The sequence below is a fragment of the Variovorax sp. Root318D1 genome, from assembly GCF_001424835.1.
In the GTDB taxonomy this organism is placed as follows: Bacteria; Pseudomonadota; Gammaproteobacteria; order Burkholderiales; family Burkholderiaceae_C; genus Variovorax.
The window spans coordinates 111198-166677 of record NZ_LMCQ01000003.1 but is presented as its reverse complement, the minus strand read 5'-3'; the positions used below and the strand labels follow the sequence as shown (position 1 = coordinate 166677).

Annotated in this window: 58 protein-coding genes and 2 pseudogenes (2 of these 60 only partly in view); 27 read left to right on the top strand and 33 right to left on the bottom strand. The window is 66.0% G+C overall.

Features of this window, described 5'->3' with window-relative positions; all coding sequences use genetic code 11:
• Window positions 1–614, bottom strand: the 5' portion of a protein-coding gene (gene tolB / locus ASC78_RS04445; protein WP_055796960.1) for a Tol-Pal system beta propeller repeat protein TolB. 613 nt of this gene lie to the left of the window's left edge; only the first 614 of its 1227 coding nucleotides appear in the window; it begins with the start codon at window positions 612–614; its stop codon lies off the left edge, out of view.
• Between the two features lie 251 nt (window positions 615–865).
• On the opposite strand from tolB, the gene msbA reads away from it, so the two are divergent.
• Window positions 866–2650: a lipid A export permease/ATP-binding protein MsbA gene (msbA, locus tag ASC78_RS04440; protein WP_055796957.1), complete on the top strand. Its 1785-nt coding sequence runs from the start codon at window positions 866–868 to the stop codon at window positions 2648–2650.
• Window positions 2651–2657: 7 nt separating this feature from the next.
• Here the strand turns inward: msbA and rng are convergent, their stop codons facing one another.
• The 8 genes from rng to ASC78_RS04400 are packed head-to-tail and all read right to left on the bottom strand — an operon-like array spanning window position 2658 to window position 9555.
• Window positions 2658–4184: a ribonuclease G gene (rng, locus tag ASC78_RS04435; RefSeq protein WP_055796956.1), complete on the bottom strand. Its 1527-nt coding sequence runs from the start codon at window positions 4182–4184 to the stop codon at window positions 2658–2660.
• A gap of 13 nt (window positions 4185–4197) precedes the next feature.
• Window positions 4198–4803, bottom strand: coding sequence for a Maf family protein (locus ASC78_RS04430; protein WP_055796953.1), 606 nt, complete (start codon window positions 4801–4803; stop codon window positions 4198–4200).
• Window positions 4800–5267 (bottom strand): 23S rRNA (pseudouridine(1915)-N(3))-methyltransferase RlmH, encoded by a 468-nt coding sequence (rlmH, locus tag ASC78_RS04425; protein ID WP_055796950.1) that lies wholly within the window; start codon window positions 5265–5267, stop codon window positions 4800–4802. Before rlmH ends, ASC78_RS04430 begins: the two co-directional genes overlap by 4 nt.
• Window positions 5264–5944: a ribosome silencing factor gene (rsfS, locus tag ASC78_RS04420; RefSeq protein WP_055796947.1), complete on the bottom strand. Its 681-nt coding sequence runs from the start codon at window positions 5942–5944 to the stop codon at window positions 5264–5266. The genes rlmH and rsfS overlap by 4 nt, the downstream gene beginning before the upstream one ends.
• On the bottom strand, window positions 5944–6579 hold the full coding sequence (nadD, locus tag ASC78_RS04415; protein WP_235504984.1) for a nicotinate (nicotinamide) nucleotide adenylyltransferase: 636 nt from the start codon (window positions 6577–6579) through the stop codon (window positions 5944–5946). Before nadD ends, rsfS begins: the two co-directional genes overlap by 1 nt.
• A complete protein-coding gene (hemF, locus tag ASC78_RS04410; RefSeq protein WP_055796941.1) occupies window positions 6576–7493 on the bottom strand; it encodes an oxygen-dependent coproporphyrinogen oxidase in 918 nt (305 codons plus the stop codon). Before hemF ends, nadD begins: the two co-directional genes overlap by 4 nt.
• The gene (purD, locus tag ASC78_RS04405) at window positions 7493–8791 is read right to left on the bottom strand and encodes a phosphoribosylamine--glycine ligase (protein WP_055796938.1); all 1299 of its coding nucleotides are present in this window, start codon (window positions 8789–8791) and stop codon (window positions 7493–7495) included. The genes hemF and purD overlap by 1 nt, the downstream gene beginning before the upstream one ends.
• 38 nt (window positions 8792–8829) lie before the next feature.
• On the bottom strand, window positions 8830–9555 hold the full coding sequence (locus ASC78_RS04400) for a YebC/PmpR family DNA-binding transcriptional regulator (RefSeq protein WP_055796937.1): 726 nt from the start codon (window positions 9553–9555) through the stop codon (window positions 8830–8832).
• Between the two features lie 117 nt (window positions 9556–9672).
• Between ASC78_RS04400 and ASC78_RS04395 the strand changes: the two genes are divergently transcribed.
• From ASC78_RS04395 to ASC78_RS04380, 4 genes are read left to right on the top strand one after another with little or no spacing between them, the layout of a single operon-like run.
• Window positions 9673–10461 (top strand): class I SAM-dependent methyltransferase, encoded by a 789-nt coding sequence (locus ASC78_RS04395; RefSeq protein WP_055796935.1) that lies wholly within the window; start codon window positions 9673–9675, stop codon window positions 10459–10461.
• Window positions 10462–10463: 2 nt separating this feature from the next.
• Window positions 10464–11501, top strand: coding sequence for a chorismate transformation enzyme, FkbO/Hyg5 family (locus tag ASC78_RS04390; protein ID WP_055796933.1), 1038 nt, complete (start codon window positions 10464–10466; stop codon window positions 11499–11501).
• Window positions 11502–11531: 30 nt separating this feature from the next.
• Complete coding sequence (locus ASC78_RS04385) at window positions 11532–12335, top strand: lysophospholipid acyltransferase family protein (RefSeq protein ID WP_235504983.1); 804 nt, start codon at window positions 11532–11534, stop codon at window positions 12333–12335.
• Window positions 12302–13078, top strand: a complete 777-nt coding sequence (locus tag ASC78_RS04380) for a glycosyltransferase family 2 protein (RefSeq protein WP_055796929.1) — start codon at window positions 12302–12304, stop codon at window positions 13076–13078. The genes ASC78_RS04385 and ASC78_RS04380 overlap by 34 nt, the downstream gene beginning before the upstream one ends.
• 13 nt (window positions 13079–13091) lie before the next feature.
• Here ASC78_RS04380 and fabG read toward each other — a convergent pair whose 3' ends face one another.
• From fabG to ASC78_RS04330, 10 genes are read right to left on the bottom strand one after another with little or no spacing between them, the layout of a single operon-like run.
• On the bottom strand, window positions 13092–13823 hold the full coding sequence (gene fabG, locus ASC78_RS04375) for a 3-oxoacyl-ACP reductase FabG (protein WP_055796926.1): 732 nt from the start codon (window positions 13821–13823) through the stop codon (window positions 13092–13094).
• Window positions 13824–13881: 58 nt separating this feature from the next.
• Window positions 13882–14349: a hydroxymyristoyl-ACP dehydratase gene (locus ASC78_RS04370; RefSeq protein ID WP_200934264.1), complete on the bottom strand. Its 468-nt coding sequence runs from the start codon at window positions 14347–14349 to the stop codon at window positions 13882–13884.
• 2 nt (window positions 14350–14351) lie between these two features.
• Complete coding sequence (locus tag ASC78_RS04365) at window positions 14352–15116, bottom strand: class I SAM-dependent methyltransferase (protein WP_055796921.1); 765 nt, start codon at window positions 15114–15116, stop codon at window positions 14352–14354.
• Window positions 15113–15955: a polysaccharide deacetylase family protein gene (locus ASC78_RS04360; protein ID WP_055796917.1), complete on the bottom strand. Its 843-nt coding sequence runs from the start codon at window positions 15953–15955 to the stop codon at window positions 15113–15115. Before ASC78_RS04360 ends, ASC78_RS04365 begins: the two co-directional genes overlap by 4 nt.
• Window positions 15955–18354, bottom strand: a complete 2400-nt coding sequence (locus ASC78_RS04355) for an MMPL family transporter (RefSeq protein ID WP_055796915.1) — start codon at window positions 18352–18354, stop codon at window positions 15955–15957. The genes ASC78_RS04360 and ASC78_RS04355 overlap by 1 nt, the downstream gene beginning before the upstream one ends.
• A complete protein-coding gene (locus tag ASC78_RS04350; protein ID WP_055796906.1) occupies window positions 18351–18965 on the bottom strand; it encodes a LolA-related protein in 615 nt (204 codons plus the stop codon). Before ASC78_RS04350 ends, ASC78_RS04355 begins: the two co-directional genes overlap by 4 nt.
• Window positions 18937–19935 carry a hypothetical protein gene (locus tag ASC78_RS04345; RefSeq protein WP_055796903.1) on the bottom strand — a complete coding sequence of 333 codons (999 nt, stop codon included), beginning with the start codon at window positions 19933–19935 and terminating at the stop codon, window positions 18937–18939. Before ASC78_RS04345 ends, ASC78_RS04350 begins: the two co-directional genes overlap by 29 nt.
• Complete coding sequence (locus ASC78_RS04340; protein WP_055796900.1) at window positions 19935–21644, bottom strand: AMP-binding protein; 1710 nt, start codon at window positions 21642–21644, stop codon at window positions 19935–19937. Before ASC78_RS04340 ends, ASC78_RS04345 begins: the two co-directional genes overlap by 1 nt.
• 16 nt (window positions 21645–21660) lie before the next feature.
• Window positions 21661–22305, bottom strand: coding sequence for a hypothetical protein (locus ASC78_RS04335; RefSeq protein ID WP_055796898.1), 645 nt, complete (start codon window positions 22303–22305; stop codon window positions 21661–21663).
• A gap of 3 nt (window positions 22306–22308) precedes the next feature.
• Window positions 22309–22620 (bottom strand): phosphopantetheine-binding protein, encoded by a 312-nt coding sequence (locus ASC78_RS04330; RefSeq protein WP_055796895.1) that lies wholly within the window; start codon window positions 22618–22620, stop codon window positions 22309–22311.
• 101 nt (window positions 22621–22721) lie between these two features.
• Here ASC78_RS04330 and ASC78_RS04325 point away from each other — a divergent pair, with 101 nt between their 5' ends.
• On the top strand, window positions 22722–24230 hold the full coding sequence (locus ASC78_RS04325) for a helicase HerA-like domain-containing protein (protein WP_055796892.1): 1509 nt from the start codon (window positions 22722–22724) through the stop codon (window positions 24228–24230).
• A gap of 38 nt (window positions 24231–24268) precedes the next feature.
• Here the strand turns inward: ASC78_RS04325 and ASC78_RS04320 are convergent, their stop codons facing one another.
• A complete protein-coding gene (locus tag ASC78_RS04320) occupies window positions 24269–24910 on the bottom strand; it encodes a DUF1109 domain-containing protein (protein ID WP_055796889.1) in 642 nt (213 codons plus the stop codon).
• The gene (locus tag ASC78_RS04315) at window positions 24907–25488 is read right to left on the bottom strand and encodes a sigma-70 family RNA polymerase sigma factor (RefSeq protein ID WP_200934260.1); all 582 of its coding nucleotides are present in this window, start codon (window positions 25486–25488) and stop codon (window positions 24907–24909) included. Before ASC78_RS04315 ends, ASC78_RS04320 begins: the two co-directional genes overlap by 4 nt.
• A gap of 179 nt (window positions 25489–25667) precedes the next feature.
• On the opposite strand from ASC78_RS04315, the gene ASC78_RS04310 reads away from it, so the two are divergent.
• From ASC78_RS04310 to ASC78_RS04260, 11 genes are all read left to right on the top strand, one after another.
• Window positions 25668–26087: a hypothetical protein gene (locus tag ASC78_RS04310; protein WP_055796886.1), complete on the top strand. Its 420-nt coding sequence runs from the start codon at window positions 25668–25670 to the stop codon at window positions 26085–26087.
• Window positions 26088–26102: 15 nt separating this feature from the next.
• Window positions 26103–26573, top strand: coding sequence for a DUF6152 family protein (locus tag ASC78_RS04305; RefSeq protein WP_055796883.1), 471 nt, complete (start codon window positions 26103–26105; stop codon window positions 26571–26573).
• A gap of 112 nt (window positions 26574–26685) precedes the next feature.
• On the top strand, window positions 26686–28014 hold the full coding sequence (locus ASC78_RS04300; RefSeq protein WP_055796880.1) for a GTP cyclohydrolase II: 1329 nt from the start codon (window positions 26686–26688) through the stop codon (window positions 28012–28014).
• Window positions 28011–29420 carry a URC4/urg3 family protein gene (locus ASC78_RS04295; RefSeq protein WP_055796876.1) on the top strand — a complete coding sequence of 470 codons (1410 nt, stop codon included), beginning with the start codon at window positions 28011–28013 and terminating at the stop codon, window positions 29418–29420. The genes ASC78_RS04300 and ASC78_RS04295 overlap by 4 nt, the downstream gene beginning before the upstream one ends.
• Window positions 29421–29455: 35 nt before the next feature.
• The gene (gene upp, locus ASC78_RS04290) at window positions 29456–30085 is read left to right on the top strand and encodes a uracil phosphoribosyltransferase (protein WP_055796873.1); all 630 of its coding nucleotides are present in this window, start codon (window positions 29456–29458) and stop codon (window positions 30083–30085) included.
• 148 nt (window positions 30086–30233) lie between these two features.
• On the top strand, window positions 30234–31238 hold the full coding sequence (locus tag ASC78_RS04285; RefSeq protein WP_055796869.1) for a BMP family protein: 1005 nt from the start codon (window positions 30234–30236) through the stop codon (window positions 31236–31238).
• Window positions 31239–31249: 11 nt separating this feature from the next.
• Window positions 31250–32191 (top strand): 5'-methylthioadenosine/S-adenosylhomocysteine nucleosidase, encoded by a 942-nt coding sequence (locus tag ASC78_RS04280; RefSeq protein ID WP_443082705.1) that lies wholly within the window; start codon window positions 31250–31252, stop codon window positions 32189–32191.
• Window positions 32192–32327: 136 nt separating this feature from the next.
• Window positions 32328–33929 carry an ABC transporter ATP-binding protein gene (locus tag ASC78_RS04275; RefSeq protein ID WP_055796866.1) on the top strand — a complete coding sequence of 534 codons (1602 nt, stop codon included), beginning with the start codon at window positions 32328–32330 and terminating at the stop codon, window positions 33927–33929.
• Complete coding sequence (locus ASC78_RS04270) at window positions 33929–34990, top strand: ABC transporter permease (protein WP_200934263.1); 1062 nt, start codon at window positions 33929–33931, stop codon at window positions 34988–34990. Before ASC78_RS04275 ends, ASC78_RS04270 begins: the two co-directional genes overlap by 1 nt.
• 130 nt (window positions 34991–35120) lie before the next feature.
• A complete protein-coding gene (locus ASC78_RS04265) occupies window positions 35121–36044 on the top strand; it encodes an ABC transporter permease (RefSeq protein ID WP_055796860.1) in 924 nt (307 codons plus the stop codon).
• A complete protein-coding gene (locus tag ASC78_RS04260) occupies window positions 36044–36493 on the top strand; it encodes a hypothetical protein (RefSeq protein WP_055796857.1) in 450 nt (149 codons plus the stop codon). Before ASC78_RS04265 ends, ASC78_RS04260 begins: the two co-directional genes overlap by 1 nt.
• A gap of 24 nt (window positions 36494–36517) precedes the next feature.
• On the opposite strand, the gene ASC78_RS04255 is transcribed toward ASC78_RS04260, so the two are convergent.
• Both ASC78_RS04255 and cysC read right to left on the bottom strand, forming a co-directional pair.
• Window positions 36518–37594: a hypothetical protein gene (locus tag ASC78_RS04255; protein WP_055796853.1), complete on the bottom strand. Its 1077-nt coding sequence runs from the start codon at window positions 37592–37594 to the stop codon at window positions 36518–36520.
• Window positions 37591–38172, bottom strand: a complete 582-nt coding sequence (gene cysC, locus ASC78_RS04250; RefSeq protein ID WP_082517425.1) for an adenylyl-sulfate kinase — start codon at window positions 38170–38172, stop codon at window positions 37591–37593. Before cysC ends, ASC78_RS04255 begins: the two co-directional genes overlap by 4 nt.
• A gap of 151 nt (window positions 38173–38323) precedes the next feature.
• On the opposite strand from cysC, the gene ASC78_RS04245 reads away from it, so the two are divergent.
• Entirely contained in the window at window positions 38324–39604 is a 1281-nt protein-coding gene (locus ASC78_RS04245; RefSeq protein ID WP_055796846.1) for an amidohydrolase family protein, read from the top strand.
• A gap of 25 nt (window positions 39605–39629) precedes the next feature.
• On the opposite strand, the gene sbcB is transcribed toward ASC78_RS04245, so the two are convergent.
• From sbcB to icd, 5 genes are all read right to left on the bottom strand, one after another.
• On the bottom strand, window positions 39630–41069 hold the full coding sequence (sbcB, locus tag ASC78_RS04240) for an exodeoxyribonuclease I (RefSeq protein ID WP_055796843.1): 1440 nt from the start codon (window positions 41067–41069) through the stop codon (window positions 39630–39632).
• Complete coding sequence (gene cls / locus ASC78_RS04235; protein ID WP_055796839.1) at window positions 41070–42515, bottom strand: cardiolipin synthase; 1446 nt, start codon at window positions 42513–42515, stop codon at window positions 41070–41072.
• 106 nt (window positions 42516–42621) lie between these two features.
• A complete protein-coding gene (gene clpA, locus ASC78_RS04230; protein ID WP_055796837.1) occupies window positions 42622–44943 on the bottom strand; it encodes an ATP-dependent Clp protease ATP-binding subunit ClpA in 2322 nt (773 codons plus the stop codon).
• 67 nt (window positions 44944–45010) lie between these two features.
• Complete coding sequence (clpS, locus tag ASC78_RS04225; RefSeq protein ID WP_021007487.1) at window positions 45011–45370, bottom strand: ATP-dependent Clp protease adapter ClpS; 360 nt, start codon at window positions 45368–45370, stop codon at window positions 45011–45013.
• A 389-nt stretch (window positions 45371–45759) separates the two neighbouring features.
• Window positions 45760–47019 (bottom strand): NADP-dependent isocitrate dehydrogenase, encoded by a 1260-nt coding sequence (icd, locus tag ASC78_RS04220; RefSeq protein WP_055796833.1) that lies wholly within the window; start codon window positions 47017–47019, stop codon window positions 45760–45762.
• Window positions 47020–47240: 221 nt separating this feature from the next.
• Between icd and ASC78_RS04215 the strand changes: the two genes are divergently transcribed.
• The 3 genes from ASC78_RS04215 to ASC78_RS04205 all read left to right on the top strand — a co-directional run bounded on the left by ASC78_RS04215 (window position 47241) and on the right by ASC78_RS04205 (window position 48454).
• A complete protein-coding gene (locus ASC78_RS04215) occupies window positions 47241–47564 on the top strand; it encodes a hypothetical protein (protein ID WP_055796830.1) in 324 nt (107 codons plus the stop codon).
• A 154-nt stretch (window positions 47565–47718) separates the two neighbouring features.
• The gene (locus tag ASC78_RS04210) at window positions 47719–47907 is read left to right on the top strand and encodes a hypothetical protein (protein ID WP_055796826.1); all 189 of its coding nucleotides are present in this window, start codon (window positions 47719–47721) and stop codon (window positions 47905–47907) included.
• Window positions 47908–47995: 88 nt separating this feature from the next.
• On the top strand, window positions 47996–48454 hold the full coding sequence (locus tag ASC78_RS04205; protein WP_055796823.1) for a DUF192 domain-containing protein: 459 nt from the start codon (window positions 47996–47998) through the stop codon (window positions 48452–48454).
• A gap of 73 nt (window positions 48455–48527) precedes the next feature.
• Here ASC78_RS04205 and ASC78_RS27880 read toward each other — a convergent pair whose 3' ends face one another.
• The 4 genes and pseudogenes from ASC78_RS27880 to xseA all read right to left on the bottom strand — a co-directional run bounded on the left by ASC78_RS27880 (window position 48528) and on the right by xseA (window position 50665).
• Window positions 48528–48695 (bottom strand): Fe-Mn family superoxide dismutase, encoded by a 168-nt coding sequence (locus ASC78_RS27880; RefSeq protein WP_082517424.1) that lies wholly within the window; start codon window positions 48693–48695, stop codon window positions 48528–48530.
• Window positions 48696–48703: 8 nt separating this feature from the next.
• Window positions 48704–49161: pseudogene (locus ASC78_RS27875) on the bottom strand (superoxide dismutase); the annotation flags it as partial.
• A gap of 1 nt (window position 49162) precedes the next feature.
• A pseudogene (locus ASC78_RS27870) lies at window positions 49163–49309 on the bottom strand (superoxide dismutase [Fe]); the annotation flags it as partial.
• 57 nt (window positions 49310–49366) lie between these two features.
• On the bottom strand, window positions 49367–50665 hold the full coding sequence (gene xseA / locus ASC78_RS04195; protein WP_055796822.1) for an exodeoxyribonuclease VII large subunit: 1299 nt from the start codon (window positions 50663–50665) through the stop codon (window positions 49367–49369).
• 319 nt (window positions 50666–50984) lie between these two features.
• Between xseA and ASC78_RS04190 the strand changes: the two genes are divergently transcribed.
• The 6 genes from ASC78_RS04190 (at window position 50985) to adk (ending at window position 54879) form a co-directional block, all read left to right on the top strand.
• Window positions 50985–51617, top strand: a complete 633-nt coding sequence (locus ASC78_RS04190; protein ID WP_055796819.1) for a MotA/TolQ/ExbB proton channel family protein — start codon at window positions 50985–50987, stop codon at window positions 51615–51617.
• Between the two features lie 67 nt (window positions 51618–51684).
• Entirely contained in the window at window positions 51685–52110 is a 426-nt protein-coding gene (locus ASC78_RS04185) for an ExbD/TolR family protein (RefSeq protein WP_055797299.1), read from the top strand.
• The gene (gene lpxK, locus ASC78_RS04180) at window positions 52111–53154 is read left to right on the top strand and encodes a tetraacyldisaccharide 4'-kinase (RefSeq protein WP_055796816.1); all 1044 of its coding nucleotides are present in this window, start codon (window positions 52111–52113) and stop codon (window positions 53152–53154) included. It abuts the gene before it with no gap.
• Entirely contained in the window at window positions 53135–53317 is a 183-nt protein-coding gene (locus ASC78_RS04175) for a Trm112 family protein (protein WP_028260080.1), read from the top strand. The genes lpxK and ASC78_RS04175 overlap by 20 nt, the downstream gene beginning before the upstream one ends.
• A complete protein-coding gene (gene kdsB / locus ASC78_RS04170) occupies window positions 53314–54087 on the top strand; it encodes a 3-deoxy-manno-octulosonate cytidylyltransferase (protein WP_055796813.1) in 774 nt (257 codons plus the stop codon). Before ASC78_RS04175 ends, kdsB begins: the two co-directional genes overlap by 4 nt.
• Window positions 54088–54222: 135 nt before the next feature.
• On the top strand, window positions 54223–54879 hold the full coding sequence (adk, locus tag ASC78_RS04165; RefSeq protein ID WP_055796810.1) for an adenylate kinase: 657 nt from the start codon (window positions 54223–54225) through the stop codon (window positions 54877–54879).
• A gap of 30 nt (window positions 54880–54909) precedes the next feature.
• Here the strand turns inward: adk and ASC78_RS04160 are convergent, their stop codons facing one another.
• Window positions 54910–55480, bottom strand: partial view of an asparaginase gene (locus tag ASC78_RS04160; protein WP_055796806.1) — the 3' portion only. The gene runs 407 nt beyond the window's last position; only the last 571 of its 978 coding nucleotides appear in the window; its start codon lies off the right edge, out of view; it ends in the stop codon at window positions 54910–54912.

Sequence of the window (55480 nt, the reverse complement as noted above, 5' to 3'; positions counted from 1 at the left end):
TGCACGTAAACCACGGGCTTGCGCGATTCGAAGGACACGTAGGCCAACTGCTGCCCGTTGGGCGACCAGCACGGCGAGATGATGGGTTCCGGGCTTGCGAGCGCGGCCTGCGAGTTCTCGCCATCGGCGTCCGCCACCCACAGCGCGTATCGGTTGCCGCCCTTGGTCACATAGGCGATGCGCGTCGAGAAGATGCCCTTGTCACCCGTCAGTTTCTCGTAGACGTAGTCGGCAATGCGGTGCGATGCGAGCCGCAGGTCGCCTTGCGGCACGGTGTAGCTCTGGCCGCCGAGGTCTTGCCCGCGCACCACGTCCCACAGGCGAAAGCGCACATCGAAGCGGCCGTCGGCCAAGCGCGTGACGCTGCCGACCACGAGCGAATCCGCCGTGCGCTGGCGCCAGAGCGAGAGATCGGGGCGCGAGGCTTCGTCGAGCGCCTGGCCCGAGGCATCGACGCCCCGGAACTGGCCGCTGCGTTCCAAGTCGGCCTGAACGATGTCGGAGATTTTCTGCGGCGATGCGTCCTGTCCCTTGAACGGAACCAGCGCGATCGGCCGCTGCGTGAGGCCCACGCCCGACACCTCGACCCGGAACTGGGCGAGCGCGGGCAGCATGGGAGTTCCAGCAAGAGCCGCAATCAACGTGCGGCGTGCAAAAAACGATGAAGAAGGAGTTGAAAAGGAAACTGGCAACGGCTTGTTCATGCGGTTCGGAGATGTTTCGGGGTAAAAAGTTCTCCCCAAGTGCGACGGGCCACATGTTACACACTGGTTTGGCCGCAAAATCACAAAAGGTGTATCGGTCGGTGCAGTCCTACAGCGGCGCCATCAAAGCGTCTGTCGGGCCCCCCGTAGAATCCGCCGCCATGCAAGCATCCCCCGGCAGCGAGACCGCGCGCCCTCCCCTGATGCGCCGGCTGGCGCGACTCATGACCTGGTTCGGCGGCTCGCGCCAATGGTGGGCGGTCGCGCTCATTGGCGCCCTGATGGCGGCCATCACCGAGCCGCTGATGGCCGCACTGCTGAAGCCGCTGCTCGACCGCGGCTTCAACCGTGGGCAGCTGGCGCTGTGGATGGTGCCGGCGGCTGTGCTGCTGCTGTTTGCGGTGCGCGGCATTGCCCAGTTCATTTCGCAGTATGCGCTCTCGCGCATTGCCAACGAAGGCATGCAGCGGCTGCGCCGCGTGCTGTTCCAGCGCTTGCTGGGCGCAGAGCTGGCCCTGTTCTCGCGCCAGTCGGCAAGCACGCTTTCCAACACCGTGGTGTACGAAGTGCAGACCGGCTCCATGCTGCTGGTGCAGGCACTGCTCGGCCTTTCGCGCGACGGCTTCACGCTGGTGGCGCTGCTCGCCTACCTCGTCTATCTGAATTGGAAGCTCACGCTCATCGTCGCCTTCCTGGTGCCGAGCATCTCGTGGATCATGAAGGTGTTTTCCAAGCGCCTGTACCGCCTCACGCAGCAGGGACAGCAGGCCACCGACGAGCTGGCCTATGTGGTGGAAGAAAACGTGCTTGCGCACCGCATGGTGCGGCTGCACGGGGCCGAGGAAGCGCAAGGCGAGCGCTTCGAGCAACTGAGCCAGCGCCTGAACCGGCTGGCCGTGAAATCAACCATCGCGCAAGCGGCCACCACGCCGCTCACGCAGATGATGGCGTCGCTCGCGCTGTCGGTCGTGGTGATGATCGCGCTCTGGCAGAGCGGCGAGCAGGGGCTGACCGTGGGCGGATTTGTCGCCTACATCACGGCCATGCTGATGCTGATCGCACCGATCCGTCGCCTGGCCGACATGGCCGCGCCGATCACACGAGGCCTCGCCGCGCTCGAGCGCGGCCTGGTGCTCATCGACGACGTGGCCCCCGAGCCGCAGGGCACGTTCAGCCTCGCGCATGCGCAAGGCCGCATCGAACTTCGCGACGTGAAGGTCAGCTACCGCGGGGAGGATGAAGCCCGTGCGCTCGACGGCGTCAACCTGGCCATCGAGCCGGGCCAGGTGGTCGCCTTCGTCGGCCCCTCGGGATCGGGCAAGACGACGCTGGTCAATCTGCTGCCGCGCTTCGTGCTGCCCAGCGGCGGACAAGTGCTGCTCGACGGCCACGACACCAGCGAATGGGAACTCAAGAGCCTGCGCGCGCAATTCGCCATGGTGAGCCAGGACGTGGTGATGCTCAACGACACGCTGGCCGCCAATGTGGCGCTGGGCTCCGAAATCGATCGCGCGCGGGTGCAGCAATGCATCGAGGCCGCTAACCTCGCGAGCCATGTCGAGAGCCTGCCGGAGGGCGTGGACACGGTGCTTGGCCACAACGCGACGCAGTTGTCGGGCGGCCAGCGCCAGCGCCTGGCTATTGCGCGCGCTCTCTACAAGAATGCGCCCATCCTGCTGCTCGACGAAGCCACCTCGGCCCTCGACACGGAATCGGAGCGGCTGGTTCAGGACGCCCTGCACCGCTTGATGCAGAACCGCACCACGCTCATCGTCGCGCACCGGTTATCGACCATCCAGCATGCCGACCGCATCATCGTGATGGAACAAGGCCGGGTGGCCGAGCAAGGCAGCCATGCGCAGCTGATGGCGCTTGACGGGCTCTACGCCCGCCTGCAGACGCTGGCCGTGCGCAGCGCGACTCCGGGACAGGACCCGACGCTCTGACAGGCCGTCAGAGCAGCACGATGTCGTACTGGCCCTGCCCGATGGCGGGCTCGGACTGCAACGAAATCGGCTTGCCGATGAAGTCGCTGAGGCCCGCCAGGTGCTGGCTTTCCTCATCGAGAAAAAGCTCGATCACCTGCGGCGATGACACGATGCGGAACTCACGCGGCGTGAACTGCCGCGCCTCGCGCAATATCTCGCGCATGGCGTCGTAGGCCACGCTGCGCGCGGTCTTCACGATGCCCTGCCCGCCGCACGCGACGCAGGGCTCGCACAGCATGTGGGCCAGCGATTCGCGCGTGCGCTTGCGCGTCATCTCGACAAGCCCGAGCTGCGAGAAGCCGCCGGCCGTTGTCTTGACGCGGTCGCGCGCAAGCTGCTTGCGAAACTCCGCCAGCACCTGTTCGCGGTGGTCGTCGCGGCCCATGTCGATGAAGTCGACGATGATGATCCCGCCCAGGTTGCGCAGCCGCAATTGCCGCGCAATGGCTTGCGCCGCTTCCAGGTTGGTCTTGAAGATGGTGTCGTCGAAATTGCGCGCACCGACGAAGCCGCCGGTGTTCACGTCCACCGTGGTGAGGGCCTCGGTCTGGTCCACCACAAGGTAGCCGCCCGACTTGAGTTCGACCCGCCGGCCCAGCGCCTTGGCAATTTCCTCGTCGACCGAATACAGGTCGAAGATCGGCCGTTCACCCTTGTAGTGCTGCAGCTTGCCGGCCGCCTGCGGCATGTATTCGAGCCCGAACTTGAGCAGCACCTCGAACTGTTCGCGCGAATCAATGCGGATGGTCTGCGTGTCTTCGCTGGTCATGTCGCGCAGCACGCGCTGCAGCAGGCTCAGGTCCTGGTGCAACAACGACATTGGCGGCATCTTGCCCGACGCCTCACGGATGCGCGACCAGGTCTTGCGCAGGTAGGCGATGTCTTCGGCCAGTTCGGCATCGGACGAGTCTTCGCCGTTGGTACGCAGGATGAAGCCGCCCGTGTTGGCGGGCACCACGCCGCCGCTGTCGGCCGCCGCGGCCGCCTCGATCAAGGCGAGCATGCGCGTGCGCAACGATTCGCGCTGGTCCGAAGGGATCTTCTGCGAAACGCCGATGTGATTGTCCTGCGGCAGAAACACCAGCAGCCGACCGGCAATGCTGATCTGCGTCGACAGCCGCGCGCCCTTGGTGCCGATCGGATCCTTGATCACCTGCACCAGCAGCGACTGGCCTTCAAACACCTGCTTCTCGATGGGCACGATCGGCCCGCCGTTGCGGTGGTCGCGCTCGGGTGCCGGTGTGCTGGGGCGCGAACCCGGCGTGAACGGCGCCACGATGTCGGCCACGTGCAGAAAGGCCGTGCGTTCCAGGCCCACATCGATGAAGGCCGACTGCATGCCTGGCAGCACGCGCGACACCTTGCCAAGGTAGATGTTTCCGACCAGCCCGCGCTCCAACGTGCGTTCGACGTGCAGCTCTTGTACCGCGCCGTGCTCGACCAGCGCCACACGGGTCTCCTGCGGGGACCAGTTGATCAGGATGTCTTGCATGGGATTGGAATTCTCAGGTATTGAAACCGGCGCTGCGAAGGAGCTGCGCGGTCTCGAACATCGGGAGTCCCATGATGCCCGAATAGGAGCCGCTGATGTGCTCGATGAACGCGGCCGCCGCGCCTTGGATCGCATAGGCGCCAGCCTTGCCGAGCGGCTCGCCGCTCTCGGCATAGCGCGCGATCTGCTTCTTGGTTATGGCCGCGAAGCGCACGCGCGAAACACTGAGTGCCGCATGGCGGCGGCGGCCATGCTGCAGCGCCACGGCCGTTAGCACGCGATGCGTGGTGCCAGACAAGAGCGCGAGCATGCGCTCGGCATCGCGGGCATCGTCGGGCTTGCCGAGGATGCTGCGCCCCAAGGCCACCGTGGTGTCGGCGCAGAGCACCGGTGCATCGGCGAGCCCGAGGCGCTTGCGCCGCGCAACCGCGGCATCCAGCTTGAGCGCAGTGACGCGCTGTACGTAGGCGGTGGGAGATTCGTTGGCCAGCACCGCCTCGAGCGATTCGGCATCTTCTTCAGGACCGGCAAGGAGGAGCTCGTGGCGAACGCCGAATTGGCCGAGCAGTTGGGCGCGGCGCGGGCTCTGCGACGCGAGGTAGATGAAGTCTGGTGTCATTCCCGGTGGTACGGATGGCCCGCGTTGACCGACCAGGCCCGATACAGCTGCTCCACGAGCAGCACGCGCGCCATCGCATGCGGCAGGGTCAGGTCGGAAAGGCGGATGCGCTCATGCGCCGCGGCCTTGAAGGCCGGGTCGAGCCCGTCGGGCCCGCCGATGACGAGGGCCACGTCATCGCCCCCGCCCTGCCAGGCTTGCAGGCGCGAGGCCAGCGCCTTGGTGGTGAGCGCGGTGCCGCGCTCATCGAGCACCACGATGCGCATGCCCCTGGCAATGGCGCCTTCGATGCGCTCGCGCTCGGCAGCGTAGATGGTTTCGAGCGACTTGGAACCGCGGGGTTCGGTCTTGACGGCCCGCAGCTCAAGCTTGAGCTCGGGCGGGAAGCGCTTGGCGTAGTCGTCCCAGGCAGTCTGCGCCCAGTCGGGCATGCGTTGCCCGACGGCGACCACCAGGAGCTTCATGCGCGGCGGGCTGGCGCCTTCTTGGCAGGCGCCTTCTTTGCCGCGGGCTTCTTTGCCGCGGGTTTCTTTGCGTCCGGCTTGCCGACCACCTTGACCGGCACGCGCGCGGTCGTGGTCTTCTTGGCCGGCGCCTTCCTGGCGGCGGTTTTCTTGGCTGGGCTGCGGCTGGCCTTCTCGGCCTTGGCTTCCTGCTCGGCCGCGCGGATGGCGGTCTTGGCCGCACTGGTACGGCGCAGGTTGGGCATTTTGGCCGCCACCGGCTTCTTCTCCTCGATGACCTTGGAGGCCGTGGCAAGCGCCGGCTTGGTGCCGCCGAGCTTGGCGCGCACGGGCTTGTCGCCCCAGATCTCTTCGAGGTGGTAGTACTGGCGGATGGCGGGCTGCATGATGTGCGCAACAGCGGCGCCGCAGTCCACGATGATCCACTCGCCGTTGTCCTCGCCCTCGATGCGCGGCTTGCCGAAGCCGGCCTCTCGCACCGCATCGCGAACGCTGGCGGCCAGCGCCTTGGTCTGGCGGTTGGAGGTGCCCGAGGCAACGATCACGCGTTCGAACAGCGGTGAAAGATGCTCTGTGTCGAAAACCTGGATGTCCTGCGCCTTGACGTCTTCGAGTCCATCGATGATGGCTCGCTGGAGTTTTTGGGTGTCTTTCTTGGCGGCGGCTTCAGTGGTCATCAGGCAGGGCGGTAAAGGTGGTGTTGGTCAATATAGCGTGCAACGGCTGGCGGAACCAGCGAGGAAATGTTCTCGCCAAGCGCCGCGCGCCGCCGTATGTCGGTGGCGCTGGTGTCCATGGCCGGCAGTTCGAGCGCTTCGAAACGCGCGCCAGCCGGAAGGCCGGGCAGCAACTTCGGATCAAAACGAGCAGTGCCGCCCGTCGATAATGCGCGATACGCTACAGAAACAATAGCAATGCCGAGTATAGCCTGCCAGCCGTGCCATGTCGGCAACGCGCTGGCCTGGTCGGCGCCCATGATCAGAACCAGTTGGGCGCCGGGCTGCTCTTGCTGCAATTCGTGCAGGGTGTCGAGCGTGTAGGTGGGTCCGTTGCGCAGCACTTCACGGCTGTCGATCACCACCGTGCCCTTCAATCCCGAGAAGGCCAGCTGGGTCATTGCCAAGCGGTCTTGTGCTGGCGTCAGGGCCCGGCTCTTGTGCCAGGCCTGTCCCGTGGGTATGACGTGCAATTCGGCCAGGCCGAGCTGCGCAAGCGCCGCCTCGGCCAATGCCACGTGGGCGTTATGCGGCGGATCGAAGGCGCCGCCAAAAATGCCGATGCGCGGGGGTGATTTGCTGGCGGAAGTGTTCACAACCATTCGCGCCGCACGATGAAGTCGCTGTAGAGCGCGGCTTCGGGGCTGCCCGGCTCCGGCTGCTGGCGGTAGGCCCAGCTTGCGAGCGGCGGCATCGACAGCAGAATCGATTCGGTGCGCCCGCCCGACTGAAGCCCGAAGTGCGTACCGCGGTCCCACACGAGGTTGAACTCCACGTAGCGTCCGCGCCGGTAGAGCTGAAATGTCCGTTCGCGCTCGCCCCAAGGCATGGCGCGGCGGCGCTCCACGATGGGAAGATAAGCCGGCAAGAAGGCATTGCCCACGGAGCGCAGCATTGCAAACGCGTTCTCGAATCCGCCCTCGGCGAAGTCGTCGAAAAAGATGCCGCCGATGCCGCGCTGTTCGTTGCGGTGCTTGAGAAAGAAATACTCGTCGCACCAGGTCTTGAAGCGGGGGTATTTGTCGTCGCCGAAAGCAGCGAGCGCATCGCGGCACGCGGTGTGAAAGTGCACCGCGTCTTCTTCGAAACCGTAGCAGGGCGTCAGATCCATGCCGCCGCCGAACCAGCACACCGGCTCCTTGCCCTCGGGCAGCGCGGCCAGCATGCGCACGTTCATGTGAACGATGGGCACGTAGGGGTTGCGCGGATGGAACACCAGCGAAACGCCCATGGCCTCGAAAGGCGCCCCCGCGAGTTCAGGCCGGTTCTGCGTGGCCGATGGCGGAAGCTTGGGCCCGCGCACCTGCGAGAAGCCGCAGCCCGCGCGCTCGAACAGCTCGCCGCCCTCGAGGATGCAGGTGAGGCCGCTGCCTTGCAGCGCCTCGCCGGGATCTTTTTGCCAGGTGTCGCGCGTGCAGGTACCACCGTCGGCCGCTTCAACGGCCGCGACGATGTCCTGCTGCAGTTTGCGCAGGTAATCGCCGACCGCGGCCGGATTGGTCTGTTGCATCAGGCGTGCGGGTTGCCGCGCGCGTGGACCGCGCGGTGCCCGATGTCCTTGCGGTATTGCGCTCCGTCGAAATTGATGCGCGCGGCGACCTCGTAGGCCCTTTGCTGCGCAAGCTTGACGCTGTCGGCCAGCGCCGTCACGCACAGCACGCGGCCGCCGCTGGTCTTGAGCTCGCCGTCCTGCTGCGTGGTGCCGGCGTGGAACACCACGGCATCGGGCGCTTCTGCCGGAATGCCGGTGATGCGGTCGCCCTTGCGCGGCGCGAGCGGATAGCCGTGCGCCGCCATCACCACGCCAAGCGCCACGCGCCGGTCCCACTGCAGCTCGACCTGGTCGAGCGTGCCGTCGGTGGCGTGCCAGAACACTTCGAACAGGTCGGACTTGAGCCGCATCATGATCGGCTGCGTTTCGGGGTCGCCCATGCGGCAATTGAATTCGAGCGTCTTCGGGTGCCCTGCCGCGTCGATCATGAGACCGGCGTACAGGAAGCCCGTGAACGGAATGCCGTCCTTTTCCATGCCGCGGATGGTCGGCAGGATGATCTCGCGCATGGCGCGCGCATGCACCTCGGCCGTGACCACCGGCGCGGGCGAATACGCGCCCATGCCGCCCGTGTTGGGCCCTTCGTCGTTGTCGAGCAGGCGCTTGTGATCCTGGCTGGTGGCCAGTGCGGTCACGTTCTTGCCGTCGCACAGCACGATGAAGCTGGCTTCCTCGCCCTGCAGGAATTCTTCGATGACGACGCGCGCGCCGCCGTCGTTGTGCGACACGCCGAACTTGTTGTCGACCAGCATGAAGTCGACCGCCTCGTGCGCCTCTTGCGCGGTCATGGCCACCACCACGCCCTTGCCGGCGGCCAGGCCGTCGGCCTTGACGACGATGGGAGCGCCCTTGGCGTCGATGTAGGCATGGGCCGCGGCCGCATCGGTGAAGGCCTCGTACTCGGCGGTGGGGATCTTGTGGCGCTTCATGAACGCCTTGGAGAACGCCTTGGAGCTCTCCAGTTGCGCAGCGGCCCGCGTGGGCCCGAAGATGCGCAGACCGTGGGCGCGAAATTCGTCCACCACGCCGGCCGCAAGGGGTGCTTCGGGGCCGACGACGGTGAGCGAGATCTTTTCCTTGGCGGCCCACTCGCGCAGCGCGGCGGGCTCGGTGATGTCGATGCAGTCGTAGCGCTCGTCGCTCACGGTGCCGCCGTTGCCCGGCGCCACGTACACGCGGCTGACCCGGCTGGCCTGCGCCAGCCGCCACGCCAATGCGTGTTCCCGGCCCCCTCCTCCAATTACCAGTACCTTCATTCGTGGGCCTTCTTCATTCGCTGTGGATCAATGGTCATTCATTCGGAAAGTGCGGCGTTGTGATAGACCTCTTGGACATCGTCCAGGTCTTCCAGCACATCGAGCAGCTTCTGCATCCTGGCGGCGTCTTCGCCGGTCAGTTCGATCGTGTTTTCGGCCCGCATGGTGACCTCGGCCACCTCGGGCTTGAGGCCGGCGGCTTCGAGCGCGTTCTTGACGGTTTCGAAATCGGCAACGGCCGTGATCACCTCGATGGCGCCGTCATCGTCGGTGACGACGTCTTCGGCGCCGACTTCGAGCGCGGCTTCCATGACTTTGTCTTCATCGGTGCCGGGCGCGAAGATGATCTGCCCGCAGTGCTTGAACTGGAAGGCCACCGAGTTTTCCGTTCCCATGTTGCCGCCGTGCTTGGAGAAGGCGTGGCGTACTTCGGCCACGGTGCGCACCCGGTTGTCGGTCATGGTGTCGACAATGATCGCCGCGCCACCGATGCCGTACCCTTCGTAACGAATTTCTTCGTAATTGACGCCTTCTAGATTGCCGGTGGCCTTGTCGATGTTGCGCTTGACGGTGTCGATCGGCAGGTTGACTGCCTTGGCTTTTTCTACCGCCAGCCGCAGCCGGGGGTTGGCGCTCAGGTCACCCCCGCCGGCGCGCGCTGCCACCGTGATTTCGCGAATGGCGCGCGTCCAGAGCTTGCCGCGCTTCTCGTCCTGGCGGCCCTTCCGGTGCTGAATGTTTGCCCATTTGCTATGTCCGGCCATGGCTTTCTATCTCGCAGTCTTGTGTTTTCAAAGCAGGCTCCGAGTTTACTGTCCGGCGCACACAACGGCTGGCGAGTCGGCGCCGAGGCGGCGCTCCCTTTTGGTGATAATCCCCCGATGACGCCATCGCCTTCCGTCGGGCCCGGGAAACCGACCATCCTGCCGCCTCACACCCCCCTGCCGCTGTACTACAAGAACGAGACGGAGCACCAGGCGTTCCTGCGTCGCATCTTCGACAGCACCGCCGCCGACTACGACCGCATCGAGAGCGTGCTCGCCTTCGGCACGGGCCCGTCCTACCGGCGGGACGCGCTGACGCAGGCCGGGCTGGCCCAGGGCGCGCAGGTGCTCGACGTCGGCATCGGCACCGGCTTGGTCGCCCGCGAGGCGCTCAAGATCATCGGCCCGACCGGCAAATTGACGGGTGTCGATCCCAGCGTCGGCATGATGGAGCAGATCGACCTGCCTGGCGTCGAACTGGTTGCCGGCGTGGCAGAAGCACTGCCCCGGCCCGACGCCAGCTGCGACTTCGTGAGCATGGGCTATGCCATGCGCCACATCAGCGACGTGGCGGCGGCCTTCAGTGAGTTCCATCGCGTGCTGCGCCCCGGCGGACGTCTGGTGGTGCTCGAGATCACCAAGCCGAACGGCCGCATCGCCACCGCGCTGCTCAAGGGCTACATGCGCGCGGTGGTGCCGCTGATCGCCCGCGTGGTCGGACGCCGTTCCAATACCTCGGAGCTGTGGCGCTATTACTGGGACACCATCGAGGCCTGCATTCCGCCCGAACGCGTGCTTGAGGCACTGCGCGCCGCCGGTTTCACCGACGTGCGCCGGCACGCAAGCCTGGGTGTCTTCTCCGAGTACATGGCCCGCAAACCGGAAACCATCGTCGAGGCCGGCTGACCGTGCAAGTCCAGGGCGAAACCTCACCTCTGCGCGTCGAGCGCCTTTCACTGCCCGCCTGCCTCGCGCTGGCCGCGAACGGTGCCGCGCCTTTTGCGGCGCTCGGCTACGGCACGCCGCACGAGCTGGCGTGGATGCCCACGGTCAATGCGCGCGTTCTCTCGGCGCAAGGCGCCATGGCCGATGTCTGGCACGTGACCGCGGCGCACGTCGAATCGGGCACCACCGGCATCGTCCGCTGGCGCAGCGACGGCCATTGGCTGCTGGGCGCCATCGATATCGATGAATCGGTCGAAAAGCAGAACCTCGCCGAAATTGCCCACCGCGCCTATCGCGATCTGTTCAAGACGCTGGACCAGGCCGCCACACCGCACCTGCTGCGCATCTGGAACTACCTGCCGCAGATCAATGCCGACGGCGGCGGGCTGGAGCGCTACCGCCAGTTCAACCTCGGACGCCAGGAGGCCTTCTTCGAAGCCGGCCGCGCCGCCTTCGAAGGCGCGCCCGCGGCTTGCGCGCTGGGCATCCACCAGGGCGCGTTGTCGATCCGCTTCCTGGCCGGCCAGAAGGCGCCGTTGCCGGTCGAAAATCCGCGCCAGGTCTCGGCCTACCGCTACCCGGAAACCTACGGGCCGCGTTCGCCCACCTTCTCGCGTGCCGCGCTGGCCGACATCGGCAATGGCGAGGTGGCGCTATTCATCTCGGGCACCGCGAGCATCGTGGGCCACGAAACCGTTCATCACGGCGACGTACTGGAGCAAACCCGAGAAACGCTGCGCAATCTCGAAGCCGTGATTGCGGCCGCCAACAGCCAGGTCACCCACGTCTCGGGAGCGTTCTCGCTCGCCACGCTCGACTGCGTGGTCTACGTCCGACATCCGGCGGACACCGACAAGGTGCGCGGCGTGATCGAAAGCGCGGTCGGTGCCGGCGCGCCGATGATCCGTCATGCCGTCTACCTGGAGGCGGACATCTGCCGCAGCGACCTCTTGGTCGAGATCGAAGCCCATGCGGTCGCGCCGGGTCGCCTGCGGGCCTGACCCGTTGCGATCGATCGGACCGACGACCCCATGTCGATGACCCGCGTGCTGCGCATTCTCACGGCCATTCCACTCGCGTTGATGCTCTACGCGCAGCTGCTTTTCCTCGGCCTCATTTCGCTGGCCTGGAATTTCGTCGCCATGCTGCTTTATCCGGTGATGCCGGAGGCGCCTGCCCGCACGCTGGGGCGGCTGACCATCGCCCTTGCGTACCGCATGTTCTGGGGCCTGGCCTCCGTGACCGGGATGATGCGCATCGACGCCAGCTGCCTGGACCCGATGCGCAACGAGCCCGGCGTGATCTTCGTCGCCAACCATCCCACGATGCTCGACGCCCTGCTGCTGGTGGCGCGGCTGCCGCGCAGCGCCTGCATCATGAAGGCCGACCTGCTGCACAACATCTTCCTTGGCGCGGGTGCGCGGCTCGCGCGCTACATCAGCAACGAATCCGCGCGCACCATGGTGCGGCTGGCCGTGGCCGACTTGCGCAACGGCGGCCAGCTGGTGATCTTTCCCGAAGGCACGCGCACGGTAACTCCGCCGGTCAACCCCTTCGGCCACGGCGTGACGCTGATCGCCAAGCTCGCGCAGGCGCCGATCCAGACCGTGTTCATCGAGACCGACTCGCCCTACCTCAGCAAGGGCTGGCCGCTGTGGCGCGTGCCGCCGCTACCCATCGTCTTCAAGCTGCGGCTGGGCGAGCGGTTCGCGCCGCTTCCGGACAGCCACCTGCTGCAAGCGGAGCTGGAACAATACTTTCGCAAAAACATGGAACAGCGCGCCACCGACGCGTCCCCCGCATGCCAGACGCCTCGCGCACACACCTTGTCCTGATCCCCAGCTACAACACGGGCGAACGCCTGTTCTCGACGGTCGAAGCGGCGCGCGCTCAGTGGAATCCTGTCTGGGTGGTGGTGGACGGCAGCACCGATGGCACCGGCGAGCGCCTGCAGCAAATGGCCGAAGGCGACCCGGGTCTGCGGGTGTGGCTGCTGCCGCAGAACCAGGGCAAGGGCGCGGCCGTGCTGCACGGCCTGCGCGAGGCTCGGAAAGCTGGCTTCACCCACGCATTGACCATGGATTCCGACGGCCAGCATCCGGCCGATCTGATTCCTGCTTTCATGCATGCATCGCAGGCCCGGCCGGAAACCATGGTGCTAGGCCGACCAGTATTCGATGCTTCCGCCCCGCTGCTGCGGGTGCGCGGGCGGCGCGTGTCCAACGGCTGGACCCAGCTCGAGACCCTGTTTGCCGGCGTGGGCGACTCGCTCTACGGATTTCGCGTGTACCCGGTGGCCGAACTGATCGGCGTGATGACGCGTCAGCCGTGGATGCGCCGATTCGACTTCGACACCGAAGCCGTCGTGCGGCTCGCATGGCGCGGCGTCAAGCCAGTGAACATCGATGCGCCGGTGAAATACCTGACGGCCGCGGAAGGCGGGGTGTCGCACTTTCGCTATGGGCGCGACAACGTGCTGCTGACCTGGATGCACACGCGGCTGATGTTCGAATTCGCCTTGCGCCTGCCCGGGCTTCTGTGGCGCAAGGCGCGGCGCATGCCGCCGTTCCAGTCTTGAGAAACTCGGCGGGCTAGATCATCCCGCCGTTGATCGAGATCACCTGCCCCGTGATGTAGGCCGCCTCGTCGCTCACCAGAAAAGAAGCCAGCGCCGCCACTTCCTGCGGCGTTCCGGCACGCTTCATCGGGACCATCTGGTTGACCATGGCGGGGTCGAACACCGCATCGGCCATGGGCGAGGCGATGATGCCCGGCGCAATGGCGTTGACGGTCACGCCGCGCGACGCCACTTCGAGCGAGAGCGCCTTGGTCGCGCTGTTGAGCGCGCCCTTGGCCGCGGCATAGTTGACCTGCCCGCGATTACCGGTCAGTGCCGACACCGAAGAAAGATTGATGACGCGCCCCCAGCGCGTCCGCATCATCGGCAGCAGCAACGGCTGCGTCACACGGAAAAATCCGTTGAGCGAAATGTCGATGACCTTGTGCCACTGCTCGGCGCGCATGCCGGGCAGCACGGCGTCGTCGTGCACGCCCGCGTTGTTGACGACGATCTGCACCGGCCCGCCTTCGAGCATGCGTTCGCACGCCACCCGGCAGGCGTCGTCGCTGCGCAGGTCGAACACGTGGCACTCGGCCTTGCCGCCCGCGGCCACGATGGCAGCCGCCAGTTGCTCCACCGCCTCGGGGCGCGAGTTGGCATGCAACAGCACCGTGGCGCCGTCGCGCGCCAGGCGCTCGGCCATGGCGGCGCCCAAGGCACCGCTGGCGCCGGTAATCAGCGCGCGTTTTCCTTCAAGAGTCATGGGTAAACCTCCGCCCTGCGGGCTGTGGTGCAAGTCCCCTTCGGGCGGCCGGCGGGACTCATGGCGTCGTGGCTCCGGTTGCAAGCGGCGTGTTCAGCACCACCACGGCGCGGCCCTCGGCCAGCACACGCCCGGCGCTGTCGTTCACCGCGAATTCATAGAGGATCTGGTTCGTGTCGCCCGAAAGGCGTCTCGCCTGCACCTGCAGCGCGCCAGCAATGTCGTCGAGCCGCACGACCGAGAAGCGCACGTTGCGCGCGCTCGCCAGAAAGCCGGCCGATGGTGTGCTTCCCTCGGCGGCCAGCAGGCCGCCATGCAGCGCCATGGCCTGGGCCGCGTACTCGATCGCGTTGGGCGCAAGCAATCCACCCGTCGTCCGCAACGGATTGTCGGGCTGCAGGTGCGTGTGGGTGCTGCAATGGATGGACTCGGCGTCCCAGCGCTCGAGCCGCTCGAGCAGGCACATGCTGCCGCTGTGCGGAATGCGCTCGGCAATCCCCGCGCGGTCGAGTGTCTGCGGAGCCATGGTCACGCGGTGGGCTCCAGGTCGGCCACGAGCAGCACGTTGGCGAAGGGCGTGCCTTCGCTCATCGGAATGCTCTGCACGCGAAACTCCAGCCGCTGCAGCACCGCCACCCAATCGGCCAGCGGGCGGCCCCAGGTGGGCGACACCTTGTGGCCGCGAATGCGTGTCACGGTGCGATCGACCCACTGGCTGATGGCGAACCCACGCTTGCTCGACGCGTCGCCAATGCGCAGCAGCAGCCGGGCATTCGTATTGCTGCCGCGCCGCAACGCGTCGCGCACGCGCTGCAGCACGCTGTCTTGCGCCTCGATGTCGACATAGTGCAGCACGTCGAGAATCACGACCAGGTCGCACTCGGGCAGCGGTGCCGTGCACATGTCGGCACAAAGCAGCCGTGGCGCCGGTTGCAGGTGCCCGATGGACGCCGCGGCACGCGCCACGTCCTTGGGCATCAGTTCGATGCCCGTGTAGTCGGCTGCTACCGGCGTGGCCTTCCACGACGAGGGCCAGCGGCCATGCGCCTGCATGCGGCTCATCGACGCCAGCAAGCTCGCGAAGAGCCCCTGCCCGCAGCCGATATCGACCACACGGCGATGCGCCGAGTCGATCAGGCCGCGTTCGAGCAGCCCGCGAAACACGGGGTCGCGCCCCAGCTTGCCGCGCGCGAAATGCCAGGCGAAGGTGCCTCCCTTCTTGTAGGGAACCGTGGCGGCCTCGTGAAGTTCGCGCCAGGCTGTATCGGTGGAAAGAGGCGGCATGGCGCTCATGGTTCAAGGCCTTCCGGCAGGGTGACGGCACGCAGTCCGCCAGCGCGCAAGCGTTCGAGAAGCAAGGGCAATACCTCCAGCAAAACGGGGGTTCCTTCAGGGGTGCGCGCGGCGTTGCCGTCGTGCAGAAGCAGGATGTCGCGCGCCTGTAGGTTGCGGGCGAGGCGCGCCATGACCTTGGCCGGGTCGCCTTCGCGCGTGTCGAAGCCGCGGCGCGTCCAGCTTACGAGCGACAAGCCGAGCCGGTGCAGCACGGGCTCCAGGAACGGATTGCGCAAGCCGGCTGGCGCGCGGAAACAGGTAGGCCTTTGGCCGGTGGTTTCGGCCAGGATGTCTTGCGCCCGCGCAATCTCGCTGGCAAAGCCGCGGGGGCCTAGAAAAGAAAAATTGTGCCGATGCCGCGCGGTGTGGTTCTGGATGCTGTGGCCCCGCGCCACGATCTCGCGCGCCAATGCCGGGTGGGCAAGCACGCGCTCGGCAATGCAGAAGAAGGTGGCGCGCTGGCCGTGCGCATCCAGCAGGTCCAGCACCCTCGGCGTGACCTCGGGATCTGGCCCGTCGTCGATTGTGATGGCCACCTGGCGCCGGGCGCCGGCCGCCTCGGGCAGGCGCGTGACGTTGGGGCCCAGCAGGTTGCTGCGCGGCGTAAGCCCCGCGCCAGTGATCAGCGCATGGTTCAGCACGATGGCACCGATGGCCCAGGGCATGGCGCCCGGCACCAGGGCGCCCACGCCGATGGCCGCCACGTGCCAGGCCGCGCTGGCGCGAATGGCTGGGGGCCAGGGCCAGGATTCGGACGATGCGGCGGAAGCGGAAGACATGGCGCGGGATTGTCCCATCAGCCGTGCGCGGGCGGTGGCCCCAATCGCCGGGCAAATGCGGCCGACAGCAACAAGGCCAGCAAGGCACCCGGCGCGACCACACGGCCGATCGACGACAGCGCCGGGATGTCCGAGATCGCAATCAACCCGAAAGACACCACCGTGGTCAGGTTGGCCAGCATCAGCGACGCCAGCGTGTCCTCGTCGGCCCGCCCGGCCACGCGCAACTGGTCGAAGAACAGCGCGTAGTTGGAACCCACCGCCACGATCAGCAACAACCCGACCAGATGCAGGATGCCCAATGGGACCTGAAGCACGGCCATGCCGCCGAGTGTGAGCACCACTGCGACGACCAACGGCTGGCACACCGCGAGCAGGCGCTTGCCTGAACGCAGGTAGATGCCGAGCAGCACCACCACGGCCAGCGCGCCGAGCAGCACCTGCACGAAGGCCTCGTGCAGGTAGCGCTGATACAGCCCCGCCAACTCGCGGCCGACGTCGACCACCTGCACTTCGGGCACGCCCGCGAGCGCCTTTTCGAGCCGGCCTGCGTTGAAGTTCGGACCAGGGTGCAGAACCACCAGCGTCGACCAGCCGCCGCCCGGGCGCTGGTACATGAGCGTGTTGACCACCGAGCCGAGTGGCCCGCCGGTCAGGTCGGCGCGCCGCACCGGTGCCAGCTTGCGCGCGGCCTCGACGTCGGCCAGGAAAGGCCCGAGCCGCGTGGCCGGAAGCGGCGAGCCTTGCGTGGCCTCGGCCAGCCGGGTGCGCAGCGCTTCGCTCTCGGGCAGGCTGGCCAGGCGCGCCGCCTGCGTCGCCACGCTCGGCAGCACGCGGGTGACGGCCTCGAAACCGCCGAGCTCGCCCTTGTCGACCAGCGCCTCGAGCCGTGCCGTGGCGGCTTCAGTGTTGCGCAATGCCGTTTCTTCATCGGCGCCGTAGACCACCACCAGCGTGCCGCCGTCGCCAGTGCCGATATCGGCACGCAGCATTTCGTCGAGTTGCTGTGCCGACTTGGGCACCGGGCTCATCGCACCGAGGTCGGCGCGCCAGAGATGGCCGCCCTGCCAGATCACCACCACCAGCGCGGCGGCGCCAAGCCCGGCCAACACCCAGCGCAGGCGCGGGAGGCCGCGAACGAGCATGCCGGCAGCCTGCGCCATGTACCTGCGCATGCCCATGCCGGTGGCGCCATCCGGCGCGAGCATAGGCAGCGCATAGCGCGTGGCCAGCGCGGCAGCCACGAGCCCCGCGATGGAAAACACACCCAGTTGCGCCAGGCCCGGAAATCCCGAGAACACCAGAGCCGCGAAACCGCACACCGAGGTCAGCAGTCCGAGCCGCACGGTAGGCCAATGCACCTCGCGCCAGCGGGCCCAGCCGGTGCCGGCCACGGCGGCGCCGCGGGCCTGGATCAGGTAATAGATGGCGTAGTCGACCGTCTCCCCGATCAGCGTGCTGCCGAAACCCAACGTCATGCCGTGCACCGAGCCGAACACCACGCTCACCGCGGCGGTTCCGACCACCACGCCGGTGGCCACCGGCAGGAACGCGATGACCAGCGCGCGCGGCGAGGCGAACGCGAGCAGCAGCAGGCCTCCCATCACGATACCGCCCACGATGGCGAGGTGAATCGCCTCGGTCTTGATCTTGTCGCGGCTCAGCACCGAGAAAACGGGCGGGCCGCTCAGCAGCAGCTTCGGCTTGTTGGCCTCGGCGATGCCCTGCGTTGCAGCATCGAAAGCTGCTTGCACCCGTGCGATGGCCACGGCCTGCGCGTCGAGATCGCTGCCCGCCGCGCGTGTGGTGGCGATCATTAGCGCGCGCGGCGCGGTGCGGGACATCCAGACGCCGTTTTCGCTGCGCGGCGCGCTGGCCGGCGTCAACTCCACGGCGATGCGCTGCGTTTCGCCGGTCGGATCGCGGTCGAGCAATGGCTTGATCGCATTGCCGGCCGGCGTGCCCAGCATCGACAGCGTTTCGTAGATCGCGTCGCGCAGGCCGGCGACCGTGAACTGCTCGGGCCGCACGCCGGGCGAGAGCTGGTAGCGGTGCTCGAAGACCCAGGTGCCGGCTTCGCTCCAATCACCGGTGTCGCCGTTCTGGATCAGGTCGAACAGCTGGCTTTCGCGCATGGCCTTGGCGACAGCGCGCGACACCGCGGCGCGCACCTCCGCGCTGGCACCGCCTTCGATGCCGAGCATCAGCGTGCGCGATGCCACGCCGCTTTGCAGCTGCTCGATGAGCACCTGCTGCCGCACGTCGGGGCTCTTGGGCAGGAAGGCCGAAAGGTCTGCGCTGAAGTGCGTGCGCGCAATCTGCAGCGCGCCGCCGAGCAGGACCAGGGCCCACACCAGCAGCACCACCGCGCGGCGCTGCCAGCTCGGCGGCCCTCCTCCGGCCTCGCGTGCCTTCACGGCGTGGTGCGTCCGGCGGCGCCCGGGCGTTCGGGCGTGATGCTCATGACCGAGCGGTCACCGCCCACGAATTCCATTTCGAGGCCGATCACCTCGCTGGCGCGCCCGCTGATGCGGATGCTGCGCACCTGGGCGGCAAGCCGGCTGTCGGCCGGCAGCAGGTCGAGCGTCCAGTTGGCGGCCGAGCCGCTCACCGTGCTGCGGAAATACCGCTGCAAGGTCGTGCCGTCGCCGCTCAGTGTGCCGCGCATGGCTTCGACCAGGCCGAGCAGTTCGGGCATGCTGTCGAGCGTCAGAGTGCGGTTGCGGCCGCCGCGCGACAGCGTGAGCGTGTTGCCTTCCACCGCCATCGTCTCCTCGCGTGGCGACAAGGTGCGCCGCACCAGCTTGTCGGGGGCGTTGAAACTCAGCGTGCCGCGCGAATCGAGCGGGCCTTCGAGGCCGTGCACAAAGCGCTGTTCGGTGAAGCGGGCCTCACCGCTTTTCTGCTTGGAGAGCAGCCCCATCAGCTCGGGCAGGTCGAGAGCCCAGGCCGGCGCGGCGCAGCAGGCCATTGCCAGCAGCAAGCTCCTGCACAGCCAGTCAAACCGAATCTTCGAGCCAGAAATCATGAAAGTTGAACCAGTTGTACGGATAGGCGCGGCACAGCGCTTCCAGGCGCGCCACGTAGGCTTCGACCGCCGCCTGGATGCGGCGTTCCCGCTCGGCGGGATCGATTGACCGCTCGCTGAAGTCGGCCAAAAGGTCGAACTGAACATCGTAGCGCGCGCCCCCGCCATAGAGGCCGGCCATGAAGAACACCTTGCGCCGCAGCAGCGCCGCAAGGCGGAACGGGCCGTCGTTGAAACTTGCCGGCTGGCCGAGGAATGGCAGCACGATGGTGTTGCCGCGCTGCTGCGCCGGCTGGTCTTCGCTGCCCGGCAGGGTGCGGTCGGCGAGCATGCCGCCGAGGCCGCCGCCATCGAGCCAGTCGCGCAGCGCCAGCATCGAATGGGGGCGGCCCAGCGCGATCACGTGAGGCCGCAGTTCGGGCAGGCTGATGGCGTTGAGGATGGCGTTGATGCGCTGCGCATTGTCGGGATACATCAGCATCGCGAGCCGAAGCTCTTGCTTGTGCTCGCTTTTTTGCTTGCAGGCGCCCATTGCCTCGAAGCTGCCGACGTGCGCACCCAGCAGGAAGGCGCCGCGTCCGCCCAGCGCCTCGGCTTCCAGCGCGGGGTTGCCTTTTACATTCACGTCGAACAGGTTCATGCGCCCGCGCAAGAAATACACGCGGTCGAGCACGGTGGAGGCAAAGGCATGCAGCAGGCGGTAGCCGTCGATCCAGCCGGCGTGCGGACCGATGGCCCTGAACAGGTAGCGCTTGATGTGGCGACGCGGCGCGGGCGCGAACAAGAGAAAGTACAGGCTGATCGGCGGCAGCAGCAGGCGCGTGACATGCCGGCCGCACACCAGCGCCACAAGGCAGATGAGACGCAGGGCCAGCATGTTGCTGCGCTCGGGCGTGTGCGCCCAGTCGCCGCGGTGCCCCGCTTGCGCTGCGTCGTTCACGGCGCGCGTTTCGGCATCGGTGTGCTTCATCACGCGGACTCTTGCACAGCGGCCAAGCGGCCGGTGACAGCCACCACGCCGTCGCAGCGCACGTCGAAGCGCACGCCGCGCGCGGCGCCGGACTCGGGATGCAGCTCGATCAAGAGCATGCTGCCGGGCCGCACGGGCGCGAGAAACTTGGCGGCCGCCAGCGTGGGATGGCTGCCGAGGCGCGCGACCAGCGCCGGCACGCGCTGCACGGCTTCCATCACCTCGGCCAGGATCAGCGCGCCCGGCAACAGCGGCTGGCCCGGAAAGTGGCCGGCGAACGCCGGATGGTCGATGGGCACCGCATGCGCCAGTTGCACCGGGGTGGTGTCGTCCGCAAGCTGAGCGAGTGCGAATTCACGCAGTGCCCGCACCGTGAGCTTGCCGGTGCCTTCGCGCGGAAAAGCCTTCACCTGCACCACGCGGCGCGGCACGAACACCGGCTCCAGCCTCTGCCGCAGCGCGGCGATGATTTCGCCGGCCGAGAGCGTGGGCGCCACCACGAAGGCCACGGGGCGCACCACGCCGTCGGCCACTTCGTCGGGGAGCCAGAACGCGCCGTCCTGCACGCCAGCAATGCTGTTGAGGTGATAGTTCAGGTGCGCGAGCGAACTGCGCCGGCCCGCCACGTGGATCAGGTCGTTGGCGCGGCCGAACAGCCGGAAGCGGCGCGCGTCGAGCAGTTCGAGCACGTCGGCCATGGGCGTGGGCTCGGGCAGGAAATCGCCGCTGAAGATGAAGCGCTCGGGACCGTCGCCCTCGCCTGGCTCGACATGCACGCGGATGCTGCCGAAGTTTTCCCAGATTTCGCTCTGCGTGGTGCGGCGGGTGGCGACTTGTCCCGATTCGGTGCTGCCGTAAATTTCGATCAGCACGCCCCCGAGCGCCTGCTCGGCCTGGGCCGCAAGTTGCGGCGACAGCGGCGCGGTGGCAGAAAGAATCAGGTCGACCGCCGGCAGTTCAGTGCCCGACAGAAGCAGCGTCTTCAGGTGGAAAGGCGTGGTGACCAGCGCGCGCGGACGTGGAACCGATTCCAGGGTTCTGGCGACATCGGCCGGAAAGAACGGCCGTCCGCTTTCGAACGCGGCGCCGCCGAGCATGGCCAGCAGTGCGGACGATTCCAACCCATAGCTATGTTGCACCGGCACGGTTGCCACCAGCGTCAGGCCGGCGAGTGACGGCAGCCCGAGCAGGCTGGAGAGCCTCTCTACGGCCACCGCAACATCGCCGACCAGCGTTTCCCATCGCTTGGCGTGCGGCTGGGGCACGCCGGTGGAGCCGGAAGTCAGCAGGCTCACCGCGTGCATGGCACCGTCGATGAGCGGTACCTCCAGGCCGTCCCCGCCTTCAGGGCTGGAGCGGTCCTCGATCAGCACGCGCGGCATGCCAAGCGTGGCGAGATCGGCATTGTCGGTCAGCGCGAAAAGCTTCGATCCGCCGGATTCGAGCAGGCGCGCCAGCGTGTCGGGCCGCGCGTCGGGCGGCAACAGGCTCGCATGGCCGCGCACCAGCGCAGCCGCCAGGCTGACGGCAAAGGCGTAGCGGTCGACGCACAGGTTGACGGCCTTCCCCTCCGCCGGTAGCTCTGGCGCGAAGCGGGCCACGTCGGCCAGGAACTGCCGCGTGCTGACCGGCACGCCGGCCCGCCAAGCCAGCGGGGCATCGAGGTCCCGGTTGGCAATCAGCGGCAGCAGTCGGGTTTCGGCGGTCACGCGGGTGGCCCCTGTTTCACCGGCCGCCGGTGCCGTGGTCGATGGTCGATGTGCCCTGGAACGCACGCACCGCATCGATGAGCCGCGTGCGCTCGAATTCGGGATGCAGCCGATAGCGCACCAGGTGCTCGCCCACGAAAAGAAGCGTCACCGAAAGCGGGGTCAGCACGTTCGCGAGCAACGACCAGGCTGAAAAAGGCAGCGTCAGGTAAACCACGATGGACGACACCACCACCAGAGCGAAATAAGCGGTCCAGATGCGGGTGAGCTGCGTGGTGTAGGCCAGCATGTGGCCTTTGAGCGGATGCACGCGCTGCGCGAACTGCGTGATCAGCGGAAGCCCCGGCCCGCGCAGCGAAGCGCCGAACCAGCCGCACAGCAGGCCGTTGATGGCCACGTGCTGGAATACATAGAGCCGGTTGGTGTCGCCCGCTTCACCCAGGAACACGAGCGCGAAGCCAGCAATGCCGAGCAGCATTGCCGCAATGAAACCCAGGCGGCCGAACTTGCTGGCGGCAAAGCCCATGGCGGCAAGCCAGAGCGGGCCGAGCAGCACCACCACCGCCCACGGCTCGGTGGGGTGGAACAGCATCATCCAGTGAGAGAGGCCGGCATAGGCCACCCCCACCAGCAGCAGGAGCGCCAGTCGCCATCGTGACATGGATCAGGAAGCGCTGCGATGCTGGGCGACGTGGGTCGCGAGCGTGCGCAGCGACTGGAAGATCTGTTGGTTGCGCTCGTCGTCAGAGCGCAGCTGGAAGCCGTAGCGCCGGGAGACTTCGAGCGCAACTTCGAGGATATCGATCGAGTCGAGGCCGAGGCCTTCGCCGTACAGCGGATCGGTCGGCACGATGTCTTCGGGTGCCACTTCTAGATTGAGCGCGTTCACAAGCAGGACGGCCAATTCTTTTTCAATCGGCGACTGTTCAGGTGAATCGCCAACGGCGGGAATGGGGGGCTGAGCAGTCGATGACAAGAAAACCTCCTGAAACTTTTTCGGTTACTACCTCGGGGGTCGTGGATTATAGGAGGGCCGCTTGATTAGACTGCCCGCTTCGATACGACCCGGAGCCCCGCATGGCCGACCCCCTTCTCATTGCACGCCACGACACCATCGAGTGCGCCCTGCTGCCCAGCCTGGCCAACCGCCACGGCCTGATCACCGGAGCCACCGGCACCGGCAAGACGGTCACCCTGCAGACCATGGCCGAGAAGCTTTCGAGCATCGGCGTTCCGGTGTTCATGGCCGACGTGAAGGGCGACCTGACCGGCATGAGCCAGAAAGGCGCCATCGGCGAAAAGATGGCGGCCACGCTGAAGGAACGCGGCATCGATCTGCCCGAATCGGCCGCCTGCCCGGTCACCCTGTGGGACGTGTTCGGCGAACAAGGCCATCCGGTGCGCGCCACCGTTTCCGACATGGGTCCCCTGCTGCTGGGCCGCATGCTCGACGTGAACGAAACCCAGGCCGGCGTGCTCAACCTTGTGTTCAAGATCGCCGACGACAACGGCCTTCTGCTGCTCGACCTGAAGGACCTGCGCGCCATGCTGCAGTACGTGGGCGAGAACGGCAGCCAGTTCACCACCGAGTACGGCAACATCAGCGCCGCCAGCGTGGGCGCCATCCAGCGCGGGCTGCTGCAGATCGAAACGCAGGGCGGCGACAAGTTCTTCGGCGAGCCGATGCTCAACATCGCCGACTTCATGCAGACCGTGGGCGGCAAGGGCGTGATCAACATCCTGGCCGCCGACAAGCTCATGAATTCGCCGCGGCTCTACGCCACCTTCTTGCTCTGGATGCTGTCGGAGCTGTTCGAGCAATTGCCCGAAATCGGCGACCCCGACCAGCCCAAGCTGGCCTTCTTCTTCGACGAGGCCCACCTGCTCTTCAACGAAGCGCCCAAGGCGCTGGTCGAACGCATCGAACTCGTGGTGCGGCTGGTGCGCTCCAAGGGCGTGGGCGTCTATTTCGTGACGCAGAACCCGCTCGACATTCCGGATTCGGTGCTGGCGCAGCTCGGCAACCGCGTTCAGCATGCGCTGCGCGCCTTCACCCCGCGCGACCAGAAGGCGGTGAAAGCCACCGCCACCACCATGCGGCAGAAGCCGGGCCTGGACATTGAAACGGCCATCACCGAGCTCGCCGTAGGTGAAGCGCTGGTGAGCTTTCTCGACTCAAAGGGCCGCCCGAGCGTGACCGAGCGCGTGTACGTGGTGCCGCCCGGTAGCCAGATCGGCCCCATCACACCTGAGCAGCGCCAGGCGGTAATAGCCAATTCACTTGTGGCCGGCGTGTACGAGAAGACCGTGGACCGCGAGTCAGCCTACGAAAAGCTCAAGGGCCGCGCCGAAACAGCGCCCGATGCACCGCCGGCCAAGCCGGGGGGCAAGGGTGCGGCCGAATCGTCCGAAGGCAGCAGCATGCTGAACGACCTGCTCTTCGGCAGCACCGGCCCGCGCGGCGGCAAGCGCGACGGCCTGGTGCAAACCATGGCCAAGTCGGCGGTGCGCACCATGGGCACCTCGGTCGGCAAGGAAATCTTGCGCGGCGTGCTGGGCGGGATCTTCGGGGCCAAGAAGCGCTAACCGAGGTGGGCCGGCCGGTTCCGGGCCGGCCAATCGGCTTACCAGCGCAGCAAGCGCGGCCCGAGCACGGCGCCCACCAGCACGGGCAGCGCGATGCCGCTGACGTACCAGACCGCCAGGAAAGGTGCCGTCAGTTCCATGCAGTGCAGCGCATAGACGGCCGCCCCCACCCCGCCCGCCAGTCCGCCGGCGACCGCACCAGCTAGAGCCGGCCGCGTGGGCGCCAGGCCTTTCAACGCCATCAGCGCCGCGGCGAAGACCGGCAGTGCCATCAGCCCGATGCTGAGTGCGCAAACGCGCCACGACTCGCCCATGAGCAGGGGCATGCGCTCCTGCGGCGGCGCATTGAACCAGGCCATGGCCGCCAGCACCCACACCGCGAGCACCGGCACGGCGACGCCGAGCCAGGCGCGCCGCACCTGCACGCCGGGGCGCGCGAGGCGCTGCACCATCACGAAGGCGGCCGCCGCAATGCACAGCGGAAACAGCACCTTGACCCAGAACATCGGCCAGAACATGGCCTGGACCAGATCGCGGCGCAGGCCGTACTCGGTGAACAGGATGGCGAACGACAAGGGCAGCGCCGCCAGCAGCGCAAAGGCCAGGCGGCGCCCCGCGGCACGGCGCGGCGCGGCCGTGGGGCCGCTGGCCAGCATGGCGACGAGGTCGTCGGTCTTCATGATGCCTTGCCTCCCATCTTTGCCGCGAGCGCCTTGAGCCCGCGATGAATGCCGACCTTCACGGCCGACTCGGACATGCCGGTCAGGCTTGCGGTCTCGGCCACCGAAAGGCCTTCGAGCTTCACGTGCACGATCGGCAGGCGCTGGCGCTCGGGCAGCGTCTGCAGCAGACCACCCAGGTCGCGGCGCGCGTCGCTGGCATCGGTGGCCGATTCGGCGAACACCGCCAGGTCGTCGTCCAACGGGTCATGCAACGCTTCGCGTGCCGACTTGGCGCGCAGCAGGTCGATCATCTTGTACCGCGCAATCGCATGCACCCAGGCCGTCAACGGCTGGTCGCTTTGATACGTGTGGCGCTGGTTGTGCATGGCGAGCAGGCATTCCTGGACAAGATCTTCCACTTCATCGGGCCAGCCGAACAGGCGCTTGCCCAGAAAGGCGCGCAAGTGCGCGCTGAGTTTTTGCAGGAACTCGCGATAAGCCACTGCGTCGCCGTCCAGGCCGCGCAGGAACAGGCTCCGCAGCGCCGCCTCGGCTTCGCTCATTCGCGTCCTGCTGTCCACTGTGTTTCGTACCATCGGACCGGCTGGTTACAGCCCTTTCGAAAAAAGATTCCGCCGAATTGTGCCGTGCCCGGCGGCGGCGCCAGGCTCCGTGGTCGGCTAAGCTCGGCCGAACCCATGCAAGGAGCGCTCATGCAAGCAGTCACCTCATGTCTCCCGGGCCGTGAACAGCGCCCAACCGGGGCCTGAAGCCGATGCTGTCCGGCCTCGCTTCGAACCCGTGGGCCTATCCGGCGCTGGAAGTAGTGCACATCGTCGGCATTGCGCTGCTGTTCGGTGGCCTGCTGGTTTTCGAGTTGCGCGTGCTCGGCCTCGGCCGCGAGCTTTCGGCGCCGCAACTGGCCCGCCTGACACTGCTGCCGGCATTGGTCGGCTTTGGGCTGTGCGCCGCTACCGGCCTCACCATGTTCTCCACGCAGCCGAGCGAACTGCTGGCCAACAACGCGTTCCGGGTCAAGCTGGTCCTGATCGGCCTGGCAGGCGCCAACGCCATCTGGTTTCACGTTCGCGGCGGCCCCGCCGCAACTGGCGGAGTGGCCAAGGCCCAATGCATGTTGTCGCTGGGGTTTTGGCTCGCTGTCATCATCTGCGGGCGCTGGATTGCCTACATCTAAGCCAAGGAGACCGAGATGATTCAGAGAAGACACTTGTTCGTTGCCGGTTCGCTGGGCCTGGCTTTGCCGGCCTGGGCGCACCATGGATGGAGCAGCTTCGACCAGGACCGGCCGCTCTACCTGGAGGGGCGTGCGACCAAGGTCATGTGGCGCAATCCGCATGGTGAGCTGGAACTCGAACTCCCCGAGAACCCCACCCTGCCGTCCGACCTGAAGCAGCGTGCGTTGCCCAGCCAAAGCGCGGCCGTAGATGGCCCCGGTCTGCTGGCCAAGGCGCAATTGCCTTCGCGCCGCGACCGCAAGTGGACCATCGAACTGGCACCCCTCACGCGTCTGCAAGCCTGGGGCGTGGACGAGATCAAGCCCGGCACTTCCGTCGCGGTGCTGGGCTTCACCTTCACCGGCGAAAAGGGGGACCCGGTGCTGCGCGCCGAATACCTGTTCGTCGGCGGCAAGGCCTACGGCCTGCGCTCCTCGCCAGCCTGAACGGCACTCTGGCCGCGCTAGATGGCGCGGCCACCGGCGGCAATGACGACATTCGCGCCCTGCTTGCCAGCTGCGCGAGTGATCGGTACATTGCATTTTTTGAGGGCCTCCAATGTCCGCAGATAGCACAGCGACCTCTTCGGCGATCCCAGCGACTCCGGCAACTCCTGTCGTCTCCCCCCTTCCCCCGCTCCACCCTTCGTCGTCGACCGGCCACATCCGGCTGACCTCCCACGCCGGCGGCTTCGGCGCGCTTCCCATCCGATGGGGCGCGGCCACTGCCACCGAGCGCGGGCCTGTGGTGGGCACTACCACGAAGCGGGCGCATCGCAACGTGATCGGCACGCACAGCGGGTCATACAGCGTCTATCGCGCACTGGCCGTGGCGGCCGGCGCTCTCAAGCGCGAGCACAAGGCCGACCTGACCAACACCGCGCCCACCGACGTGATCGGCCCATACCCGCAGTGGAGCGAGCCGGGCCGCATCGTTTCGCTCGACCCCTGGGGCGCATTGGTGGCCGATGTGTTTTCCGCCGAGCTGGCAGCGGGCTACGACATTCGCCCGACCATCGCAATCACCAAGGCGCACGTGATCCTGCCCGAGGTGATCGAGGCGCTGCAGAGCGGCCGCCTCAAGGCCGACGGCCACTTTCTCACCACCGGCGGCGCTGCCATGGTGACCAAGGCCGCCATCGAGCCCGTGTGGTACCTGCCCGAGGTGGCGCGGCGCTTCGGCTGCTCCGAGACGGACCTGCGCCGCACGCTCTTCGAAGAGACCGGAGGCATGTACCCCGAGCTGGTCACGCGTTCCGACCTGGAAGTGTTCCTGCCGCCCATCGGCGGGCAGACGCTCTACATCTTCGGCAACCCGCGCGACCTGGCCAACCCGGACGTGGAGCTCACCGCGCGCATCCACGACGAGTGCAACGGCTCCGACGTGTTCGGCTCCGACATCTGCACCTGCCGCCCCTACCTCACGCACGCCATCGAGGAGTGCATCCAGGGTGCGCAGCGCGGCGGCGTCGGCCTCATCGCCTATTCGCGCAAGGAAGGCCGCGCGCTCGGCGAGGTGACCAAGTTCCTGGTTTACAACGCCCGCAAGCGCCAGGTCGGCGGCGACACGGCCGACCAGTATTTCGCGCGCACCGAGTGCGTGGCCGGTGTGCAGGACATGCGCTTCCAGGAGCTGATGCCCGACGTCTTCCACTGGCTCGGCATCAAGAAGATCCATCGGCTGGTGTCGATGAGCAACATGAAATTCGACGCCATCACCGGCTCTGGCATCGAAATCGGCGAGCGCGTGAACATTCCCGACGAACTGATTCCAGCGGACGCCCGCGTCGAGATGGACGCCAAGATGGCGGCCGGCTATTTCACGCCCGGCCCGGTGCCGGACGCCGAGGAACTCAAGAAGGCCAAGGGCCGGGGATTGAGCGAATGAGCGGCAACAAGCAAAGCAGCGACTACCTGCCCGCAGACGGTTCAGGCAACCTGCCGCCGGGCAGTGCGGGCGACATCGATCCGGCCATCGAGTTCGCACCGGACACCAGCCACCCCGCAGGTGCCGCCACCGTGCTGCGCACCACGGCTGCAATCCGCGAGCGTGCGGCCGCGCTTCTGGCGCGCGCACGCCGGGGCGAGTCGCAGTGGTTCCGCATTGGCGGCGCCGACGCGCTGGACGACGCGGCACGCACGGTGGCCGAGGTCACGCGCGAGCGCTACCCCTGGGACACCATTCCGTATCACAGCCGCTGGCGCCACTTCGAGGCCGGCGGCGTCGACCGGCTGAAGCAGCTCGACCAACTGCTCGGCAAGCGCATCGACGCGCGGCAGCGCGCCCGCGCACACATCGACCTGGTGCTGGTGAGCGTGCTGCTCGATGCCGGCGCGGGGCCCGACTGGCACTACACCGAGCCCGCCTCGGGTGAGCGCTTTGCACGCTCCGAAGGACTGGCGGTCGCAAGCTTCCATGCCTTCACCAGCGGCCTGTTCTCATCCGACCCCGACCATCCGCTGCAAGTGGATGCGGCCGGCTTGCGCGGCCTCGTGACCGACAGGCTCGGCGACGCCTTCCAGGTCAGCGACGTCAACCCGCTGGTCGGCCTGGCCGGCCGCACGGTGCTGCTGCGCCGGCTCGGTGAAGCCATGAGCGAGCAACCCGAGACCTTCGGCGACGAAGGCCGGCCCGCCGGCATGTTCGATGCGCTGGTCGCGCCGTTCGGCGCTGCCGCGCCGCCCACGGCCGAGATCACGGCCCACCAGATCCTGTCGCTGCTGCTCGAAACTCTCTCGGGTATCTGGCCCTCCGCCAATGCCATCGACAGCATTGCTGCCGATGGCAGCGATGCCGCGGGCGGCGTCGGCTGGAGCGACCCGGCCCTCGCGCTCGGCGACTGCTGGCGCCACAGCGCGGTGCGCGGCCCGGGCCTCACCAATGGCTGGATGCCGTTCCACAAGCTGTCGCAATGGCTCACCTATTCGCTGCTTGAGCCCTTCGAATGGGCGGGCGTGAAGGTGCGTCATCTCGATGCGCTCACCGCCCTGCCCGAGTACCGCAACGGCGGCCTCCTGCTCGACAGCGGCGTGATCGTGCCGAAGGACCCGGCCTTTCTTTCGCGCACCTGGAAGGCCGGCGACGAGTTCATCGTCGAGTGGCGCGCGCTCACCGTGGCGCTTCTCGACGAGCTGGCCCCGCACGTGCGCAAGATGCTCGACCGCACCGAACAGGAACTGCCCTTGGCGTGCGTGCTCGAGGGCGGCACCTGGGCGGCCGGCCGCGTCTTGGCACAGCGCTTGCGAGACGGAGCGCCACCGCTCCTGATCGAAAGCGACGGCACCGTCTTTTAGACTCCCCGCATCAGCAACGGCAGAAATAAAATCCAATGAGCAACGTCCATCTCCTCGACCATCCCCTCGTCCAGCACAAGCTCACGCTGATGCGCCGCAAGGACGCCTCCACCAACAGCTTTCGCCGGCTCCTGAACGAAATCAGCATGCTCATGGCCTATGAGGTCACGCGCGACATGCCGATGCAGGACATCGAAGTCGAGACCCCGCTCGAGACCATGCAGGCCAAGGTCATCGACGGCAAGAAGCTCGTGCTGGTTTCCATCCTGCGCGCGGGCACCGGCATCCTCGACGGCATGCTGACCGTGGTGCCGGGCGCGCGCGTCGGCCACATCGGCCTGTACCGCGACCCCAAGACGCTCACGGCCGTCGAGTACTACTTCAAGATGCCGGGGGAAATGGAGAACCGCGACGTGATCGTGGTCGACCCGATGCTGGCCACCGGCAACTCGGCCGTGGCCGCGGTTGAGCGCCTGAAGGAGCTCAACCCCAAGTCAATCAAGTTCGTCTGCCTGCTCACCTGCCCCGAAGGCATCGCGACCATGCAGAAAGCGCACCCCGACGTGCCGATCTACACCGCCGCGATCGACCGCGAGCTGAACAGCCATGGGTACATCCTGCCGGGCCTCGGCGACGCGGGCGACCGCATCTTCGGCACGAAATGAACCCACCCCCGTCCCTCGCTCACTTCGTGTAGCTCGACTCCCCCCTCAAGGGGGCAACACCAGCGGCCCGGCAAAGCCGGTTCCGCGGTGTTTCTGGAAGAGGCACGGGGAGCGCGGTCGAGAATTTTTTATACCGAGGAGAAGCACCGTGACAGCACGCCGTCAGTTGATCATTCGTTCGGTCGCCATCGCAGCGGCAGCGCTTGCAGCGGGCGCGCCCGGCTTTGCGCTCGCGCAGACCAAACTCAAGGTGGCGGCGGTGTACACCGTGCCCTTCGAGCAGCAATGGGTGGGCCGCATCCACAAGGCGCTCAAGGCGGCCGAGGCGCGTGGCGAGATCGAATACAAGGCCACTGAGAACGTCAGCAACGCCGACTACGAGCGCGTGATGCGCGAGTACGCCACGGGCGGCAACCAGCTGATCTTCGGCGAGGTGTTCGGCGTGGAAGCGGCGGCGCGCAAGGTCGCGAAAGACTTTCCCAAGGTCGCCTTCTTGATGGGCTCGTCGCTCAAGCCGCAGGCGCCCAACTTCAGCGTGTTCGACAACTACATCCAGGAGCCGGCGTATCTCTCCGGCATGGTGGCCGGCGGCATGACCAAGACCAATCGCATCGGCATGGTCGGCGGCTTCCCGATTCCTGAAGTGAACCGGCTCATGAACGCTTTCATGGCCGGCGCGAAGGAAACCAACCCCAAGGTCGAGTTCAGCGTGAGCTTCATCAACAGCTGGTTCGATCCGCCCAAGGCCAAGGAAGCGGCTTTCGCGATGATCGACAAGGGCGCCGACGTGATGTACGCCGAACGCTTCGGTGTCTCGGATGCGGCCAAGGAAAAAGGCAAGCTCGCCATCGGCAACGTGATCGACACGCAAGCGCAGTACCCCGACACGGTGGTGGCCTCGGCCCTGTGGAACTTCGAGCCCTCGGCCGACCGCGCAATCAAGCTCGTGAAGGAAGGCAAGTTCACGGCCGAGGACTACGGCGTCTACTCGACCATGAAGCACAAGGGCTCGGAACTCGCGCCGCTCGGCACTTTCGAGAAGAAGGTGCCGCCCGACATCGTCGCCAAGGTGAAGGCCAGGCAGGCCGACATTTTGGCCGGCAAGTTCACGGTGAAGGTCGACGACTCGCAACCCAAGTCAACGGCGAAGTGAGGAAGCCGACGATGATGCGCTGGCGCTCCCTTCTAGCGGCCAGCGTGCTGGCACTCGGCCTTTCGGGTTGCGCTGGCGTCTACAAGACCGGTAGCGATGGCAGCCTCAGCGCCCGGCTGGACGACACGCCGCGCATCGCCGTGATCTCCGCTTTTCAGCCCGAACTCACGCTGCTGCTGAACCGCATTCAGGCACCGGCGAAGCACAGCGTCAACGGCGTCGAGTTCACCACCGGCACGCTCGAAGGCAAGCCGGTCGTGCTGTTCCTCTCGGGCATCAGCATGACCAACGCGACGATGAACACGCAGGTGGTGCTCGACCGGTTTCGCATCACCAATATCGTCTTCAGCGGTATCGCGGGCGGTGTGAATCCGCAGCTGCACGTTGGCGACGTCACGGTGCCGGCGCAATGGGGTCAGTACCTCGAAGTGCTGATGGCGCGCGAAACCACGCCGGGCAAATACACAGCGCCGCCCTTTATCAAGGATGCCACGCTGCCCAATTTCGGCATGATGCATCCGCGCCCGGTCGAAGTGCGCTCGGCGGCGCATCCACAGATCGTGCGCAAGTTTTGGTTCGAGGCCGATCCGAAGATGCTCGACGTCGCGCGCAGCATTCGCAATGTCGACCTGGCGAACTGCAGTGCCGGCAAGTGCCTGGCGCGCAAGCCTCAGCTGGTGGTGGGCGGCAACGGCGTTTCAGGACAGGCCTTCATGGACAACAAGGCGTATCGCGAATACACCTTCAAGACCTTCCAGGCCAATGTGCTCGACATGGAGACCGCCGCCGTGGGCATGGTGGCCTACAGCAACGGCGTGCCCTACATCGCTTTCCGTTCCCTCAGCGATCTTGCGGGCGGCGGAGACGGCGAGAACGAGATGGGCACCTTCATGGGCATTGCGGCGGACAACTCGGCCAAGGTCATGCTGGCGTTCCTGGCTGCATGGAAGTGATCCCGCTTTCACTCCCTCCCCTCCCGGGGGAGGGCTGGGGTGGGGGCACGCGGCTCTCGAATGATCACGGTGGTGTGGCAAGCGCTGCTTGCCCCCATCCCGGCCTTCCCCCAGAGGGGGAAGGAGCAAGATATCCATGAGCAACGCCACCGTTCTGCGTCTTCAGGGCATCACCAAGCGCTTCGGCTCTCTCGTTGCGAACGACGGCATCTCGCTCGACCTGCAAGCCGGCGAGGTGCTCGCACTGCTGGGCGAGAACGGCGCGGGCAAGTCGACCTTGATGTCGATCCTGTTCGGCCACTACGTCACCGACGAGGGCACCATCGAGGTGTTCGGTGCGCCGTTGCCTCCCGGCAATCCCAAGGCCGCACTGGCCGCTGGCGTGGGCATGGTGCACCAGCACTTCACGCTGGCCGACAACCTCAGCGTGCTCGACAACGTGAGCATGGGCACCGAGCCGTTGTGGCGGGTGTTCTCGCGCCGTGCGGCCGCGCGTGCCCGGTTGCTCGAAGTGGCGCAGCGCTTTGGCCTGCCGGTGCAGCCCGACGCGATGATCGGCAACCTCTCGGTCGGCGAGCGGCAGCGCGTCGAAATACTGAAAGCGCTATACCGCGGCGCGCGCATCCTGATCCTCGACGAGCCGACCGCAGTGCTGACGCCGCAGGAAAGCGAAGCGCTGTTTGCCACGCTCGCGCAGATGGTGGCGCAGGGCCTCTCGGTCATCTTCATCAGCCACAAGCTGGGCGAGGTGCTGCGCGTGTCGCAGCGCATTGCCGTGTTGCGCGGCGGCAAGCTCGTGGCCGAGGCGCGCACGGCCGAGACCACGCAGGCGCAGCTGGCGCTCTGGATGGTCGGGCATGCGGTCGACGCCCCGCAGCGCCGGCCGGCCAAGTCGGTGGGCGATGCGGTCTGCGTGCTTGACCACGTGAGCACCGCATCGGCCAGGGACGACGGGCAGGACCATTCGAGCGCCCTTCGCGATGTGTCGCTGACGCTGCGCGCTGGAGAAATCACCGCGATCGCGGGTGTTTCGGGCAACGGCCAAGTGGCGTTGGCCGAGTTGCTGTGCGGCACGCGCCGCGCCACTTCGGGCACGGCCCAGCTGATGGGCCGCGCGCTGCCGCCCTCGCCTGCCCGGCTGGTGCAGCGCGGCGTGGCGCGCATTCCCGAAGACCGTCATGCGGTGGGCGTGGTCGGCGATCTGCCGGTGTGGGAAAACGCGGTGTCGGAACGGTTGCGCAGCCCGGTGTTCTCGCGCTGGTCGTGGTTCGTGCGGCGTGCGGCCGCGCGGCTTCATGCCCGGCGCATCGAAAAAGCATTCGACGTGCGCGGCGCCGGCCTGATGGCGCCGGCCCGCTCGCTCTCCGGCGGGAACATGCAGAAGTTGATTCTGGGGCGGGCGCTGCTCGCGCCCGAGCAGGCCGAAGACGCCGACAACAAGAAATACCCGACACGCGCGCCGCGCCTGATCGTCGCGCACCAGCCAACCTGGGGCCTCGACATTGGCGCCGTGGCCTATGTGCAGCAGCAGCTGATCGCCGCGCGGGATGCGGGCGCGGCGGTGCTGGTGATTTCCGACGACCTCGACGAAGTGCTCGCGCTGGGCGACCGCGTGGCCGTAATGCATGGCGGCCAATTGGGCGAAGCGCGCCCGGCCGCGGCCTGGACGCGCGAAGCCATCGGGCTGGCGATGGCCGGCGCGACGCAGCAGCAGCCAAGCGCAGGAGCCTTGCCATGATGCGTCTCGAACAGCGCCACGAAACCTCGCGCGCCGCACTGGTGCTGGCCCCGATCGGCGCTGTGGCGTTCACAATGCTCGTGAGCGCGCTGCTCGTGCTGTGGGCCGGCGCACCGGTCGGCCGCACCTACGCGCTGCTGTTGCAGGGCGGCTTCGGCTCGGTGTTCGCATGGAGCGAGACGCTGACGCGCGCGGTGCCGCTGATCCTCACCGGGCTGGCCGCGACGGTCGCCTTCAAGGCACGGCTTTTCAACATCGGCGCCGAGGGGCAGCTGTTCGCCGGCGCCCTTGCCGCCGTGGCCGTGGGCGGCATGCACGGCGGCACCGGCTTCGAGCTCGCGCCCTGGCTGCTGTTCCCACTGATGATGCTGGCCGCGGCCCTCGCTGGCGCCCTGCTGCTGCTAGGCCCGGCGCTGATGAAGAACAAGCTCGGCGTCGACGAAGTGGTGACCACGCTCTTGATCAACTTCATCGTGCTGCTGGGCGTCTCGGCCCTGCTCGACGGACCGATGAAAGACCCGACCGCCATGGGCTGGCCGCAGAGCGTGTCGCTGCAGCCCGACCTCGAACTCGGCAAGCTCATCGCCCAGACGAGGGTGCACACCGGGCTCGTGTGGGCCGTGTCGCTGGCGGTGGTGGTGTGGGCGATCTTCAAGTACACGGTGCTGGGCTTCGACATTCGCGCCATGGGCGCCAGCGCACGCGCCGCCGCATTTGCCGGCGTGCCAGTCACGCGCACCGTGGTGCTGGTGGCGCTGCTCTCGGGCGCGCTGGCCGGCCTCGCGGGTGCCATCGAGGTAGCAGGCCGCACGAGCTACGTCACGCTCGACATGTCGCCGGGCTATGGCTACACCGGCATCGTGATCGCGATGCTCGCGGGCCTGCATCCGCTGGGCGTGATCGCCGCGGGCGTGTTCGTGGCGGGCGTGCTGGTCGGCGCTGACACCATGAGCCGCGCCGTGGGCGTGCCGACCTACATCGCCGACGTGATCGTGGCGGCCTCGCTGATCGCGGTGCTGGTGGCGACCTTGCTGACGAAATACCGGCTCAGGCTGAAATGACGAGTCTGCGCTCTTCGGTCTTGCTCCTTCCCCTCCCGGGGGAAGGCTGGGATGGGGGCATCGGCGTCCACAGCGAGCGCCGCCTGCCCCCACCCCAACCCTCCCCCGGAAGGGGAGGGAGAAATTCGACATGACGGATTTATTGGACATCCTCGCCAACCCGGCCTTCTGGGTCGCTGTGCTGCGCATCGCCACCCCGCTCATTCTCGGCACGCTCGGCGTGCTGTTGTGCGAGCGCGCGGGCGTGCTCAACCTGGGCATCGAGGGGATCATGGTCGCAGGCGCCTTCACGGGCTGGCTCGCGGTGTATGCCGGTGCGCCGCTCTGGGCCGGGGTCGCCGTGGCCGCGCTCACAGGCATGGTGTTCGGGCTGCTGCATGCCTTTCTCACCGTGGGCCTTGCGCTGTCGCAGCACGTGTCGGGGCTGGGCATCACGCTCTTGGCTACGGCGCTCAGCTACTTCGGCTACCGCGTGAGCTTTCCGAAGGTGAATACGCCCCCGACCATCGCGCCCTTCGCGCCGATGGAGTGGCTGCCGGTGCCGATTCTGAACGCGCAGACCTCGCTCACCCTGTTCGCCCTGTTGCTGGTGCCGGCCATCGCCTGGGTGCTGTACCGCACGCCGCTCGGGCTCGCGCTGCGCATGGTCGGCGAGAACCCGCAGGCGGCCGAGAGCCAGGGCGTGTCGGTCGCGGCCACTCGCACCGGCGCCATCGTGGCGGGCTCGGCGCTGATGGGCGTGGCGGGCTCGTTCCTCACGCTTTCCGCCTTTAATGCCTTCTTCTTCAACATGGTGAACGGCCGCGGCTGGATCTGCGTGGCGCTGGTGGTGTTTGCCTCGTGGCGGCCGGGCAAAGCCCTGCTGGGTGCGCTGCTGTTCGCGTTTTTCGACACGCTGCAACTACGGCTGCAACAATCGGGCGATGCGGTGCTCCCCTACCAGATCTACCTGATGCTGCCCTACCTGTTGTCGATCCTCGCGCTGGTGCTGGTGGCGCGAAAGGCCAGCTATCCGCAGGCACTGATGAAGCCTTATCGCAAGGGGGAACGCTGATGCGCAAGCCGGCCACGATGTGCGCGGGGCTGCTCATGGCATTGTGTTGCGCGGCCGTGCACGCGCTGGGCATCGACCAGCCCTATGAGCGCTTCAAGACGCCTGACGCGGTCGATTGGGTGCAGTTGTGCGGCACTTGGGGCAAGGACCACAAGGGCACCTACCGCGTGATCCACGCCGACTTGGACGCGCAGTCTTTCCTGTACGTGCAATGGATGGGCCGCGACGCCGCTGGCAACCTGCATGCAGAGCACACGGTGGCGATTGCCGAACTCGACAACGACCACGCTGAAATTGTGCTCAGCGACCTGACCTGCCGCGCCACGCCGCGGGGCATCGTGGTTTCGGCCAAGGCGGATTCGAGCCACGACGACAAGCTGCGCCGCGTGATGATCGAGGTTGGACCTGCGCCGGGGCAATACCGGTATCGGGCGCAACGCACGCGCTAAGCCAAATCTCGGTCGGCGCCCCTTTCATGGACGAGAAGAAAACGCTACTCGCCAAAAATTCTTCATCACCCCAGATACCGCGCGCATCGGCGCGGTCACACGCCACGAGTGCGATGCCTGCAATGAGACAACGCGCCGCTCCATTTGCGCAATGCAGATTGCCGACTCCTTCAGCCTCTGATTCAGTTCGGTTTTTTCCAGCGTCAGTTGCGCAGTACGGGTGGTTGCTTCATCCCGCTCCCGTTGCAGTGCGGTTTTGCCCGACGTCAATTGCTCGGCATGAATCCGAGCCTTTTCCAGTTCCCGTTCCAACGCCGCATTTTCCAAGGTCAGTTGCTCGGCATGAATCACCGTCTTCTCCAACTGGCGCTTCAACGCGGTTCTGTCGAGCACCGCGTGGCTTGGGAATGCAATGCCCGGCGGCATTGCGCCGGATTCTGGTGGGCATTTCATAGCGTCATCAGAAGTCAGTTCCTTGCCAATGCGAACCTTCGAAGGCACCGCAATTCGCTCATGCGCACGCAGGGCCGATGCACGATCGACCTTGTTCCCTAGGACAGGACGCAACGCCTCGCAGAGATAGTCTGGATCGTCGACGAAACGCGGAAAATCGAGCAGCACGACCGGAATGCTTCGCTTCACGAGCGCGTGCAGAAGTTCATGAAAGCCAAGTGCAAGAAGACGCGCCTGGTCGAGGGGATTGAGTGAATAGACGATTCCGCCCGCCGTCGTTCCCCAGGACTCCCATTGCTTGCAATCGTCGGGCATCGTCGGGTTTCCGTAACGTGCGCGCAACTCGTTGATGGAACGGCTGGTTGCCGCTTCGACGATGCTTCGCATTGGAATAATGACCGCATCCACCACGATCTCTCGAGCTGCCAGCAGGCGCTCCACGTACTCGTACAACCAGGGCGACTTGACGACGTAGGGCGCATCGGGATTATCCAGAAGCAAGTCTTCCAGCCCCGCGTTGGCATCCTCGTCGTAGCCAGGATGCGGATTGCGGGCAAGATGAGTATCCAGACCGCATTCGGCAAGGTATTGCACCAGGAATGTCGTGCCAGCACGGCCCGTCCCTGCGATGAGCAGATGATTCTTCATTTTCTTCCGTCCCTCATGCGCCACGCGCGGAAAGCCAACATCAGAGCGCTCGTTGCATGAGCGACTTCGCAGTCCGACGTATCGATGACCAGGTCGGGCTGAAGGGGCGGTTCGTAGGCATCTGAAATGCCCGTGAATTTAGTGACTTCGCCCCGGCGCGCACGCGCGTACAGACCTTTGACATCACGCCGTTCGCAAGTTGCGAGAGGGGCACTTACATAGACCTCACGGAAGGCCGTGCCGATGATGTTCCGCGCCAAGGCGCGGAGTTCACGCATCGGAGATACGGCGGCCACGATGACCACAAGCCCCTGGTCACTCAGCAAGCGGGCGACTTCTGCAATTCTTCTGATGTTCTCGCGGCGATCTGCCTGGCCAAACCCCAACCCTTGGCTCAGGCCGCGACGAACGTCATCTCCGTCAAGAATGGCGACTGCAACACCGTCGGCCATTGCGCGCTGGCGCAGACTTTTGGCGATTGTGGATTTACCGGCGCCTGAAAGTCCTGTCAGCCAAATAACGCACGGGCCGCCACTGCGCTGCGTTTGCGGCGATATCGGATCACGATCAATCCTCATGACTTTCGGCCTTTGGACAAGCTTGGTATATCGGAGCATGAGAGGATAGGCAGCACTTTCTTGCGCTTTGTCTCCGCAGCGCAAAGTTTTCTGACATGAAAATTAGGCTCTATCTCGGGCCCACTGGAAACACCGCCACGCAGGTCATCCAATGCTGAATCTTCTCGTCACCAACGCCACCCTCCCCGACGGCCGCACCGGCATGTCGATTGCCGTCGAGGGAGGCCGCATCGCCGAAGTCACCCAAGGCCTCGTCGCCTCTGCCGACGAAACGCTGGACGCGCAAGGCCTGCTCGTCGCGCCTCACTTCGTCGACCCGCACTTCCACATGGACGCCACGCTGAGCTACGGGCTGCCGCGCGTGAACCAGAGCGGCACGCTGCTCGAAGGCATCGCGCTGTGGGGCGAACTGAAGCCGCTGCTCACGGCAGAAGCGCTGATCGAGCGTGCGCTGGCGTATTGCGACTGGGCCGTGGCCAAGGGGCTTTTGGCCGTTCGCTCTCACGTGGACACCAGCGACCCGAGCCTGCTCGCGGTCGATGCTCTGCTCGAAGTCAAGCGGCAGGTGGCGCCCTACCTCAACCTGCAGCTGGTCGCCTTTCCGCAGGACGGCGTGCTGCGCTCTCCCGGCGGCGTCGAGAACCTGAAACGCGCGCTCGACAAGGGCGTGGACGTGGTCGGCGGCATTCCGCATTTCGAGCGCACCATGGCCGATGGCGCCGCCAGCGTGAAGCTTCTGATGGAGCTTGCGGCCGAGCGCGGCAAGCTGGTCGACATGCACTGCGACGAGTCGGACGATCCGCTCTCGCGCCATATCGAGACGCTGGCCTTCGAGGCTCAACGCTTGGGCATGCAGGGCCGCGTGACGGGCTCGCACTGCACGTCGATGCATTCGATGGACAACTACTACGTGAGCAAGCTACTGCCGCTCATTGCCGAGAGCGGCGTCGGCGTGGTGTCGAACCCGCTCATCAACATCACGCTGCAGGGCCGCCACGACACCTACCCCAAGCGCCGCGGCATGACGCGCGTGCCAGAGCTGATGGCCGCTGGCGTGAACGTCGCCTTCGGCCACGACTGCGTGATGGACCCCTGGTACGGCATGGGCTCGGGTGACATGCTCGAAGTGGCGCACATGGGCCTGCACGTGGCGCAGATGACCAGCCAGGCCGGCATCCGCCAATGCTTCGAAGCCGTGACCACGAATGCCGCGCGCGTGATGCATCTGGAGGGCTACGGGCTCGAGGCGGGCTGCGACGCGAGCTTCGTGCTGCTGCAGGCGCGCGACCCGGTCGAAGCGATCCGCCTGCGCGCCACGCGGCTCAAGGTGTTCCGCAAGGGACGTTTGCTGGCGGAAACGCCCGCTGCCACGGCCGCGCTGCATCTGCCACGCCGCGCGCAGGCCACCAGCTGGATGATCCAGAAGCCCTAGCTGGGCGTGGCGCTCGCCACAAAATTCATGCGTCGGGTGCGATGGCCTCGGCGTACTCGTAGAGCGCACCAAGGATTTCCTCGCCACGCTCGTCGGCGGTTTCGGACAGCGCATCGACCTCGCTGAACAGCATTTCGATGGTGCGAACCCCGCCCTCGCCCTTGAAGAGCCGCGCGACGCGCAGCGCCTCCCAGCGTTCGATTTCTTCCGGGCTGAGCGTTTCGGGCCAATTGCGCGCACGGTAGCGAAAGAGAATTTCCTCGAGGCGCCCGTCATCGAAGCCAGTGCGATCTTTTGCAAGCTCTTCAGGCGACAGCGCGCGCAGCTGGTTCAGCCGCCGCCGGTCGCCGTTGCCGACGAAGCCGCCGTACAGGTCTTCATCGACGTCAGGCGTGGCCTCCTTGGGACGGGCATACACCTGCGACCAGATGGCGCTCATGTCGGGCAGGTCGCGGGCGATGGCCGCATGGCGCATGGCCGCATCGAGATCGACGTTCCAGCGCTCGGCCATGGCCGGCGCGAGCGTGCGCAGGTTGCCGACCACCATCGGCGACTTGTTCAGGTGAATGCCCTTCATCGGCAGGCGGACCACGCCCTCGGGCAGGTCGGCGGTGCGCGTGAAGAGGCGCAGGCGCAAGGTCTCTACATCGATGTCGCGCAACTCGCTCGGGTCGTGGGCCAGATCCCAGGCGAGCAGCTCGTTCTTGTTGGTCGGGTGGCTCGCGAGCGGCCACATCACGCTCAAGCAGCCGCGCTCGACCGGGAACATGCCCGATATGTGCAGAAAGGGCTTGGCTGTTTCACGCATGGCCGGCAGGCCCAGCTCACTGGCGACGCGGTCCTTCTTGTGCAGGCCGAAGGCGAACTCGAACAGCTTGGGCTGTCGATCGCGAATCAGCCGCGCCAGCGCGATGGTGGCGCGCACGTCGGAGAGCGCATCGTGCGCCGACTCATGCAGAAGGCCGTTGGCGCGCGCCAGGTCTTCGAGTTTGAAGCTGGGCTTGCCGTCCTCCTTCTTTGGCCACTCGATGCCGTCGGGGCGCAGCGCGTAGGTGAGGCGCACCACGTCGAGCAGGTCCCAGCGGCCGCAGTCGTTCTGCCATTCACGCGCGTACGGATCGATGAGGTTGCGCCAGAACAGGAAGCGCGTCACCTCGTCGTCGAAACGGATGGTGTTGTAGCCCACGCCGATGGTGCCGGGCTGCGAGAAGGCTTTTTCGATTTGCGCGGCGAAGGCGTGCTCGGGGATGCCACGCTCGAGGCACAGCTGCGGCGTGATGCCGGTGATCAGGCAGGCCTCGGGGCTGGGCAGGTAGTCGGGCGCCGGCTTGCAATAGATCATCAGCGGCTCGCCGATCTCGTTCAGCTCGGCGTCGGTGCGGATGGCTGCGAACTGCGAGGGCCGGTCGCGGCGCGGCACGGCGCCGAAGGTTTCGTAGTCGTGCCAGAGAAAGGTGTGGTTCATTCAGAGCAAGGGAGAAAGCAATCGTGCAATCGCGTCGCCGAGGCGGCGCCAGAAACTCTGCGGCCGGTGGGCGCGCACCGCGCCGGAGCTGTGGAGATCGGTTTCGAACTGCGCGGCCAGCGGGCGCGCCAGCTCTGGGCCGTAGACCACCGCGCTCACTTCGAAATTGAGCCGGAAGCTGCGGTTGTCGAAATTCGCGGTACCGATCATCGCGCAATGGTCGTCGACCACCAAGGTCTTGGAGTGCAGCATGCGGGCCTTGTACTCCCACACCTTCACTCCGGCCGCAATCAGCTCGTCGAAATAGGAGCGCGCGGCGGCACTCACAATGGCCGAATCGCTGCGGCGCGGGACCAGGAGGCGCACGTCCACGCCGCGCAGCGCTGCGCTGGTGAGCGCCATCAGGGCGGGCTCGCCGGGCACGAAGTATGGCGTGGTGAGCCACGCGCGCTCGCTCGCTGAATGAATGGCCTCCACGTGCATGCGGTGGATGGGCTCCAGCGCGTTGTCCGGTCCGCTGGTCACAATCTGCACCGGAATGTTGCCAGCCTCCACCTGCGGCAGCATGGCGTCCATCAGGGGGTCCATGTTCCGCAGGTCTTCGCCGGTGGCGTAGGCCCAGTCTTCGAGAAAGGTCGTCTGCAGCCAGCGTACCGCGCTGCCTTCGATGCGCAGGTGCACGTCGTGGTACGCGTCAGGACGGGTGCGCTTGTCTTCCTCGTCAGTGATGTTGACGCCGCCGGTGAAACCGACGCGGCCGTCGCACACCACGATCTTTCGGTGGGTGCGGTAGTTGGTCACTGGCCGCAGGCGGCGGCCGATGCGCGTGTCGTGGAAAAGCGCGACCTGCACGCCGGCGGCATGCAGCGGCGCCATGAACTTGCGGCCGATGCGCTTGGAACCGAGCGCATCGAGCAGGAGGCGCACGGCCACGCCCTGCCCCGCACGCTCCACCAGCAGGTCGCGCAGCGCGGTGCCGATCTTGTCGGGCTCGAAGATGTAGTACTCGAGGTGGATGTGGTCGCGCGCCGCGCGTACCGCCTCAAAAATCGCGTCGAAGGTACGCGCACCGCCCGAAAGCAACTCGACACTGATGGCGCTGGAAACCGGCAGCCCGCAAGCGGCGGTGCCGAGCCGGGCCATCTGCTGCAGCGCCGGCGGCGCATTCTGCGCTGCGTCGCGCAAACGTGCCAGTTCGGCCTGGGTGTGGGCTTTGGCGCGGCTGCGCAGGCGCTTGACGCGCTGCTTGCGCAAGCGCTGCGGCCCCAGGAAGTAATAGACGACGAAGCCCGCAAACGGCAGCAGCGCCAGCGACAGTATCCAGCTCATGGTGGACACCGGCGCGCGCTTCTGCATCACGATCCAGACCGAAAGCACGGCGATATAGCCGCTCCAGGCCAATGAGAGGCCGGTTTTCCATTCCTGGCTGAGCTCGGGAAGAATCAAGGTGTGCGGTACAGGTAGCTTCCGGCAAAAAAAAGCCGGCAGCGAATGCTACCGGCCTTTTTGGTACTGCCAGAAATACCGCGGAACCGGCTTGGCCGGCCGCGCTTTATCCTGCAGCAGCCTCTTCGGCTTCGGGCTTGGACTTGCCTTCCTTCTTCGGCAGCGGCTGGATGTCCAGCAGCACTTCGCCCTTGTCGTCGATGTCGACCGACAGGCGGCCGCCATCGATCAGGCGTCCGAACAGCAGCTCGTCGGCCAGCGCACGGCGGATCGTGTCCTGGATCAGGCGCTGCATCGGGCGGGCGCCCATCAGCGGGTCGAAGCCCTTCTTCGCCAGGTGCTTGCGCAGCCCGTCGCTGAACGTGACGTCGACCTTCTTCTCGGCCAGCTGCGTTTCGAGCTGGAGCAGGAACTTGTCGACCACGCGCAGGATGATCTGCTCGTCCAGCGCCTTGAAGCTCACGGTCGCGTCCAGGCGGTTGCGGAACTCCGGCGTGAAGAGGCGCTTGATATCGGCCATTTCATCGCCCGCCTGGCGCGGGTTGGTGAAGCCGATGGTTGCCTTGTTCATGGTCTCGGCACCCGCATTGGTGGTCATCACGATGATCACGTTGCGGAAGTCGGCCTTGCGTCCGTTGTTGTCCGTCAGGGTACCGTGGTCCATGACCTGCAGCAGCACGTTGAAGATGTCCGGGTGCGCCTTCTCGATTTCGTCGAGCAGCAGCACCGCGTGCGGCTTCTTCGTGATGGCTTCGGTCAGGAGGCCGCCCTGGTCGAACCCGACGTAGCCCGGAGGCGCGCCGATCAACCGGCTCACCGCGTGGCGCTCCATGTACTCCGACATGTCGAAGCGGATCAGCTCGATGCCCATGATGTAGGCGAGCTGCTTGGCCGCTTCGGTCTTGCCGACGCCGGTGGGACCGCTGAACAGGAACGAGCCAATCGGCTTGTCTTCGCGGCCGAGGCCTGAACGCGCCATCTTGACCGCGGACGCCAGCACTTCGAGTGCCTTGTCCTGGCCGAACACGACGCTCTTCAGGTCGCGCTCGATGGTCTGCAGCTTGCCGCGGTCGTCGTTGCTGACGTTGGCCGGGGGAATACGCGCGATCTTCGCGACGATGTCCTCGACCTCGGTCTTGCTGATGGTCTTCTTGCGCTTGTTCGCGGGCAGGATGCGCTGAGCGGCACCGGCCTCGTCGATCACGTCGATCGCCTTGTCGGGCAGATGGCGGTCGTTGATGTACTTGGCGCTCAGCTCGGCCGCGGCCTGCAGGGCCGCCACCGCGTATTTGACGCCATGGTGCTCTTCGAAGCGCGACTTCAGGCCCTTCAGGATGTCGACGGTTTCCTGCACCGTCGGCTCGACCACGTCGACCTTCTGGAAGCGACGCGACAGGGCCGCATCCTTCTCGAAGATGCCGCGGTACTCGGTGAAGGTGGTGGCACCGATGCACTTGAGCTGGCCGCTCGAGAGCGCCGGCTTGAGCAGGTTCGACGCGTCGAGCGTGCCGCCCGAGGCCGCGCCCGCACCGATGAGGGTGTGGATTTCGTCGATGAACAGGATGGCGTTCGGCTTATCCTTGAGCGACTTGAGCACGCCCTTCAGGCGCTGCTCGAAATCGCCGCGGTACTTGGTGCCAGCCAGGAGGGCGCCCATGTCGAGCGAGTAGACCTGCGCCTCGGCCAGGATTTCCGGCACGTCGGACTGCGTGATGCGCCATGCCAAGCCTTCGGCGATGGCAGTCTTGCCCACGCCAGCCTCGCCCACCAGCAGCGGGTTGTTCTTGCGCCGGCGGCACAGGATCTGGATGACGCGCTCGACCTCGTATTCGCGGCCGATCAGCGGATCGATCTTGCCGTCCTTGGCGAGCTGGTTGAGGTTTTGCGTGAACTGCTCGAGCGGCGAAGCCTTCTCGTTCTTTTCGCCGCCGCCCTCTTCGCCCTCGCCCGAAGATGATTCGCTGCTGCCCTTGACGGCTTCAGGCGGGTCGCTCTTCTTGATGCCGTGGGCAATGAAGTTCACCACGTCCAGGCGGGTCACGCCTTGCTGGTGGAGGTAGTACACCGCGTGGGAGTCCTTCTCGCCGAAGATCGCGACCAGCACGTTGGCGCCGGTGACTTCCTTCTTGCCGTTGCCGGTGGACTGCACATGCATGATGGCGCGCTGGATCACGCGCTGGAAACCCAGCGTCGGCTGGGTGTCTACATCGTCGGTACCCGCCACCTGGGGCGTGTTGTCCTTGATGAAGTTGGTAAGCGACGCCCGCAGGTCGTCGACGTTGGCCGAGCAGGCGCGCAGAACTTCCGCGGCGCTCGGGTTGTCCAGCAAAGCGAGCAACAGATGCTCCACGGTGATGAACTCGTGGCGCTGCTGCCTGGCCTCGACGAAGGCCATGTGCAAGCTGACTTCCAGTTCCTGGGCAATCATGTGATTTCCTTTTGCCTTGCTGTAAATAACTTCTCAGATGGGTTGGAGCTTGCGCAATTCAACTGGTTCACGCAACAGGCTCGCTCACGCACTGCAACGGATGCCCGGCCTGATGCGCCGCCTCCATCACCTGATTGACTTTGGTGGCCGCGAGGTCGCGGGAATAGACCCCGCAAACCCCGCGTCCATCCAGATGAATCTTTAACATGATCTGGGTCGCAGTTTCACGATCTTTGTTGAAATATTCTTGCAGCACGACGATCACGAACTCCATGGGCGTGTAGTCGTCGTTCAGCATCACCACCTGGTACATCTGGGGAGGCGCGGTTTTTTGCGGCCGCCGCTCCAGAACGACCGAATCTCCGTCATCCCCGGCCGGTTTCTGGGCCGGCGGAGTGCTGGGAGTCTTGGGAATTCTCGTTGCCATAAAAAAGATTCTATAGAGCGTGCAAGCAACGTGCCGGCGCAAGAAGACTTGGTGGCGCGTATTCGACAAATCAAGGGGCTTGCGCCGTGTGCGACAGCACGGTCGGCTTAAAAAAATTTAGCCGCCCGGCGGCCGCTTTTCAAATTTGCGCTTTGCCGGGCCGGAAAGTCGGCGTACCGGATTCTCGGCGCCCGATTCCTCGCCGCTAAAACGGTTTCGATCCCGTGGCATGCCGACTCCGGAGCAAGGTGTACCAGTCTGTCCCGGCTGCGCGACTGGTCACACTGCCCCGCGCCGAGGCCAGCAAGAAAAAGCCCTCGAGACCGGCACGGTCTCGAGGGCCCATGGCTTCTTGGCGCCTGGGCGCCAAAACGCTATTGCTCGCGCAATTACATGTGGTCGATCATGACCTGGCCGAAGCCCGAGCAGCTCACTTGCGTGGCGCCGTCCATCAGGCGGGCGAAGTCATAGGTGACCTTCTTGCTGGCAATCGACTTCTTCATCGAGCTGATGATCAGGTCGGCTGCTTCGGTCCAGCCCATGTGGCGCAGCATCATTTCGGCCGAGAGGATTTCGGAACCGGGGTTCACGTAGTCCTTGCCAGCGTACTTGGGAGCCGTGCCGTGGGTGGCTTCGAACATGGCGACGGTGTCGCTCAGGTTCGCGCCAGGGGCAATGCCGATGCCGCCGACCTGGGCCGCCAGCGCGTCGGACACGTAGTCGCCGTTGAGGTTGAGCGTGGCAATGACGCTGTATTCGGCGGGACGCAGAAGAATCTGTTGCAGGAAGGCGTCGGCGATGCTGTCCTTGACGGTGATTTCCTTGCCCGTCTTGGGATTCTTGAACTTCATCCAGGGGCCGCCGTCGATCAGCTCGGCGCCGAATTCCTTGGCAGCCAGGGAGTAGGCCCAGTCACGGAAGCCACCTTCGGTGAACTTCATGATGTTGCCCTTGTGCACGATGGTGACGCTGGGCTTGTCGTTGTCCACCGCATATTGCAGCGCCTTGCGAACGAGGCGCTCGGTGCCTTCCTTCGAGACGGGCTTGACGCCGATGCCGGAGGTGTTGGGGAAGCGGATCTTCTTGACGCCCAGTTCGTCCTGCAGGAACTTGATGAGCTTCTTGGCCTTGTCGCTTTCGGCTTCGAATTCGATGCCGGCGTAGATGTCTTCCGAGTTCTCGCGGAAGATGACCATATTGGTCTTGTGCGGCTCGCGAACCGGGCTGGGCACGCCTTCGAAGTACTGGATGGGGCGCAGGCAGACGTACAGATCGAGTTCCTGGCGCAGCGCAACGTTCAGCGAGCGGATGCCGCCGCCCACGGGCGTGGTCAGCGGGCCCTTGATGGAAACCACGTAGTCGCGCACAGCGTGCAGCGTTTCTTCCGGCAGCCAGACGTCGGGGCCGTAGACCTTGGTCGACTTTTCGCCGGCATAGACTTCCATCCAGTGGATCTTCTTCTTGCCGCCGTAGGCCTTGGCCACCGCCGCGTCCACCACCTTCAGCATCACCGGGGTGATGTCCAGACCCGTGCCGTCGCCTTCGATGAAGGGAATGATCGGCTGATCAGGCACATTGAGCGAATTGTCGGCGTTGACCGTGATCTTCTGGCCTTCGGCCGGGACTTTGATGTGCTGGTAGCTGGACATGAGAGGGAATGACTCCGGGAGTGACGTAATTCGGACGACTGTCTGCGAATTCAGACAGCGATGGGGAATCGCTGTACAGCCCGCGAACAAATCGCTGTACATTTTAGACGCAACCCATCAGCTGGCGTTTGTCAACCTGCGAGGCAAGGACCTCGTTAGTGGCTGACCTTCTGCTCGCCGGGAGGCGTTTCCAACCAATTCTCGATAGAGGAATCAATCCAATGAGCAAAATTCTCGCAGTCATGATCGCTGGCCTGTTCGCCGCTGGCGCCTACGCCCAGAACCCCACCGGCACCACGCCCGAGCAAGGGAACGCCACCGGCAGCAAGCCGCAAGCCCGCGCTGAAGCCAAGAAGGAAGCCAAGCCCGCTGGTCAAGTGGCTGCTCCCGCTGGCGACATCGCCAAGACCCCCGAAGGCGGTGCAATCGGCACCGACAAGGCTGCAGCATCTGGCGAAAAGCGCGCCGAAACGCGCGACCAGCGTCGTCGCAACAAGGACGGCAGCGTGAAGCGCAAGTCGACCCAAGGCGGCACGCCCCAGTAAGTCGGCCTTGGCCGTACAGGAAAGCGCTCTTCGGAGCGCTTTTTTTTCGCTTGCGATGGCACAAGGGCTGTCAACCAGGGCAAGCGGCTGACGCGTTGAGTGTTGACCTTCCACCGGGAGGTGATCCATATCAACAATCTCAAAGGATGTCTTCATGAACAAGCTGCTCGCAGCCCTCGTCGCCGGTCTCTTCGCAGCCGGTGCATTCGCGCAAACCCCGCCCGCTCCGGCACCCGCCGCGCCCGCCGTGGTCCACAAGGCAGCGCAGCCGTTGAAGCACACGGTCAAGAAGCACAAGGCTCGCCACCACGTGACCAAGGCGCACGCCGCCAAGAAGGTGTAAGCTGCCACGGTCACCGGCAATGCCCGCATCAGCGGGCATTTTTTATTGGCCTTCCGCCCTTGAACCCTGCCCTGAAAGAAGCCGCTCGATGTTTCATCGTTTTGCCGCCCTGCTCGTGCTTGCCGCCTCCCTCATGGGCCCGGCGCACGCCCAGCAGCAACCCCAGACCGACCTGCAGCGCACCAAGTTATCGGTCGGCTTGTACAAGATCGATGCGCAAGTCGCGCAGACGCCCCAGCAACGCGAGATCGGCCTCATGTTCCGCAAGGAAATGCCGCAGGCCGAGGGCATGATCTTCGTCTTCGATCAGCCGGCCACCCAGTGCTTCTGGATGCGCAACACGCTGCTGCCACTGACGGCCGCCTTCGTGGCGGACGACGGCCGCATCGTCAACCTGGTCGACATGCAGCCCATGACCGAGAACTCGCATTGCTCCGAAGAACCGGTTCGCTTCGTGCTCGAAATGAACCAGGGTTGGTTCGCCAAGAAGAACATCAAGAAAGGCGCCAAGCTGGGCGGCGAGCTGTTTGCCGCCACCAAGCGCTGAGCTTCGCCTGCCGTCCCGGGCCCAATGAAAAAGCCGACCCGAGGGTCGGCTTTTTTTCAACCAAAAATCCGGATCAACCGAAGTTCTTGGCCGCGAAGTCCCAGTTGACCAGCTTGGCCAGGAAGGTCTCGACGAACTTGGGGCGCAGRTTGCGGTAGTCGATGTAGTAGGCGTGCTCCCAGACGTCCACCGTCAGCACCGGGGTGTCGCCGGTGGTCAGCGGCGTGCCCGCGGCGCCCATGTTCACGNTTGCGGTAGTCGATGTAGTAGGCGTGCTCCCAGACGTCCACCGTCAGCACCGGGGTGTCGCCGGTGGTCAGCGGCGTGCCCGCGGCGCCCATGTTCACGATGTCCACCGAACCGTCGGCCTTTTTCACCAGCCAGGTCCAGCCCGAGCCGAAGTTGCCCACGGCCGACTTCACGAAGGCTTCCTTGAAGGCGTCGTAGCTGCCCCACTTGGCCTCGATGGCCTTGGCCAGCGCACCGCTGGGGGCGCCGCCGCCCTGAGGCTTCATGCAGTTCCAGAAGAAGGTGTGGTTCCAGATCTGGGCGGCGTTGTTGTAGATGCCGCCGCTGGACTTCTTGACGATGTCCTCCAGGGGCATCGACTCGAACTCGGTGCCCTTTTGCAGGTTGTTGAGGTTCACCACGTAGGCATTGTGGTGCTTGCCGTAGTGGTACTCGAGGGTTTCCTTCGAGTACTCGGGNCTCGAACTCGGTGCCCTTTTGCAGGTTGTTGAGGTTCACCACGTAGGCATTGTGGTGCTTGCCGTAGTGGTACTCGAGGGTTTCCTTCGAGTACTCGGGTGCCAGCGCGTCAAGGGCGTACGGCAGGGGTGGGAGCACATGTTCCATGGTTTTTTCTCGTGGGTTGGTTGCGGGGAATAAAGGATTCTAGAAAGGAATCACAGGTCAGGCGTCGGACGTGTTCCCGTTTTGCCGGGCATTCACGGTCAGGTCGACCGAGCCGTCGGCGAGCCGTGCAACCACGGCATCGCCCGGATTCAATTTCTTTGCGCTGACGATTGCACGGCCGTCCGCACCGGTGAGCCAGGCATAGCCGCGCTGAAGCACCAGCGCGGGATCGAGCAGCTTGAGCCGCAGCGCCACGCGCTCGAGCCGCTCGCGGCGTTCTGCCACTGCACGCTCGAGCTTGCGAGGGAAATCAGCCGAGATGGAGCGCGGCACATGCGCCAGGCGCTCTGTTCTCGAGAGCACCGCATAGCGCAAACGCTGCGACTGGTGTGCAAGCCGAAGCTGCTGCCTCGCCACCAGCGCCGACGGCCGGCCCAAACGTGCCGCTGCCTGGTCGAGGCGTTGGCCCAGCATGTCGATCCGGGTGCTCATCGCGTCTTCGAGCCGTTCGCCCAGAAGATCGATCGCGCCGAGCCACATCGCCTGCGGTGCGCTGACGAGTTCCGCTGCCGCCGTGGGCGTGGGCGCGCGCAGGTCGGCGCAAAAGTCGGCGATGGTGAAGTCGGTTTCATGACCCACCCCGCAGATCAGCGGAACCGGACTTTGAACGATGGTGCGGGCAAGGGTTTCGTCGTTGAAGGCCCAGAGGTCCTCGATGGAGCCGCCGCCGCGCACCAGCAGAATCACGTCGACGGCGGGCTCCAGGTTGTAAAGCAATTGCAGCGCGCGTACGAGTTCCGCCGGGGCGCCGGCGCCCTGCACTACCGCAGGCGCCAGGATCACCGGGATGTGCGGCACGCGCCGCCGCAGCGCGGTCACCACGTCGTGCAGCGCGGCGGCGCCCAGCGACGTGACGAGGCCCACCGCGCGCGGCATGACCGGCAGTGCCCGCTTGCGCTCAGGCTCGAAGAGCCCTTCAGCCTCTAGCCGCGCCTTGCGTTGCAGGAATTGCTCGAACAGCGCACCTTGTCCGGCACGTTGCAGGCTTTCGACCACCAGCTGCAGATCGCCGCGCGGTTCGTACACCGCCAGGCGGCCGCGCACCTCGACCTGGTCGCCGTCGCGCGGGGAAAAATCGAGCAGGCCGGCCGCTCGGCGGAACATCGCACAGCGAAGCTGGCCCGAATCATCCTTGAGCGCGAAGTAACAATGCCCGCTCGACGCGCGTGAAAAACCGGAGATTTCTCCGCGCACCGTAACCGGGTTGAAGCGCGCGTCGAGCGCATCGGCAACCGCGCGGCACAAGGCGCCGACGGGCCAGATGCGCGGACCCGGCGTTGTATAGGAATCACGCAAAGTCACAATTCGGCCGGATAGCGGGTGACCACTCTTCCACAGTGCGGCGGCAAGCCCTTGTGCCCTGCCCCCGATGCGGGACAAGTGCACGGTTTGTCGTGCAAGTCATTGATTTCATTCAAAAAACTGCTGCTCAAAATTCAGTCGATCTAATGGAAAGCCCACGCCATGCGGGTCGGAGCACGTTGCCCAGCGTGTTAATCACAAAGTTATCCACAGAATCTGTGCGTCTTCGCTTACAAGTAAACAAGCCGCTTGGAGATGGTGGGCTCGGGGGATAATCGCCGCGCATTTGCAGTCTACGGGGCCGGAGGATTCCTTGTTTTCCATCATAGTTGCCGCGGGCTGGCCGATCTGGCCATTGCTCGCTTGTTCGATCATCGCGCTCGCGCTGGTTATAGAACGTTTCACAAGTCTTAAAACCGTGAAGGTCCTGCCGCCCAAGCTGCTCGACGAAGCCATCACCGTGTCGCACGGATCGGTGCCGGGTCCCGACGTGGTGACCAAGCTCGAGCGCAATTCGATGCTCGGGCAGGTGCTGGCCGCCGGCCTCCGTGCTCTGAATGCGAATCCGCGCTGCACCGAGGACGACCTTCGCGCAGCCATGGAAGCCTCTGGCCGATCGGTGGCGCACAAGCTGGAGCGCTACTTGCCGGCGCTGGCAACCATTGCTTCGGCTGCGCCGCTGCTCGGCCTGCTTGGCACTGTGATCGGCATGATCGAGATCTTCGGCTCGCAATCGCCCGGAAGCGGCGCGGTAGGTTCAGGCAACCCGGCGCAGCTGGCGCACGGTATATCCATTGCGCTGTACAACACCGCCTTCGGCCTGATCGTGGCCATTCCGACCTTGATCTTCTGGCGTTATTTCCGCAGCAGGGTCGATGAATACCTGCTGAACCTCGAGCTCTCGGGCGAGCGCTTCGCGCGCCACCTGAACGCAATGCGGAAATGATGGCTTTCACGTTTGTCACTGCAAAGGCCCCGCTTTCGGCCGAGGGTTCGCCATGATCCGCAGCCGCATGCAGTTTCGCCACGGCGCGCGCGACGAACCGGAGATCAACCTCATCCCGTTCATCGACGTGCTGCTGGTGGTCCTCATTTTCCTGATGCTGTCGACCACTTACAGCAAGTTCACCGAAATGCAGCTGCGCCTCCCTACGGCGGACGTCGATTCGCAGCGCGACTATCCCAAGGAAGTGATCGTGGCGGTGTCCGCCGACGGCCGCTACTCGATCAACAAGACGCCGCTGGCCGACCGCAACGTGGCCACGGTGGCCGCCGCGCTGGGAGCGGCAGCCACCGGTGGCAAGGACAGCGTGGTGATCATCAGCGCCGACGCCAGCAGCCCGCACCAATCCGTGATCACGGTGATGGAAGCCGCGCGCCGCATTGGCCTGGTGCAGATCACGTTCGCAGCCCAGTCGACGGCACAGGCTGGGCACTGAGTGCCGTTGCAAGGCCGCAGCAGCACTCCAGGCAACAACAGCGCGACCAGCGCAACGGCCTCGCGGCTTCAGCGTGCCTGGCTGCGGCGAGGCGCGCTGGCTTGTCTCTTGTGGCCGCTGTCGCTGCTGTACACGGCGCTGTTCGCGGTGCGGAGATGGCTTTATCGCCAAGGTCGGCTGAAGACGTATCGCGTGCCGGTCCCGGTCATCGTGGTCGGCAACGTTATTGCGGGCGGCGCCGGCAAGACGCCGGTGGTGATGGCCGTGGTTCGGCATCTGCAGGCCCGCGGCCTGCGCGTCGGCGTGGTGTCGCGCGGCTACGGCCGACGTACCGACGACTGCCGTGAAGCACTCGAAGAAAGCGACCCGCAGGATGTCGGCGACGAGCCCGCGTTGATCCGCCGTGCCACTGGCGCACCCGTGTTCGTGGCGCGGCGCCGCGTCGAGGCCGCGCGTGCGCTGCTCGCCCGCCACCCGGCCACGCAGGTCATCGTGAGCGACGATGGCCTTCAGCACCTGGCACTCGCACGCGACATCGAGATTTGCGTGTTCGACGACCGGGGCGTGGGCAACGGCTGGCGGCTCCCCGCAGGCCCCTTGCGCGAGCACTGGCCGCGCCCGTGCGACCTGGTGCTCCATAGCGGCGAGCACCCGGCATTCGAGGAAGGCTATACCGCCACTCGCGCCCTGGCGGAAGACGCGGTTGCGAGCGATGGGAAACGTACCCCGCTCGATGCCCTGGCCAGCAAACCAGCGATCGCGCTTGCGGCCATCGCACGGCCCGAGGCCTTCTTCGAGATGCTGCGCGCGCGCGGCCTCACGCTGGCCAAGACGATCGCGCTGCCCGACCATTTCGACTTCGGCGGCTGGCAACGCCCTTCCGGCCTTGAATACCCTCTGGTCTGCACCGAGAAAGATGCCGTCAAACTTTGGCGGCAAGCTCCGGATGCGCTGGCCGTGCCATTGCACTTCGTACCCGAGCCGCGGTTCTTCGCGGCGCTCGATGCAAAGTTATCATCGCTCGATGGATCCCAAGCTGCTTGAACTGCTCGTCTGCCCCGTCACCAAGGGCCCACTGACCTGGAACCCCGAGAAGCAGGAGCTCTGCTCGCGCAGCGCGCGCCTGGCCTACCCGGTGCGCGACGGCATTCCCGTGCTGCTCGAGAACGAGGCTCGCACGTTGTCCGACGAAGAGCTGGGGCTGTGAGCTTCACAGTCCTGGTGCCGGCCCGCCTGGCTTCGACGCGGCTTCCCAACAAGCCGCTGGCGGACATTGCCGGCCTGCCCATGGTGGTGCGCGTCGCCCAGCGCGCGAGCCAGTCGGGCGCCACCCGCGTTGTGGTTGCCGGGGACGATCCTTCCATCGTCGCGGCCTGCATGGCGCATGGCGTGGACGCCATCCTGACCCGACAGGACCATGCCAGCGGCACCGACCGACTGGCCGAAGCCTGCGAACAACTGGGCCTGGACGGCGACGACATCATCGTCAACGTGCAAGGCGACGAGCCGCTGATCGATCCCGCCTTGATCGACGCGGTGGCCGCCACGCTCGCGGCTCACCCGGAAGCCGCCATGAGCACGGCGGCGCACGAAATCGATTCGCTGGACGACTTTCTGAACCCGAACGTGGTGAAAGCCGTGCTTGACGCCACGGGCAACGCGCTCTACTTCAGCCGCGCGCCCATCCCCTGGTGGCGCGACGGCTCCTCCGGCGGCGCGCCACCGGCCGTGCTGCCTTCACCTCGGCCGCTGCGCCATATCGGCATCTACGGATACCGCGCCGGTTTCGTGCGCAAGTTTCCTTCGCTGTCGTCCGCCCCCATCGAGGCCACCGAAGCGCTCGAGCAATTGCGCGCGCTGTGGCACGGCCATCGCATTGCCGTGCATGTCAGCCAGGTTGCTCCCGGCCCGGGCATCGACACGCCAGAAGACCTCGCCCGCGTGCGCGCGGTCTTTGCAGCCCAGTTGACCCCTTGAGTTGCGTCAATATCCGTGGCAATTGACGGAAATTCTTCACGCTTACGCATGCTATCCTCGACGCAACTCCGCCTTGTACGGCTCTAGGGCCGGTGCTGGGCGCGACACAAGATCCAAGAACCGTCCGAGGACACCATGAGACTAATTTTGCTGGGCGCGCCCGGGGCGGGCAAAGGCACGCAAGCGGCTTTCATCTGCCAGAAGTACGGCATTCCCCAGATTTCGACCGGCGACATGCTTCGCGCAGCCGTCAAGGCCGGTACGCCGCTCGGACAACAGGCGAAGGCCGTGATGGAGTCGGGCGGCCTCGTGAGCGATGACCTGATCATCAACCTTGTGAAGGAACGCATCGCGCAACCCGATTGCGCCGATGGTTTCCTGTTCGACGGATTCCCGCGCACCATTCCGCAGGCCGACGCCATGAAGGCGGCCGGCGTCAAGCTCGACTACGTGCTTGAAATCGACGTGCCGTTCAGCGACATCATCGAACGCATGAGCGGCCGGCGCTCGCACCCGGCATCGGGCCGCACCTATCACGTGAAGTTCAACCCGCCGAAGGTCGAGGGCAAGGACGACGTCACCGGCGAAGACCTGATCCAGCGCAAGGACGACGAGGAAGAAACCGTGCGCAAGCGGCTCGAGGTCTACAGCCAGCAGACGCGTCCGCTGGTCGAGTACTACTCGGCCTGGGCCAAGGCCGATGCGGGCACCGCCCCCAAGTACCGCGCCATCAAGGGCGTCGGCACCGTCGACGAGATCACGCAGCGCGCACTGGCTGCGTTGAGCAGCTAACGCGCGTCGCCGTCAGGCGACGCCTGGCGTCTAGAGCAGTTCCAGCATCAACGCGATGCGTGCCTTGACGGGCGTCAGGGCACCGGCGTCGCGCAAACGATCATCAGCCTTCGGCAGGATGCGCCCATTCGCGCAGCGAGTGGCGCGCAGTACGGCCACTCCCGCGTCCTGCGCACGCAGCGCGGCAGCCTCCAGCGCGTAATGCACCGTGCCGTTGCCCGTCGCGGCCAGCACCAACCCGCGAACCGGCTCGGCCACGCCCGCGGCCCGCTCCTGCAACAGCAAATCGACAATGGCGCCGCTCGCACCGGCATGGCTGGTGACGATCTCGACCCTCGGCCAGCGCAAGGCCTCGCCCGCCTTCATCGCAAGAATTTTCGAGGGCCCGCTCGCCGGCGAACTTGGCCAGGTGCGAAGAAGCCGCACGTCCCCCTCTTCCACGTAGCCCACCGGGCCCGCATCGCCCGATGAAAAGGCATCCGGGCGATAGGTGTGCACTTTCTGCACATCCAGTGCGCCGTGGATCGAGCCCGCGCAGACCACCGTCACGCCCTGCGCTCCCGGCGTAGCCGCAACGGCGATGGCATCGCGCACGTTCTGC

Bases quoted from the DNA above. Each gene is read 5' to 3' on its own strand.
- adk (WP_055796810.1), top strand. From the start codon at position 54,223: ATGAGACTAATTTTGCTGGGCGCGCCCGGGGCGGGCAAAGGCACGCAA.
- ASC78_RS04395 (WP_055796935.1), top strand. From the start codon at position 9,673: ATGACGCCATCGCCTTCCGTCGGGCCCGGGAAACCGACCATCCTGCCG.
- clpA (WP_055796837.1), bottom strand. From the start codon at position 44,943: ATGATTGCCCAGGAACTGGAAGTCAGCTTGCACATGGCCTTCGTCGAG.
- ASC78_RS04360 (WP_055796917.1), bottom strand. From the start codon at position 15,955: ATGGGACAATCCCGCGCCATGTCTTCCGCTTCCGCCGCATCGTCCGAA.
- ASC78_RS04215 (WP_055796830.1), top strand. From the start codon at position 47,241: ATGAGCAAAATTCTCGCAGTCATGATCGCTGGCCTGTTCGCCGCTGGC.
- ASC78_RS04335 (WP_055796898.1), bottom strand. From the start codon at position 22,305: ATGTCACGATGGCGACTGGCGCTCCTGCTGCTGGTGGGGGTGGCCTAT.
- ASC78_RS04185 (WP_055797299.1), top strand. From the start codon at position 51,685: ATGCAGTTTCGCCACGGCGCGCGCGACGAACCGGAGATCAACCTCATC.
- fabG (WP_055796926.1), bottom strand. From the start codon at position 13,823: ATGACTCTTGAAGGAAAACGCGCGCTGATTACCGGCGCCAGCGGTGCC.
- ASC78_RS04380 (WP_055796929.1), top strand. From the start codon at position 12,302: ATGCCAGACGCCTCGCGCACACACCTTGTCCTGATCCCCAGCTACAAC.
- ASC78_RS04385 (WP_235504983.1), top strand. From the start codon at position 11,532: ATGTCGATGACCCGCGTGCTGCGCATTCTCACGGCCATTCCACTCGCG.
- rng (WP_055796956.1), bottom strand. From the start codon at position 4,184: ATGCAAGACATCCTGATCAACTGGTCCCCGCAGGAGACCCGTGTGGCG.
- ASC78_RS04325 (WP_055796892.1), top strand. From the start codon at position 22,722: ATGGCCGACCCCCTTCTCATTGCACGCCACGACACCATCGAGTGCGCC.
- sbcB (WP_055796843.1), bottom strand. From the start codon at position 41,069: ATGAACCACACCTTTCTCTGGCACGACTACGAAACCTTCGGCGCCGTG.
- ASC78_RS04245 (WP_055796846.1), top strand. From the start codon at position 38,324: ATGCTGAATCTTCTCGTCACCAACGCCACCCTCCCCGACGGCCGCACC.
- ASC78_RS04320 (WP_055796889.1), bottom strand. From the start codon at position 24,910: ATGAAGACCGACGACCTCGTCGCCATGCTGGCCAGCGGCCCCACGGCC.
- ASC78_RS04260 (WP_055796857.1), top strand. From the start codon at position 36,044: ATGCGCAAGCCGGCCACGATGTGCGCGGGGCTGCTCATGGCATTGTGT.
- ASC78_RS04350 (WP_055796906.1), bottom strand. From the start codon at position 18,965: ATGATTTCTGGCTCGAAGATTCGGTTTGACTGGCTGTGCAGGAGCTTG.
- clpS (WP_021007487.1), bottom strand. From the start codon at position 45,370: ATGGCAACGAGAATTCCCAAGACTCCCAGCACTCCGCCGGCCCAGAAA.
- ASC78_RS04205 (WP_055796823.1), top strand. From the start codon at position 47,996: ATGTTTCATCGTTTTGCCGCCCTGCTCGTGCTTGCCGCCTCCCTCATG.
- ASC78_RS04210 (WP_055796826.1), top strand. From the start codon at position 47,719: ATGAACAAGCTGCTCGCAGCCCTCGTCGCCGGTCTCTTCGCAGCCGGT.
- rsfS (WP_055796947.1), bottom strand. From the start codon at position 5,944: ATGACCACTGAAGCCGCCGCCAAGAAAGACACCCAAAAACTCCAGCGA.
- rlmH (WP_055796950.1), bottom strand. From the start codon at position 5,267: ATGAAGCTCCTGGTGGTCGCCGTCGGGCAACGCATGCCCGACTGGGCG.
- ASC78_RS04175 (WP_028260080.1), top strand. From the start codon at position 53,135: ATGGATCCCAAGCTGCTTGAACTGCTCGTCTGCCCCGTCACCAAGGGC.
- ASC78_RS04305 (WP_055796883.1), top strand. From the start codon at position 26,103: ATGATTCAGAGAAGACACTTGTTCGTTGCCGGTTCGCTGGGCCTGGCT.
- ASC78_RS04430 (WP_055796953.1), bottom strand. From the start codon at position 4,803: ATGACACCAGACTTCATCTACCTCGCGTCGCAGAGCCCGCGCCGCGCC.
- ASC78_RS04275 (WP_055796866.1), top strand. From the start codon at position 32,328: ATGAGCAACGCCACCGTTCTGCGTCTTCAGGGCATCACCAAGCGCTTC.
- ASC78_RS04365 (WP_055796921.1), bottom strand. From the start codon at position 15,116: ATGAGCGCCATGCCGCCTCTTTCCACCGATACAGCCTGGCGCGAACTT.
- ASC78_RS04280 (WP_443082705.1), top strand. From the start codon at position 31,250: ATGATGCGCTGGCGCTCCCTTCTAGCGGCCAGCGTGCTGGCACTCGGC.
- ASC78_RS04300 (WP_055796880.1), top strand. From the start codon at position 26,686: ATGTCCGCAGATAGCACAGCGACCTCTTCGGCGATCCCAGCGACTCCG.
- ASC78_RS04265 (WP_055796860.1), top strand. From the start codon at position 35,121: ATGACGGATTTATTGGACATCCTCGCCAACCCGGCCTTCTGGGTCGCT.
- ASC78_RS04310 (WP_055796886.1), top strand. From the start codon at position 25,668: ATGCTGTCCGGCCTCGCTTCGAACCCGTGGGCCTATCCGGCGCTGGAA.
- ASC78_RS04295 (WP_055796876.1), top strand. From the start codon at position 28,011: ATGAGCGGCAACAAGCAAAGCAGCGACTACCTGCCCGCAGACGGTTCA.
- upp (WP_055796873.1), top strand. From the start codon at position 29,456: ATGAGCAACGTCCATCTCCTCGACCATCCCCTCGTCCAGCACAAGCTC.
- ASC78_RS04345 (WP_055796903.1), bottom strand. From the start codon at position 19,935: ATGAAGCACACCGATGCCGAAACGCGCGCCGTGAACGACGCAGCGCAA.
- icd (WP_055796833.1), bottom strand. From the start codon at position 47,019: ATGTCCAGCTACCAGCACATCAAAGTCCCGGCCGAAGGCCAGAAGATC.
- msbA (WP_055796957.1), top strand. From the start codon at position 866: ATGCAAGCATCCCCCGGCAGCGAGACCGCGCGCCCTCCCCTGATGCGC.
- cysC (WP_082517425.1), bottom strand. From the start codon at position 38,172: ATGAGGATTGATCGTGATCCGATATCGCCGCAAACGCAGCGCAGTGGC.
- ASC78_RS04370 (WP_200934264.1), bottom strand. From the start codon at position 14,349: ATGGCTCCGCAGACACTCGACCGCGCGGGGATTGCCGAGCGCATTCCG.
- ASC78_RS04270 (WP_200934263.1), top strand. From the start codon at position 33,929: ATGCGTCTCGAACAGCGCCACGAAACCTCGCGCGCCGCACTGGTGCTG.
- ASC78_RS04255 (WP_055796853.1), bottom strand. From the start codon at position 37,594: ATGAAGAATCATCTGCTCATCGCAGGGACGGGCCGTGCTGGCACGACA.
- purD (WP_055796938.1), bottom strand. From the start codon at position 8,791: ATGAAGGTACTGGTAATTGGAGGAGGGGGCCGGGAACACGCATTGGCG.
- hemF (WP_055796941.1), bottom strand. From the start codon at position 7,493: ATGCAACAGACCAATCCGGCCGCGGTCGGCGATTACCTGCGCAAACTG.
- ASC78_RS04315 (WP_200934260.1), bottom strand. From the start codon at position 25,488: ATGGTACGAAACACAGTGGACAGCAGGACGCGAATGAGCGAAGCCGAG.
- ASC78_RS04400 (WP_055796937.1), bottom strand. From the start codon at position 9,555: ATGGCCGGACATAGCAAATGGGCAAACATTCAGCACCGGAAGGGCCGC.